The 57,671-nt window shown below is 66.9% G+C and carries 47 protein-coding genes and 1 pseudogene (2 of these 48 running past the window's edge); 33 read left to right on the top strand and 15 right to left on the bottom strand.

Annotated features, from left to right (window positions below; all coding sequences use genetic code 11):
• From E0E39_RS09185 to metG, 10 genes and pseudogenes are all read left to right on the top strand, one after another.
• A protein-coding gene (locus tag E0E39_RS09185; protein WP_130874472.1) for an ABC transporter permease crosses the window boundary here: on the top strand, nt 1-1,122 show its 3' portion. Its footprint begins 57 nt before the window's first position; only the last 1,122 of its 1,179 coding nucleotides appear in the window; the start codon falls outside the window, past its left edge; it ends in the stop codon at nt 1,120-1,122.
• Nucleotides 1,119-2,447 carry an ABC transporter permease gene (locus tag E0E39_RS09180; RefSeq protein WP_130874471.1) on the top strand — a complete coding sequence of 443 codons (1,329 nt, stop codon included), beginning with the start codon at nt 1,119-1,121 and terminating at the stop codon, nt 2,445-2,447. The genes E0E39_RS09185 and E0E39_RS09180 overlap by 4 nt, the downstream gene beginning before the upstream one ends.
• Nucleotide 2,448: 1 nt before the next feature.
• A complete protein-coding gene (locus tag E0E39_RS09175) occupies nt 2,449-2,847 on the top strand; it encodes a cytidine deaminase (RefSeq protein ID WP_130874470.1) in 399 nt (132 codons plus the stop codon).
• Between the two features lie 29 nt (nt 2,848-2,876).
• Nucleotides 2,877-3,968, top strand: a complete 1,092-nt coding sequence (locus tag E0E39_RS09170; protein WP_130874469.1) for an adenosine deaminase — start codon at nt 2,877-2,879, stop codon at nt 3,966-3,968.
• Nucleotides 3,965-4,498: pseudogene (locus E0E39_RS09165) on the top strand (ribonuclease H family protein); the annotation flags it as partial. The gene E0E39_RS09170 and the pseudogene E0E39_RS09165, both read left to right, overlap by 4 nt.
• An 11-nt stretch (nt 4,499-4,509) precedes the next feature.
• Nucleotides 4,510-5,826: a threonine/serine exporter family protein gene (locus E0E39_RS09160; RefSeq protein ID WP_130874468.1), complete on the top strand. Its 1,317-nt coding sequence runs from the start codon at nt 4,510-4,512 to the stop codon at nt 5,824-5,826.
• An 18-nt stretch (nt 5,827-5,844) separates the two neighbouring features.
• Nucleotides 5,845-7,905, top strand: a complete 2,061-nt coding sequence (locus tag E0E39_RS09155) for a S9 family peptidase (protein WP_130874467.1) — start codon at nt 5,845-5,847, stop codon at nt 7,903-7,905.
• Complete coding sequence (locus tag E0E39_RS09150; protein ID WP_130874466.1) at nt 7,895-8,761, top strand: ATP-binding cassette domain-containing protein; 867 nt, start codon at nt 7,895-7,897, stop codon at nt 8,759-8,761. The genes E0E39_RS09155 and E0E39_RS09150 overlap by 11 nt, the downstream gene beginning before the upstream one ends.
• Nucleotides 8,758-9,363 carry a hypothetical protein gene (locus E0E39_RS09145; RefSeq protein ID WP_130874465.1) on the top strand — a complete coding sequence of 202 codons (606 nt, stop codon included), beginning with the start codon at nt 8,758-8,760 and terminating at the stop codon, nt 9,361-9,363. The genes E0E39_RS09150 and E0E39_RS09145 overlap by 4 nt, the downstream gene beginning before the upstream one ends.
• A gap of 41 nt (nt 9,364-9,404) precedes the next feature.
• On the top strand, nt 9,405-11,198 hold the full coding sequence (metG, locus tag E0E39_RS09140; RefSeq protein WP_130874464.1) for a methionine--tRNA ligase: 1,794 nt from the start codon (nt 9,405-9,407) through the stop codon (nt 11,196-11,198).
• Between the two features lie 298 nt (nt 11,199-11,496).
• On the opposite strand, the gene E0E39_RS09135 is transcribed toward metG, so the two are convergent.
• The 8 genes from E0E39_RS09135 to E0E39_RS09100 all read right to left on the bottom strand — a co-directional run bounded on the left by E0E39_RS09135 (nt 11,497) and on the right by E0E39_RS09100 (nt 22,698).
• Entirely contained in the window at nt 11,497-13,356 is a 1,860-nt protein-coding gene (locus E0E39_RS09135; RefSeq protein WP_130874463.1) for a DUF2207 domain-containing protein, read from the bottom strand.
• Nucleotides 13,357-13,375: 19 nt separating this feature from the next.
• Nucleotides 13,376-15,217 carry a DUF2207 domain-containing protein gene (locus E0E39_RS09130; protein ID WP_245988266.1) on the bottom strand — a complete coding sequence of 614 codons (1,842 nt, stop codon included), beginning with the start codon at nt 15,215-15,217 and terminating at the stop codon, nt 13,376-13,378.
• Between the two features lie 61 nt (nt 15,218-15,278).
• Nucleotides 15,279-16,925 carry a phospho-sugar mutase gene (locus tag E0E39_RS09125; protein WP_130874462.1) on the bottom strand — a complete coding sequence of 549 codons (1,647 nt, stop codon included), beginning with the start codon at nt 16,923-16,925 and terminating at the stop codon, nt 15,279-15,281.
• Complete coding sequence (locus tag E0E39_RS09120; protein ID WP_130874461.1) at nt 16,922-17,722, bottom strand: purine-nucleoside phosphorylase; 801 nt, start codon at nt 17,720-17,722, stop codon at nt 16,922-16,924. The genes E0E39_RS09125 and E0E39_RS09120 overlap by 4 nt, the downstream gene beginning before the upstream one ends.
• Before the next feature lie 41 nt (nt 17,723-17,763).
• Nucleotides 17,764-18,024 carry a TM2 domain-containing protein gene (locus tag E0E39_RS09115; protein WP_130874460.1) on the bottom strand — a complete coding sequence of 87 codons (261 nt, stop codon included), beginning with the start codon at nt 18,022-18,024 and terminating at the stop codon, nt 17,764-17,766.
• Nucleotides 18,025-18,219: 195 nt separating this feature from the next.
• Nucleotides 18,220-19,968 (bottom strand): DEAD/DEAH box helicase, encoded by a 1,749-nt coding sequence (locus E0E39_RS09110; protein ID WP_130874459.1) that lies wholly within the window; start codon nt 19,966-19,968, stop codon nt 18,220-18,222.
• A 60-nt stretch (nt 19,969-20,028) separates the two neighbouring features.
• Complete coding sequence (locus E0E39_RS09105) at nt 20,029-21,864, bottom strand: glycerophosphodiester phosphodiesterase family protein (RefSeq protein ID WP_281275589.1); 1,836 nt, start codon at nt 21,862-21,864, stop codon at nt 20,029-20,031.
• 126 nt (nt 21,865-21,990) lie between these two features.
• The gene (locus E0E39_RS09100; protein WP_130874457.1) at nt 21,991-22,698 is read right to left on the bottom strand and encodes a hypothetical protein; all 708 of its coding nucleotides are present in this window, start codon (nt 22,696-22,698) and stop codon (nt 21,991-21,993) included.
• A gap of 137 nt (nt 22,699-22,835) precedes the next feature.
• On the opposite strand from E0E39_RS09100, the gene E0E39_RS15775 reads away from it, so the two are divergent.
• On the top strand, nt 22,836-23,681 hold the full coding sequence (locus tag E0E39_RS15775; RefSeq protein ID WP_165444713.1) for a GNAT family N-acetyltransferase: 846 nt from the start codon (nt 22,836-22,838) through the stop codon (nt 23,679-23,681).
• Here E0E39_RS15775 and E0E39_RS09090 read toward each other — a convergent pair.
• A complete protein-coding gene (locus E0E39_RS09090; protein WP_130874456.1) occupies nt 23,662-26,193 on the bottom strand; it encodes a DEAD/DEAH box helicase in 2,532 nt (843 codons plus the stop codon). The genes E0E39_RS15775 and E0E39_RS09090 overlap by 20 nt on opposite strands.
• Before the next feature lie 166 nt (nt 26,194-26,359).
• Between E0E39_RS09090 and E0E39_RS09085 the strand changes: the two genes are divergently transcribed.
• The 7 genes from E0E39_RS09085 (at nt 26,360) to E0E39_RS09055 (ending at nt 37,739) form a co-directional block, all read left to right on the top strand.
• Complete coding sequence (locus E0E39_RS09085) at nt 26,360-27,445, top strand: S-(hydroxymethyl)mycothiol dehydrogenase (RefSeq protein WP_130874455.1); 1,086 nt, start codon at nt 26,360-26,362, stop codon at nt 27,443-27,445.
• Nucleotides 27,446-27,605: 160 nt separating this feature from the next.
• Nucleotides 27,606-28,904 (top strand): SWIM zinc finger family protein, encoded by a 1,299-nt coding sequence (locus E0E39_RS09080; RefSeq protein WP_130874454.1) that lies wholly within the window; start codon nt 27,606-27,608, stop codon nt 28,902-28,904.
• Nucleotides 28,901-30,358, top strand: a complete 1,458-nt coding sequence (locus E0E39_RS09075) for a DUF5691 domain-containing protein (RefSeq protein WP_130874453.1) — start codon at nt 28,901-28,903, stop codon at nt 30,356-30,358. Before E0E39_RS09080 ends, E0E39_RS09075 begins: the two co-directional genes overlap by 4 nt.
• Nucleotides 30,355-31,440 carry an ATP-binding protein gene (locus E0E39_RS09070; RefSeq protein ID WP_130874452.1) on the top strand — a complete coding sequence of 362 codons (1,086 nt, stop codon included), beginning with the start codon at nt 30,355-30,357 and terminating at the stop codon, nt 31,438-31,440. Before E0E39_RS09075 ends, E0E39_RS09070 begins: the two co-directional genes overlap by 4 nt.
• Before the next feature lie 13 nt (nt 31,441-31,453).
• A complete protein-coding gene (locus E0E39_RS09065; protein WP_130874451.1) occupies nt 31,454-33,592 on the top strand; it encodes a DUF5682 family protein in 2,139 nt (712 codons plus the stop codon).
• On the top strand, nt 33,589-34,737 hold the full coding sequence (locus E0E39_RS09060; protein ID WP_130874450.1) for a VWA domain-containing protein: 1,149 nt from the start codon (nt 33,589-33,591) through the stop codon (nt 34,735-34,737). Before E0E39_RS09065 ends, E0E39_RS09060 begins: the two co-directional genes overlap by 4 nt.
• Before the next feature lie 293 nt (nt 34,738-35,030).
• Complete coding sequence (locus E0E39_RS09055; protein ID WP_130874449.1) at nt 35,031-37,739, top strand: penicillin acylase family protein; 2,709 nt, start codon at nt 35,031-35,033, stop codon at nt 37,737-37,739.
• Between the two features lie 127 nt (nt 37,740-37,866).
• Here E0E39_RS09055 and E0E39_RS09050 read toward each other — a convergent pair whose 3' ends face one another.
• Entirely contained in the window at nt 37,867-38,982 is a 1,116-nt protein-coding gene (locus E0E39_RS09050) for an MFS transporter (RefSeq protein WP_245988265.1), read from the bottom strand.
• A gap of 53 nt (nt 38,983-39,035) precedes the next feature.
• Here E0E39_RS09050 and E0E39_RS16155 point away from each other — a divergent pair, with 53 nt between their 5' ends.
• The 7 genes from E0E39_RS16155 (at nt 39,036) to E0E39_RS09015 (ending at nt 44,920) form a co-directional block, all read left to right on the top strand.
• Nucleotides 39,036-39,131 carry a sugar-binding domain-containing protein gene (locus tag E0E39_RS16155; RefSeq protein WP_207302463.1) on the top strand — a complete coding sequence of 32 codons (96 nt, stop codon included), beginning with the start codon at nt 39,036-39,038 and terminating at the stop codon, nt 39,129-39,131.
• Between the two features lie 34 nt (nt 39,132-39,165).
• Complete coding sequence (locus tag E0E39_RS09040) at nt 39,166-39,663, top strand: GNAT family N-acetyltransferase (protein WP_165444712.1); 498 nt, start codon at nt 39,166-39,168, stop codon at nt 39,661-39,663.
• A gap of 17 nt (nt 39,664-39,680) precedes the next feature.
• Nucleotides 39,681-40,175, top strand: coding sequence for a phosphoribosyltransferase (locus E0E39_RS09035; RefSeq protein ID WP_130874447.1), 495 nt, complete (start codon nt 39,681-39,683; stop codon nt 40,173-40,175).
• Between the two features lie 30 nt (nt 40,176-40,205).
• On the top strand, nt 40,206-40,415 hold the full coding sequence (locus E0E39_RS09030; protein WP_130874446.1) for a hypothetical protein: 210 nt from the start codon (nt 40,206-40,208) through the stop codon (nt 40,413-40,415).
• 88 nt (nt 40,416-40,503) lie between these two features.
• Entirely contained in the window at nt 40,504-42,558 is a 2,055-nt protein-coding gene (gene tkt, locus E0E39_RS09025) for a transketolase (protein WP_130874445.1), read from the top strand.
• A 60-nt stretch (nt 42,559-42,618) separates the two neighbouring features.
• Nucleotides 42,619-44,304 carry a signal peptide peptidase SppA gene (gene sppA / locus E0E39_RS09020; protein WP_130874444.1) on the top strand — a complete coding sequence of 562 codons (1,686 nt, stop codon included), beginning with the start codon at nt 42,619-42,621 and terminating at the stop codon, nt 44,302-44,304.
• A gap of 4 nt (nt 44,305-44,308) precedes the next feature.
• The gene (locus tag E0E39_RS09015) at nt 44,309-44,920 is read left to right on the top strand and encodes a pentapeptide repeat-containing protein (protein WP_130874443.1); all 612 of its coding nucleotides are present in this window, start codon (nt 44,309-44,311) and stop codon (nt 44,918-44,920) included.
• A gap of 4 nt (nt 44,921-44,924) precedes the next feature.
• On the opposite strand, the gene E0E39_RS09010 is transcribed toward E0E39_RS09015, so the two are convergent.
• Nucleotides 44,925-46,145: an MFS transporter gene (locus E0E39_RS09010; protein WP_165444711.1), complete on the bottom strand. Its 1,221-nt coding sequence runs from the start codon at nt 46,143-46,145 to the stop codon at nt 44,925-44,927.
• Nucleotides 46,146-46,244: 99 nt separating this feature from the next.
• Here E0E39_RS09010 and E0E39_RS09005 point away from each other — a divergent pair, with 99 nt between their 5' ends.
• The 3 genes from E0E39_RS09005 to dapC all read left to right on the top strand — a co-directional run bounded on the left by E0E39_RS09005 (nt 46,245) and on the right by dapC (nt 49,458).
• A complete protein-coding gene (locus E0E39_RS09005) occupies nt 46,245-47,960 on the top strand; it encodes a VanW family protein (RefSeq protein WP_130874441.1) in 1,716 nt (571 codons plus the stop codon).
• A 71-nt stretch (nt 47,961-48,031) separates the two neighbouring features.
• Complete coding sequence (fdxA, locus tag E0E39_RS09000) at nt 48,032-48,352, top strand: ferredoxin (RefSeq protein ID WP_130874440.1); 321 nt, start codon at nt 48,032-48,034, stop codon at nt 48,350-48,352.
• The gene (gene dapC / locus E0E39_RS08995; protein WP_130874439.1) at nt 48,349-49,458 is read left to right on the top strand and encodes a succinyldiaminopimelate transaminase; all 1,110 of its coding nucleotides are present in this window, start codon (nt 48,349-48,351) and stop codon (nt 49,456-49,458) included. The genes fdxA and dapC overlap by 4 nt, the downstream gene beginning before the upstream one ends.
• 55 nt (nt 49,459-49,513) lie before the next feature.
• On the opposite strand, the gene E0E39_RS08990 is transcribed toward dapC, so the two are convergent.
• The 3 genes from E0E39_RS08990 to dapD are packed head-to-tail and all read right to left on the bottom strand — an operon-like array spanning nt 49,514 to nt 52,599.
• Entirely contained in the window at nt 49,514-50,776 is a 1,263-nt protein-coding gene (locus E0E39_RS08990) for a serpin family protein (RefSeq protein WP_130874438.1), read from the bottom strand.
• 34 nt (nt 50,777-50,810) lie between these two features.
• On the bottom strand, nt 50,811-51,644 hold the full coding sequence (locus tag E0E39_RS16150; protein ID WP_207302461.1) for a hypothetical protein: 834 nt from the start codon (nt 51,642-51,644) through the stop codon (nt 50,811-50,813).
• 1 nt (nt 51,645) lies between these two features.
• Entirely contained in the window at nt 51,646-52,599 is a 954-nt protein-coding gene (gene dapD / locus E0E39_RS08980) for a 2,3,4,5-tetrahydropyridine-2,6-dicarboxylate N-succinyltransferase (protein ID WP_245988263.1), read from the bottom strand.
• Between the two features lie 143 nt (nt 52,600-52,742).
• Between dapD and dapE the strand changes: the two genes are divergently transcribed.
• The 4 genes from dapE to E0E39_RS08960 are packed head-to-tail and all read left to right on the top strand — an operon-like array spanning nt 52,743 to nt 55,201.
• Nucleotides 52,743-53,810 carry a succinyl-diaminopimelate desuccinylase gene (gene dapE / locus E0E39_RS08975; RefSeq protein WP_130874436.1) on the top strand — a complete coding sequence of 356 codons (1,068 nt, stop codon included), beginning with the start codon at nt 52,743-52,745 and terminating at the stop codon, nt 53,808-53,810.
• 12 nt (nt 53,811-53,822) lie between these two features.
• Complete coding sequence (locus tag E0E39_RS08970) at nt 53,823-54,551, top strand: LOG family protein (RefSeq protein ID WP_130874435.1); 729 nt, start codon at nt 53,823-53,825, stop codon at nt 54,549-54,551.
• A gap of 10 nt (nt 54,552-54,561) precedes the next feature.
• A complete protein-coding gene (locus tag E0E39_RS08965; protein WP_130874434.1) occupies nt 54,562-55,023 on the top strand; it encodes a hypothetical protein in 462 nt (153 codons plus the stop codon).
• Nucleotides 55,024-55,033: 10 nt separating this feature from the next.
• The gene (locus tag E0E39_RS08960) at nt 55,034-55,201 is read left to right on the top strand and encodes a DUF3117 domain-containing protein (protein ID WP_130874433.1); all 168 of its coding nucleotides are present in this window, start codon (nt 55,034-55,036) and stop codon (nt 55,199-55,201) included.
• 60 nt (nt 55,202-55,261) lie between these two features.
• Here the strand turns inward: E0E39_RS08960 and glgA are convergent, their stop codons facing one another.
• Nucleotides 55,262-56,452 carry a glycogen synthase gene (glgA, locus tag E0E39_RS08955; RefSeq protein WP_130874432.1) on the bottom strand — a complete coding sequence of 397 codons (1,191 nt, stop codon included), beginning with the start codon at nt 56,450-56,452 and terminating at the stop codon, nt 55,262-55,264.
• 63 nt (nt 56,453-56,515) lie between these two features.
• Here glgA and glgC point away from each other — a divergent pair, with 63 nt between their 5' ends.
• On the top strand, nt 56,516-57,671 hold the 5' portion of the coding sequence (gene glgC / locus E0E39_RS08950; protein ID WP_130874431.1) for a glucose-1-phosphate adenylyltransferase. The gene runs 71 nt beyond the window's last position; 1,156 of the gene's 1,227 nt are visible here — the first part of the coding sequence; its start codon is at nt 56,516-56,518; its stop codon lies off the right edge, out of view.

Genomic DNA, 57,671 nt, shown 5'->3' with positions numbered 1-57,671 from the left:
GCCTCGCTGATCCTGGCCTTCGCCGTCGCGATGATCATCATGGTGGTCACCGACGCGGAGATCATGGCGAAGTACGCCTACTTCGTCGCCCGGCCCGGCGACGCCCTGGACGCCACCTTCGGCAAGATAGGGCTCACCCTCGAGGCCATGTACGTGGGTTCCCTCGGGTCGGTGACCGCCCTCACCGAAACCACCGCGGAGGCGGCCCCCCTGATAGCGGCCGGTCTCGGGGTGGCGCTGGCCTTCCGGGCCGGATTGTTCAACATCGGTGCCCAAGGGCAGGCCGTGATGGGGGCGCTGGTCGGGGCCTATCTCGGCTTCAGCGTCAAGGGACTCCCCGCCATCCTGCACCTTCCGCTGGTGATTCTCTCGGGTGTTCTCATGGGCGCGCTCTGGGGTGGTGTGGTCGGCCTCATCAAGGCACGCACCGGAGCCCATGAGGTGATCCTCACCATCATGATGAACTACGTCGCCGCGAACATCCTCTCTTACCTGCTGAAGCAACCGTTCATGCGGCAGCCGGGGGCATCCAACCCGATCGCCCCGGTTCTGGAGTGGAGCGCCACCCTGCCCCGGGTTGCCGGGACCCGCCTGCACCTGGGGTTCGGGCTGGCGCTGCTGGCCGCCCTGGGATGCTGGTGGCTCCTGGAACGCACCAGGTTCGGTCTCCGGCTGCAGGCGGTCGGGTTGAACCCGGACGCCGCGGCGACCGCGGGCACCTCCGTGGGGCGGGTCACCTTCACGACGATGGCGCTGGCCGGTGGCCTGGCCGGTCTCGGGGGCCTGATCACCGTCACCGCCCCCGTGATCCTGACGAGCTACCCGCCGCAACTGACCGTCAGCATCATCGGCACCCTCGGGTTCGACGCCATCACGGTGGCCCTGCTCGGGCGTTCCCGCCCCCTCGGTGTGGTGCTGGCGGGGCTGCTGTTCGGCGCGTTGAAGGCGAGCCGTACAGCCATGGTCACGATCGCCGACACCCCCAAGCAGCTGGTTGATCTCATCCAGGCCCTGATCGTCCTGCTCGTCGCGGCGCCCGCCTTCGTCACATGGCTGCTGCCCTTCCTCAAGGAACGCAGGCGCAGGGCCGTCCGGACCGTTCCCGAGGAGGCCAAGGCATGAGCACCGACACCATCGTTCCCGGTGCCGACGCCCCGGAAAGGGACGTCGTCGAATCACCGGAGGGGCGTTCCACACGCATGGCGGCGGGGATTCTGCTCACCCTGCTCGGGGTGCTGCTGGTGGTGATGGCGTTCACCGCCAACCCGACCGGGAGAATCGCCCTGTCGGACGCCTTCGCGGATGTCCAGCTGCCGACCATCGAGGTTCCGGGCCTGCCGGTGCTGCTGCTCCTCGCCCTGCTCACCCTGGCCGCGGGGGCCGGGTTCCTGAGCGGCAGGCTCCCGAAGAGGTGGCGAACCGCGGCGGGAGCGGTCGCCGGGGTCAGCATCCTCATCGGTTTCATGGTCTGGGCCGCGGCGTCCTCCACCGTCCCGTTCACCCTGACGAGCCAGCTGAACCTCACGCTGGCGTACTCGACGCCGCTGCTGTTCGGGGTGCTGGCCGGTGTCCTGTCGGAGCGCGCCGGCGTGGTGAACATCGCGATCGAGGGCCAGTTCCTGGCCGCGGCCTTCGCAGCCTCTGTGATGTTCTCCATCACCCAGTCCTCGGGGTGGTTCTCCGTGACCCAGTCCTTCCTGATGTCCCTGACGGCGGCGGCCGTCGCAGGTCTCCTGATGGGGGCCGTGCTGGCCCTGTTCACGCTGAAGTACCTGGTGGATCACGTGATCGTCGGGGTGGTCGTGAACCTGCTGGCGACGGGGTTGACGGGCTTCATCTTCCAGCAGCTCGTCGCCCGTGACCTCAAGACCTTCGGCGTGGTCAGCCCCATGCCGGTGTTCGCCGTTCCCGCGCTGAGCGACATCCCGTTCATCGGGCCGATCCTGTTCACCCAGCGTCCCCTGACCTTCATGGCCCTGCTGGCGGTTCCGCTGGTGTGGTTCCTGCTCCACCGCACCAAATGGGGGCTCCGGGTCCGGGCGGTCGGTGAACACCCACGGGCCGCGGACACCGTCGGGATCAAGGTGATCTCCACCAAGACCCAGGCCGTGCTGCTGGGCGGGATCTTCGCGGGTCTGGGAGGGGCCTACTTCACGGTTGGTTTCGTCGGAGCCTTCCAGGACAACAACATCACGGCCGGAAACGGCTTCATCGCCTTGGCCGCGGTGATCATGGGCCGCTGGCATCCCGTCTGGGGAGCGGGCACGGCCCTGTTCTTCGGATTCGCCCGGGCCCTGGCACAGTCCATCAAGCTGATGAACCTCCCGATTCCCAGCGAGTTCATCGAGATGCTGCCCTACGTCGCCACCATCATCGCCGTCGCGGGACTGGTCGGCCGCGTCCGTCCGCCCGCCGCCGATGGCGCCCACTTCGTGAAGACCCACTGAGATGACCGGCATCGACTGGGAACGGCTGCGGGACGCGGCACGGGAGGTCACGGGAAGGGCATACGCGCCCTACTCCGACTACCAGGTGGGTGCGGCAGCACTGGTGGACGACGGCCGCATCGTGGTCGGCTGCAACGTGGAGAACGCCTCCTACGGGGTGGGGCTCTGCGCCGAGTGTGGACTGGTCTCGCAGCTGAACGCCACCGGAGGTGGCCGGCTGGTTGCGTTCACCTGCTGCAACAAGCTGGGGGAGCGGATCATGCCCTGTGGGCGTTGCCGGCAGCTGCTGTTCGAGTTCGGCGGGAACGGGCTTCTCATGGACACCCCGGTCGGGGTGCTGCCGATGTCGGAGGTGCTGCCGCAGGCCTTCGGACCCGCCGATCTGGACCATGCCCGCTGACCCCGGCCCACAACTCCTAGGATGTTTTCATGCTGAGCCCGGAAGAACTACGCGCCCTGCCCAAGGTTGCCCTCCATGACCATCTCGACGGCGGGCTGCGGCCCGCGACCGTGGTCGAGCACTGCGCCGAGAACGGGCACGAACTGCCCACCACCGACCCGGAGAAGCTGGGCCGGTGGTTCTTCGAATCCGCCGATTCCGGTTCCCTGGTGCGCTACCTGGAGGGTTTCGCCCACACCACCGCAGCCATGCAGACCCGCGACCAGCTCGTGCGGGTGGCGCGCGAGTTCGTGCTGGACCAGGCCGCCGATGGTGTTGTCTACGCCGAGGCCCGCTGGGCACCCGAACAGCACCTGGAGAAGGGCTTGACGCCGGAGGCCGCGGTGGAGGCGGTCCGCGACGGCCTGGCCGATGGCATGGCGCAGGCCGAGGCCGCGGGACGGGCCATCGTCGCCACCCAGATCGTCACGGCGATGCGTCACGTCGACGAACCCACCACCGAGATCGCCGAACTGGCCTTGGCCTATCGCGACGACTCCGTCGTCGGATACGACATCGCCGGCGCCGAGATGGGCTTCCGCCCCACCCGTTTCCAGGCCTCCTTCGACCTGCTGCGACGCAACAACGCACACTTCACGATTCACGCCGGCGAGGCAGACGGGCCGAAGTCGATGTGGGAGGCCGTCCAGCTCTGCGGCGCCCAGCGCATCGGCCACGGCGTGCGCGTCTGCGAGGACATCGAGGATTTCTGGGGAGACCGACCCAGGCTCGGGCGGTTCGCGGCCTTCGTCCGGGACCAGCAGATCCCGCTCGAGGTGTGCCCGACCTCAAACCTTCAAACCGGCGTGGCCAAGTCCCTCGACCGGCATCCCGTCGGACGGCTGGCCGAGCTCGGTTTCAACGTCACCATCCACTGCGACAACCGCCTGATGAGCGGCACCTCCCTGTCCGAGGAGTTCGCGAAACTCTCCGAGACCTTCGGATGGGGACTCGCCGAGGTGGAGGCCGTGACCGTGGCGGCCATGCGCGCGGCCTTCCTGCACCACGACGAACGAGAAGCCCTCGTCGAGGGGCTGATCCGTCCCGCCTTCCACGCCGCCCGCCGCGAGGCACGGGCGTGATCACGGCCGCCGCGGACGGGTCTTCGCTGGCAAATCCCGGCCCGGCCGGGTGGGCCTGGTACATCGACGACGACCGATGGGCCGCTGGGGGATGGCCCCACGGAACCAACAACATGGGGGAGCTGATGGCGGTCCTGGATCTGTTGAACTCCACGGCGGGTACGGACGAGGAGCTGCTGGTCCTGTGCGATTCGCAGTACGTCATCAATTCCCTGACCGCGTGGCTTCCCGGCTGGAAACGCCGCGGCTGGAAGAAGGGCGACGGCAAACCCGTCCTGAACGCCGACCTGATGAAACAACTGGACCGGGCCCTGCAGGGCAGGCGGGTGCGTTTCGAATGGGTCAAGGGACACGCGGGCCATCCCCTGAACGAGGCCGCCGACGAACGGGCACGTGCCGCCGCCACCGCCCATCGGGACGGTGCCCCCGTGGCCCGGGGACCCGGGTTCCCTGGGGCGGGGAAGAAACCGGCACGACCGGAACCGCTGCGCGACGATGCACCCGAACAGCTCGCGCTGTTCGAGCTTCCCGGCGAGCGGGCATGACCGCCGATCCCCGGGAGGTACTGGACCTGGGGTTGGAGATCGGTTGCGGAATGCTGGCCCACGGCGCCTCCGTTTCGTCGGCGATCCGGGCCTCCCGGCACGCCATGCGGGACCTCGGAATGGCGGAATACCACACCGACGTCACCGGGAACATGATCATCGTCTCGGTCAGGGGAGAGACCGACGGCGAACCCCTGACCGCCATGCGGGTGGTTCCCATCGGCCATCAGGACTTCGAGCTCATAACGATGCTGCAGCAGGTGGCTTCCGAGGCCCGGAACAACAGCATCCCGGACTCCCGGGCTCGGATCGAGGCCATCCTCGGGCGTCACGGACGCTGGGGAGGGCTCGACGTCTCCTTGGGTTTCGGGGCGGTTTCCAGCGCGGCGGCGCTCATGTTCGGGGCCCGGTGGATCGTCGGTCTGCTGGCGCTGATCGTCGCCTGGAGCATCCACCGGACCCAGGTGTGGCTTTCGAAGCGACGGGTCTCGGTGTTCTTCCAGCAGTGTGTAGGCGGGGCGATGGCCGCGGCCGCTGCGGTCGGCGTGGCCCTGGCCAAGGGGTGGGGTGTCCCGGGGCTGGCCGGGATCGAACCGGGGCTGATAGTCATCGGCGCCATCATCTCGATGCTCGCGGGCCTGGCCATTCTCGGTGCCTCGGAGGACGCCATCTCTGGTCTCTACGTGACCGGCACCGCCCACGCCATCCACGGGCTGATCGTCACCATCGGGCTGGTGATCGGCGCCAGTGTCGTGGTGGCGGGCGCCAGCTGGTTGGGCATTCCGGTGTGGATCAACGCACAGTTCAGCATCGATGGCCTGCTGGGTCCCGTCTCGGTGTTCTGGTCCGGGATCGTGGCCGCGGCGTGGGCGTTCTGCACCCGTGCCTCGCGGCGGGCGATCGTCAGCGCCGGACTGATCGGCGCGGCCAGCTGGTGGCTTTTCCTGTGGCTGTTGGCGCAGCGCTGGCCCGTCGTCGCAGCCACCGGGGCAGCCGCCCTGCTGGTCGGGATGGCATCCGCCGTGGCGGCACGTCTGTTGCGGGTACAGCTGGACTCCATCTCGGCCTCGGCCGTGGTGCCGATCCTGCCCGGCCTGGTCACATGGTCCGGGGTTTTGAAGCTGGCTCTCGGGAAGGGGGAGTCGTCCTTCGTGGACGGCCAGCAGGACCTGATGACCGCAGCAGCGGTGGGAATCATCCTGGCGGCGGGCGTCGCCGCGGGCGCTGCCATGGCACGCCCCATGTCGGTTCCGATTCGAAAGTTGCCGTGGCCCATCCGTCCGTTGGGTTCGCGTGGCGCCTGGAAGCGGTGAAGCCTTACGGTATGGGGTGTGAAACCACGCCACCTGGACCTGCTGGTCAGTCTGTCATCCCCGACCCTCAGCCCCGATGGCGAGCAGGCGGTTTTTGCCGCGCGACACCCTTCCTTCGTCGTCGATGCCGATGTCGGGAGAATCTGGAGCGTTGCCACGGCGGGCCGGGGACGTCCCAGACCCCTGACCCGGGGCACATCGGACCTTGCGCCACGGCTGAGTCCTGATGGGCAGACGGTGGCCTTCCTCCGAGGCGGCGTCGGTGCCAAACCGCAGCTCGCCATCGTCGCTGCCGAGGGTGGGGAGCCCAGGATCATCACCGATGCCCCGTTGGGGGTCGAGGAGTTCGCGTGGTCCGGGGATTCGGGAAAGCTGGCCTTCGTCGCCAGAATGCCCGAGGAGGGGCGGTACGGGACCCTCGACGGTGTCCCCGCCGACCGTGAGGACCCCAGGCTGATCGTGGGGAACAAGTACCAGGCCAACGGTCTCGGATACACCCGGGACCGTCCCCGGGGGATCTACCTGCTCGAGGTTCCTTCCCTTGACGAGGAGCCGTGGTTGGAGCCTCTGGGACGCGCTGCATCGGGGACCGAGGAAGAACCCAGGGACAGCACGGTTCTCGGAGGGCGACACGGAATTCCCCGGGCGAGGCTGCTCACCCCGCTGGAGGCCGACTGTCACCAGCCGGAGTTCACCCCCGATGGGAAGAAGGTTTATTTCACCGCGGCCCTGCACAGCGGGGAGGACTCGGATCTGCGATCGATGATCCACGGTGTGTCCGTGGCCGGTGGCGAGCTGTTCCTCGTGGCCGGTGGCCCCGAATCAACGCAGGCCTGGTCACGACCCTGTTTCAGCCGTGACGGCAGGACCCTGTTCATGCTGACCGAGTACCTCGGCGAGAGCGGACTCGATTTCGTCGGGCGAGCAAAGGCCGTCGCCGCCCTGGCCGTCGAAGCGGAACCCGGCACCGAACCCCGGCTCCTCACGGATCCGACGACCACTGACTACGAGGCCCCGTGGGGTTTCCTGGAGCCCTTCGGGCAGGAATCCGTTCTGGCACCCGCCAGGGTCCGGGGGTGCGGGGAACTGCATGCGATCTCCCCCGACGGGCACGTGGACGTTCTCGTCAGGGGCCCGAGGGTGGTCAGCGCCGCCGCGGAACGTGAAGGAGTGACCGTGGCGGTCGTCAGTGAGGCCACACACCCGATGGAACTCGCCCGTCTCGCCGAGGGAAGACTCGTCCGGTTGACAGATTTCGCGCGGCCCCTCATCGCCGCGGCGACCCCGGTGGAGCCGAGAGAACTGACAGTGCCGGCCGAGGAGGGGCATGACATCCACGGCTGGGTGTTCGTACCCAAGGGGCGAGGACCTCACCCGGTTCTGCTGAACATCCACGGCGGCCCGTTCTCGAACTTCAGCTGGGCCTTCTTCGACGAGGCCCAGGTCTACGTCCGTGCCGGCTACGCCGTGGTGCAGTGCAACCCGCGGGGTTCCGCGTCCTACGGGCAGGCCCATGGCCGGGCGGTCAAGGAACGCATGGGCGTGGTCGACATGGCCGACGTGCTGGCCTTCCTGGATGGGGCGTGTACGCAGTTCAAGAGCCTGGACGAGGACCGGGTGGGCATCATGGGGGGATCCTACGGGGGCTACCTGACCGCGTGGATCACCGCCCACGACAACAGGTTCGCCGCCGCCGTCGTCGAGCGGGGCTACCTGGATCCCGCCGCGTTCATCGGGACCAGCGACATCGGATGGTTTTTCTCGGACGGCTATGTTGGTGTCGATCCGGATGGGGTTGAACAGCAGTCGCCCATGGCAAGGGTCGGGCAGGTCACGACCCCGACACTGGTCATTCATTCCGAACGAGACCTGCGGTGCCCGTTGGAACAGGCGCAACGTTACTTCGCAGCGCTGCAACGCAACGAGGTGATCGCCAGGATGCTGGTTTTCCCCGGTGAGAATCATGAACTCTCCCGATCCGGGACACCGTGGCACAGAAGACAAAGATTCGAAGCAATTCTCGACTGGTGGGCCGAACAGCTCCCGGTACGGATGAAAGAGGCACGACGTGGCAGGTGAAGCAGCCTTCGGGTTGAAGGATGTGCAGGTTGGGCTGGGGTCGCGGGTGGTGTTGCAACAGGTGAACCTGTCGGCACCCGTTGGCTCGGTAACGGGCCTGATCGGGCGGAATGGGGCGGGCAAGTCCACTCTGCTGCGGCTGCTCGCCGGCCGTGAGGCCCGATACACCGGTGAGGCACAGGTCTTCGGCAGGGAGCTCCCCGAGGCGGCTTCCGGGACGGTCTACCTGACCGCGGAACACTGGCCCTTCGGGGGGGACCAACGCCTGCGTGACCTCGCACAGCATGTCTCCCGTGTGCATCCGAATTTCGACATGGAACGCGCCAAGGAGCTGTTGGCCTGGTTCGACGTCCCCGAAAGTCGCCATCCCATGGCCCTCAGCCGGGGGCAACGCACGGCGGCTTTCCTCAGTCTGGCGTTGGCGGCTCGTGCCCCACTGACCCTGCTGGACGAGCCCTACAACGGACTCGACGTGCCAGCACGGCAGCGGTTCACGAGGGTTCTACTGGAGGAGTTACGCATGTTTCCCCGAACCCTGCTGATCTCCACGCATCTCGTCGACGAGGCCGAACCGCTGTTCCAATACGTGGCCCTCATGGAGGGCGGCCGGGTGACAGCAGCTGACACGGTGGGGGGAATGATCACTTCGTTCACCCGGGTGAGCGGGCCGATCGCGGAAGTGGATGCGCTTCCCAGGCTCGGGCGGCTGGATCGAGAGGGTGCATGGGCCAGCGCCGTCGTGAGAAAGGGGTCGGAGGGTGACCTGCCGGCGAAACCCGTGAGTCTTCGCGAACTGGCCGATCTCTTGATAGGCCCCAGACGTGACGCCCAGGTGGACGTCGAGGAAGGGAAGTGACGATGAACGCAGACGTCGGTGCAGTGTTGTCCGCCATCGGCGGGCGATTTGCGTGGCGCTACTGGTGGCCTGCCGTCCCCTGGCTGGCGGATGTCGCGATGGTCGCCACGTTCCGGCGGGAGAACGTTCAGGAGCCTGCCGGTGTGCTTTTCCTGGTCTGTTTGGCGACGGTGCCGTTGCTGTGGCTGTGGGGAGCGCGCTTCGCCGTCGCCATGGGACACAACAGGCGACGGGTGTTTCCGATGCTCGTCGCGTTGAGTGTCGGATTGCCGATGCTCTGGCAGATCATCGGCAGTATCGCTCGGCTGGTCGTGGGGCAGGCAGACGCCGGTCGTTCGGAGGGGCTTTTTCTGTTCTACGGCCTGCCCATCGTGGCCCTGCTGATGCTGGGGTGCGCTCTCTGGCTGGGCTACGGGTGGCGCGGGGCGGTTGTGGCCGTTCTGGGATGGGGAGCCGCGGTCGCGTTGTTCTACCTGGTGCTGTGGCCCCTGTTCGTCGGGCTCGATCTGGTCGCCTTCATCGTCGGCACGTGCTGGGTGATCCTGATGCTGGTCGGGGCCGCGTGCGGAGGCTGGAGCGGTTTCCGCATCGCGCGGGCCTGAGCAGGACACGGGGCCGTGCGGCACCCGATAGGATGCAGGCCATGTGTTCTGACGTTCTAGCGGCGGTTGCCTGGCCCTACGCGAACGGGCCCCGCCACATCGGTCATGTGTCCGGTTTCGGCGTCCCCTCGGACGTGTTCGCGCGCTACATGCGCATGGCGGGACACAACGTGCTGATGGTCTCCGGATCGGACGAGCACGGCACCGCCATCCAGGTGAAAGCCGATTCCGAAGGCCTGACGGCCCGCGAGTGCGCCGACAAATACCACAGGGTGATCGCTTCCGATCTCCAAGGGTTGGGGCTGTCCTACGATCTGTACACCCGCACCACCACACCCAACCACTACCGGGTGGTGCAGGAGATGTTCAAGGCACTGTACGACAACGGATACGTCATTGCCCAGACCCAGATGGGAGCCATCTCCCCGTCCACGGGACGTACCCTGCCCGATCGTTTCATCGAGGGAACCTGCCCCATCTGCGACTACGCCGGGGCCCGCGGCGACCAGTGCGACAACTGCGGAAACCAGCTCGACCCGGCGGACCTGATCAACCCGGTATCCCGCATCAACGGTGAAACCCCGCGGTTCGTGGAGACAGAGCACTTCTTCCTTGACCTGCCGAAGGTCGCGGAGCAGCTGACGACCTGGCTCGACTCCCGCGAGGACTGGCGGCCCAACGTCTTGAAGTTCAGCCACAACCTGCTGGAGAAGATCCGTCCCAGGGCCATCACCCGCGACCTCGACTGGGGGGTCCCCGTTCCCCTCGAAGGATGGGTGGATGCGCCCATGAAACGCATCTACGTGTGGTTCGACGCGGTCATCGGCTACCTGTCGGCCTCGATCGAGTGGGCCAGACGCAGCGGCGACCCGGAGGCCTGGCGGAGGTTCTGGAACGCGGAAACCGCCCAGAGCTTCTACTTCATGGGCAAGGACAACATCGTCTTCCACTCCGTCATCTGGCCGGGCATCCTGCTGGGAGCCAATGGGCAGGGATCCGTCGGCGGCGAGATCAAGCCCGCCCTGGGGGAGCTGCAACTTCCCACGGAGGTGGTGTCGTCGGAGTTCATGACCATGCGCGGCTCGAAGGTCTCGAGTTCCAGGGGCGCCTCCATCTTCGTCGGCGACTTCCTGGACGAGTTCGGGCCCGATGCACTCAGGTACTTCATCGCAGTGGCCGGCCCCGAGAACCAGGACACGGATTTCACCTGGGAGGAATTCGTGCGCCGGGTGAACTTCGAGTTGGCCAACGAATGGGGCAACCTCGTCAACCGCTCCATCTCCATGGCCCACAAGAACAACGGTGCGATCCCCCGGGCCGGGGAACTGACCGAGGCCGACCGTGAACTGCTCGACGCCTCCGCCGCGGCCTTCGCGACGGTGGGGGAGCACATCGCGGCCCGCCGCTTCAAGGCCGGCATCACCGAGGCGATGCGGATCGTCTCCCTGGCCAACAAGTACCTCTCCGATCAGGAGCCCTGGAAGCTGAAGGACGACCCGGCCCGCCGCGACACCGTGCTGCACGTGGCGCTGCAGGTGGTTTCCGACTGCAACACCCTTTTGACCCCGTACCTGCCGCACTCCGCCCAGGCCGTCTTCGAGGCCCTCGGCAACGAGGGTGTGTGGGCGGCCCAGCCGGAGCTCAGGGAGGTCACCGACGGTGACGTCACCTACCCGATCCTGACCGGCGACTACGCGGCCCAGCAGGCGGTGTGGGAACGCCGCCCCGTCGTCGCCGGCACCCCCTTGGCAAAACCCAGTCCGCTGTTCCGCAAACTCGACGAGAAACTGGCGACCGAGGGACCGAGCTGGGCGCCGATCGGTGAAGCTGGTTGAGCCAGCTCGTGAGCGTTAGCGAGTGGCTGTGTCGAAACCACCTGGCGGTCGGGAAGCAGACCTGACCACACGTCCTCGAACTCACCTCTGGGGTGGTGGTTCGCTGGTCTTCTCGTCGTCTGCTTGCCTTCTCGACGGGAACGCTTGCCTTACGGGCAAACGCCAGCGCTATAGCGCAAGCGTTCGACCCCAAGGCAAGCGTTCCACCCGGAGGACCAGCAAATCGTCGGCTCAGGAGCGAGTTTGGATAGCAAGCTCATCGAACAGCTCGGATTCGGCCTGCCTGCGCCCTGACTGGTCACCATGATCCGCCGCTGAAGCCGCCCCCGGAGAACCCGCCGCCGCCCGAGAACCCGGAACCTCCCGAGGTTCCGGAGGAGGAGTAACTGGACGAGGAGAAGGAACTCGAGCTGTACTGGCTCGCCCTTGCGGCCTCGTGGGCCGTGAACATGGCGTCGGAGAAGTTGTAGCAGAAATTGTTGAACCTGGTGTAGAAAACACTGTTCGAGGAGCGGAGATCAACTCCCTGATACCAGGAGGTATCGGCCTTGAAACGGTTCGTCTGCTCGAGCTGGGCGAACAGCTCCGTCCACCGCCTCGTCACGCCGAAGATCATGGCGTAGGGCAGGTATCGGCTGAAGATGTCGACGCCCCCCTCGAAACGCAGCTCGTCCGCTTCTGCGACGCTCAGATAGAGCTCGAAACCACGTGCTTGTATCAGGGCTGCGGAGCCTTTGGCCGTGCGTTTCCCGAACTTGCCGGACATCATGAGCACCGCGATGCCGATCGCCACGACGGGAAGACATACCAGGCCCCAGCCGAGACCGTAACCGAGGACCAGGGACAACAGGCACCCCGCGGCTATGATGAGAAAGCCGACGGTGACCCCGGTCCAGCGCATGGATTTCGGGTTTTCACGGAACCAGCCGAGCTCCGCCACCCGCTGGTAGAGCAGCTCCCGGATCTCGGAATCCAGGCCATCGTATTTTTCGTCGCCGAGTTCTTTCAGGGTGACCTCATCGCCCGACTGGAAAAGCCTCGACAGCAGTTGCTGCTCGTACGTGGCGAGTTGCCTCTGGTCCTTCTTCGTCCGGGTGAGCAGGTGATCGCCGTCCTCCTGCGCCGTGATCACCAGGTGGCCGCGAACCGCGAGATCGATGATCGAGGCGGAGACGTCGACGAAATCGGCGCTCGCGTCCATCAGGGTGCCGATCTCACCCGGGGTGGCGTTCTTCGGGGGATGGAACTGGACCGCGACGTTCAGGTCGTCCGGGAGAAAACCTATGTGCTCCTCCTGACCGGCGCGTGGGCTCAAACCGGGGGTCACCCCGAGGTAGGCCTCGTCCCTCGTATATCGGTTGCGGATCTTGACGATGGAGAAAGCGGCTCCGGCGGTCGTCACCAGCGTCGCCGCCCCCGTGATCGGCGTCAACGAGAAGGCGTTGCTGAGGGTTCTCCGGTATTCCACGTCCTGTTTCGCCCCGGGGAAGGTGCCCGCAGGGAATCCCGCCACAACCTGCACCGGGGTTCCGGGGCTGATCGAGGTCAGACTGTAGGTGGCCGTTTTTCCGCTGCTTCCCGATGCGCAGGACTGCTTGTAGTTGGTTCCGGTCCAGCAGGCGGCTCTTGACACGTCCACGGGGCCGGTGACCTTCACCGTGAAATTGTTGATTTTGCCCCGCCAATTGCTGATGACGTTCCAGTTGAACTCGTCGAGGTGGCTCTTCGGGTGGTTGGGGGCGATCAACCCGGTTACGGTGTAGCTGATCCGGTAGGTGTGTTTCTCGTGAAGGTACCGGTTCGCGTTGCCGACCCGGATCTGGATGTTGTCTTCCTTGTCCGTGGTCGTCTGGATCTGGTCCGGGGCCGTGGGGGAGCTGACGCTGATGCCGGAGATCTTGTAGCGGTAGAACTGGCCGTCCTCTCCGCCCGGCTGCCGGGTGGGCAGGACGAAGACCGGGCCGCGCCCGCGGGTTGTGGAGAAGTCCATCTCGAGTTCGGCGTTCACGTGTGCCACCCCGTCCCGCGACAGATTGACATCCACGTTCCAGCGGTTGATCGGGGCCGATTCGTCGGCCCACGCCTGAGGGGCGGCCAGGAAGGCCGTCAGCAGGATGATGGTCAGCGCCAGTAGTCCCTGCAGTCCGTTTCGTTTCATGCGTAACTGTTCCTTTCGGTCACCATGAACCCACGCTGGCGCCCCCACCGGAAAATCCGCCTCCTCCGGAGAATCCCGAGTCTCCGGAAGAACTGCTTGAGGCTGCCTGCGCTGCGGTCGCAGCGGCCGTGGCCTGTGACAGTGAGTGCGAGAAATCCTGGGAGAAGCTGCTGATGCCTGCGTAGAAAAGGCCTGTGGAGTGGTAGAGATCCGTGCCGTGGTACCAAGAAGTGTCGGCTTGGTAGCGGCCCTCGGCGCCGAGCTGGGCAAATAGTTTGGTCCAGCGTTCGGCGACGCCGAAGATCATGGCGTAAGGCAGGTAGCGGCTGAAGACATCGATACCTTCCTCGAATTTGAGTTGGTCCTTTTCTGCGGTGCGCAGGTACAGCTCGAAACCTCGCGCCTGCTCGAGCGCCACCGATCCCTGAGCCGTACGGGTCCCGAAACGGCGGGAAAGGAAGATCAACCCGATGCCGAACAAAGCGATCGGTAGGGGAACCAGCCCCCAGCCGAATACCAGCCCCAGGCACAGGCTGCCCGCCAAGCCTGCAACGGTCAGGACAATACCCAGGGCCAGCGCCGAGTTGCGCGCCTTACGTGGATCACCGCGGAACCATCCGAGCGACATCACCTGGGCGTAGAGATTCTTCTTCGCCCTGCTCTGCACATCACCGTATTTCTCATTTCTCAGCTCCTTGAGGGTGACGCTGTTCCCGGCTTTGAAGATGCTGTGCAGGAGTCGCCGTTCATAGTCGGCCAGCTCGTGTGTGCTGCTTTTGCCGGTGCGTTTCAGTACGTGGCCCTTCTTGGGGAGAGGAGCCAGCGTGAGGTAACCACGGACGGCCAGATCGATGATGGTTGCGGAGATGTCCACGGAGTTGGCGGTGGCGTCCATCAGGGTGCCGATCTCTCCGGGGCGAGTGCCCTGGGGTGGTTGAAAGGCGACGGCCACGTTCGCCTTGCCCTGGCGTTTACCCACTCGGGCTGTCTCGCCATCGGCTGGGGCCAGTCCCGGAGTGAGATCAATGAACACCTCGTCCCGGGTCTTCCGATTCCCCATCACCAACAACCCTGCCACGGCTCCTGCTCCCAGCACCGCAGTGGTGGCACCCGTGACCGGATTCAGCGAATAAGCCTCTGAGGCAAGCTCCAGAAGAGTGGGGTCCTTCGTCACGTTCTGGGTGACTCCTGGGAAGGTGCCTGCCGGGAAACCAGCCACCACTTGAACCGGCTCACCGCCCGGGATCGTGTCCACGGAGTACGACGCAGTGGTGCCGCTGGTGCTGGACGTGCAGGGGGTTTTCAGGTCTCTGGTACGCCAGCAGGCGGTCTTCGAGATGTCTGCTGGGCCGGTGATGGTCACCTGGAAGTTCCGAATTTCTGATTTTCCGCCTGTGATGGGGTTCCAACTGAACTCGTCCAAACCGCTCTGTGAGTTGTTGGTGGCGATCAACCCGGTGACTTCATAGCTGATTCGATAGGTCTGAGGAGCGTGGTAGACCGTGTTCTTCTCCCCCACTCGGATGCTGACGTTTCCGTCCTCATGGGTGATCTTCGTCTCGGAATTGGCGCCACTGGGGGAACTCACGTCAATGTTGGAGATCCCAAAGTTCAACCACTCCCGCTCAATGTTGGTTCGTTGCCTCTCGGGAAATGCGATGACAGGTCCACGTCCTTCGACCTTGGAGAAATCCATCTCGAACTCGTGCTCGATGTGGGCAATCCCGTCACTGGAAATATTGACGGTGGTTCTCCACCAGTTCACGGGTGCGGCGTCGTCGGCCCAAGCCCGTGGGCTGCTCACCAGCCCCACGAGAACCACGGCGATGACGAGGAGCAACCCCCTGAACAACCTACGCATGATTCCCAGAGTAGAGGTCTTTGGGTGCAGGCGGACCGGGCCCCGAGCTTCGTGGAATCCCTCAGCCCAGACCGAGAACGGACTGCATCTGCCCCCGCAGGGCCACCATTCGGATCTCGGCGGCCAGCCGGGCGGCCGCGCCGTTCCGAGACCCCTCGGGGGTCAGCCGCACCTCCAGGTAGCACTTCAGCTTCGGTTCGGTCCCGGAAGGGCGCACCACCACGTGCACCTCACCGCCGGACAGTTCCACCGCGTCGGTCGGGGGAAGCCCGGATGTGCCCTCCGCCAGATCGCGGTAGGCGACGGGCGCGTGCAGGAGGGATGTGGGTGGGTTCTCACGCAGCCTGGCCATGGCGTCAGCGATCAGGGAGAGATCACTGACGCGGATCGCGAGCTGGGACGTGGCGTGGAGCCCCAGCTCGGCGGTCAGCTCGTCCAACCGGTCGGCCAGGGTGAGACCCATGGCGCGCAACCCGGCGGCCAGTTCGAGAACCATCAGCGCCGCCGTCAGGCCGTCCTTGTCCGGGACCGCCTCGGGATCGCAGCAGTAGCCGATGGCCTCCTCGTAGCCGAAGGCGAGATCCGGGACCCTCCCGATCCACTTGAAACCGGTGAGGGTGGTGACGTGGTGCCGTCCCCTCGCGGCGGCCAGCGCGGCGAGGGCGCCGGAGGAGACCACCGAACTGGCCAGCACCCCCTTTGCGCCTCGCCGGAGCATGTGGTCGGCGAGCAGCAGGCCCAGCTCGTCGCCCGTCAGCATCCGCCACCGGCCGTCGACGACAGCGGCGACCGCGCACCTGTCGGCGTCGGGATCGTTCGCCACCACCAGATCGGCCCCGGTTTCCTCGGCCAGCGCCAAGGCCATGTCGATCGCACCCGGCTCCTCCGGGTTCGGGAAGGCGACGGTGGGGAAATCCGGGTCCGGTTCGGCCTGCTCGGGAACCTCGTGGGCAGGAGGGAACCCCGCCGCCGCAGTCAGTTCCCGGAGAGTGCGGGCCCCCACGCCGTGCATCGCGGTGTGCACCCAGGTGATCCCGCGGGGAGTCCCCTCCGGAACGAGACCGGCACCCCTGGCCACGTAGTCGCGGGTGAGCTGGTCGCACATCACCCTGTACGAGTCGCTGCGCGGAAGCCGGGCGAGGGAATCGACGGGGTGGGCGGCGATGCGGGCGGCGATCTGCGTGTCCGCCGGCGGGATGATCTGCGACCCGTCGCCGAGGTAGACCTTGTAGCCGTTGTCGGTGGCCGGGTTGTGGGAGGCCGTCACGACGATCCCCGCGACGCAGCCGTACCGGCGGATGCCGAAGGAAACCAAGGGGGTCGGGACGGGAGTTCCCGTGAGCAGCACCTTGAAACCCGCCCCGGCCAGGATCTCCGCGGTGTCGCGGGCGAACTCCTCCGACTTGTGGCGGGCGTCGTGACCCCCCAGCATCTGCCCGCCGGCGTGGCCGTGTTCCGTCAGCCAGTCCGCGATGCCGATCGCAGCCTGAGCCACGACCAAGCGGTTCATGCGGTTCGGGCCGGCCCCCATCCGGCCCCTGAGCCCGGCCGTGCCGAAGACCAGCGGGCCCCTGAAGGCATCCTCGATAGCTTCCGCGGCCTTCGGATCCCCGGAATCGGCCGCCCCCAGCAGTTCCTCGAGCTCGGCGCGGGTGTCCGGGTCGGGGTCGGCCGCCAGCCAGGAGCGGGCCGCATCCCGGGCGGTCACAACACACCCACTATTCCCGCCAGCAGCGAGGCCAGTCGGGGACCGGCATCGCGTCCGGCCTGCAGCACCTCGGCGTGATCGAGTCCCGCCTCCGCCAGGCCCGCGGCGGCGTTGGTCACCAGGGAGAGGCCCAGCACGTCCAGCCCGGCCTCGCGGGCGGCGATGGTCTCGAGTGCGGTCGACATCCCCACCATGTCCCCTCCCAGCAGCGCCGCCATCCGCACCTCGGCGGGGGTTTCGTACTGGGGGCCGCGGAACTGCACGTAGACGCCCTCGGGAAGCGTCGGGTCGACTGTCCGGGCCAGGTCGCGCAGCCGCCCCGAGTAGGCCTCGGTCATGTCGATGAAGGCCGCCCCTTTCAACGGGGTGGCTCCGGTCAGGTTGATGTGGTCACGGATCAGGGCGACGGTCCCCGGTGCCCACGTCGGGTTCAAGCCGCCGGAACCGTTGGTGAGAACCAGGGTTGTGGCGCCCCAGGCGGCAATGGTGCGCACCCCGTGGACCACCGGAGTGACTCCCCGGCCCTCGTAGTAGTGGGTGCGGCCAGTCAGGACCGCGGCACTCCTGCCGCCTGCGGTCCTGACCAGCTTCAGAACACCACCGTGACCCCTCACGACGGGGGCGCTGAAACCCGGTACCGCGCCGAGCGTGATCTCGCCGAGTCCTTCACCCAACTGATCGGCCGCGGCGGACCAGCCGGAACCCAGCACCAGCGCCAGGTCGATGCGATCCAGGCCGAACCGGGAGGAGAGGAACTCGACGGCTTCGTGCGCCTTTTTCGTGGGGTCATCGCTCATGCTCCAAGCGTAGTGGCGAATGAACCGATGGTGCCGGTGGCTCAGCTGCGGAGCAGGCGTCCTTCCGAATCCGTGGAGTCGGAAGCCAGCAGGACGATTCCATCGATCAGGGGCCAAATTCCCAGCGTCAACCAGCCGAACAGGAGCTGGCACACGGCGAGACCGTAGTGGCCGGTGTAGAAGCGTCCGGCCCCCAGATAGCCGAGGAAGATTCCCAGCAGCCCCGCGACGAGTTTGGATTTCTCCGAGTACGGAACTCCCGTGACGGGGTGTGACCCCCAGGGTGCGTACGGGTTCGGCATGCCGGGAGCGTAGCCGCCGTAGGGGTTCTGACCCGGCTGCTGCTGGTACCCGTAGGGATCCGCAGACTGGGAGGAGCCGTATCCGTAGGGGGATTGCGAGTCGTAGGGGAACTGGGATATGTGACTTGAATCTCCTCGTGGGGTTCGAAGAAATAAGAGTATATAGGGCCGGGGGATCCGGCTCGATACGGGTGCTCAGCGCCTGAGCCAGGCCCTCGCCCTGGTGATGCGCTCGGCCACCTGCTCGGTCGTCGCCTGGGCAAGTGGCGGGCCACCGCACTCGCGGCGCAGGTCGGCGTGGACATGGCTGTGGGGACGCTGTTCCAGGCGGGCCAGCTGGGCCACCAGGGAGTTGAGTTCCTTGCGCTGGTTCGCGAGCGCCCGGTGCAGCGGCACCTCCGGCTGCGACTTCGGGTCCCGGCGTTCGCGTCGCCTGAGCTGGCGGCGTTGCCGCTCGGCCAGGAGGGTGCTCACCTGGTCGGGTTCCAGGAGGCCGGGCAGCCCCAGATAGTCGAGTTCATCCTGCGATGTGGGTTCGGCGTGCATCCCGAAGGCCTGGGAGTCGAACAACACGTGGTCGAAGGTGGCCTGGGACTCGAGGGCCTCGAACTCGCCCAGGAGGTCGTCGGAGGCCGAATCGGTGCGGTTGGCCGCCTCGATGAGGGCCTCCGTCTCGGCCCAGATGCCGGTTTCCCCGGAGCGGGGACGCCCCAGCACGTGGTCGCGTTGTCGTTCCAGCGTCGCGGCGTGGGCCAGCAGGATCGGGACGGTGGGCAGGAACACCGTCGCCACCTCGCCCCGCCGCCTCGAACGCACGAACCTGCCCACCGCCTGGGCGAAGAACAGCGGCGTCGAGGTGGACGTCGCGTAGACCCCGACCGCCAACCGGGGCACGTCCACGCCTTCCGAGACCATCCGGACCGCCACCATCCAGCGCTCCTGGCCCGCGGCGAACTCCTCGATCCTCCCACCTGCCCTGGTGTCGTCGGAGAGGATCACGGTGGGGCGTCTCCCCGTGATCCCGGTCAGGATCTTCGCGTAGGCGCGCGCCACGGTCTGGTTGGTGGCTATCACCAGGCCGCCTGCGTCGGGGATGGCGCGCCGCACCTGCGTCAGGCGCTGGTCGGCGGCCCGCAGCACGGCGGGGATCCACTCGCCCGTCGGCGACAGGGCGGTGCGCCAGGCGTGGGCGGTCAGGTCCTTGGTGAGCATCGTTCCCAGGTCGGCGTCGAGAACCTCCCCGGAACGCATCCGCCAACGCATCTGCCCGCCGTAGTTCATGAAGATCACGGGCCGCACCACGTGATCCGCCAGGGCCTCCCGGTAGCCGTAGGTGTAGTCGGCCCGCGAGGTCCTGACCCCCGAGTCGGATTCCTCGTAGGTCACGAAGGGGATTGGGCTGTCGTCGGAGCGGAACGGGGTACCGGTGAGCGCCAGGCGGCGGGTGGCCTCGGAGAAACCCTGCAGGATGCCGTCCCCCCAGCTCCGGGTGTCGCCCGCGTGGTGGATCTCGTCGAAGATCACCAGCGTGGAGACCTGGTTGCACAGCGCCTCGTAGGCGTAGGCGCGCAGGGAAACCCCCGCGTAGGTCACCACCGATCCGTCGAACTGCCTGGAGCGTCCCCGCCTCGCCCCGCCGGTGCCGGGATCCAGATGAATGCCGACCCGTGCGGCGGCATCGGCCCACTGCGTCTTGAGGTGCTCGGTGGGGGTGACCACCACGATGCGTTTCACGGTCCGGGTGTGCAGCAGCTGGTGGGCGACGCGCAGCGCGAAGGTCGTCTTGCCGGCGCCGGGGGTGGCCACGCACAGGAAGTCGCGGGGCTGGGTCGTCGCGTACAGCTCGAGGGCGGCCACCTGCCAGGCTCGGAGGCTCTGCGCGGTGCCCCACGCGGCGCGCTGCGGAAACGCGGGGGAGAGGTGTTCGAACGCGGAGGAAGTCATACGGCCCCGAAGCGTACCCCAGGACCGAGACATTCCTCGGAGCCACGGCGCCGGAGCCGTCTACTCGATGAACTCGCCCATCAGCACGTCCAGCGGGGCGGCCCGCCGGCGTTCCTCCGCGACGGCCTGCCACTGCCGGACCCGGTCGGTGATCACGGCATCCACCGGCCAGTTGACGAACTTGTGCATCGATTCCTCGGTGTTGACGGTCCACACCGCGGCTCTTTTGCCTGCCTCGTGTATCTGGGCGATCGTGTCACTGGTGGCGGCGTCCTCCTCAAGGATCAGGTAGTCACCGACCAGACGGGCGGTGTCCCCGAAGGACAGGAAATAAATGAAACCGCTCGCCACCTCGGGGTGGCGTTCCTCAATTCCGGTGATCAGCTCGTACTTGAGCGATATCACCACCACGCGGTCCAGCATGCCGTGGCGTTTCACGGCCGCCACGGCGTCGTCGGCCATCTGCTGGTCGGCGCTGCGGCCCTTGAGCTCGAGGAAGATCCCGATGCGCCCGCGGGTTCTCTCCAGGAGCTCCTCCAGGGTGGGCACCCTGACATCGCTGAACCTGCCATTCGAATTCTCGCCGAGATCCAGCTCCCGGATCTCGGCCAGCGTCATTTCGTGAACCGCGCGGCGTTCGTGGGTGAATCGTGAGAAATTCTCGTCGTGGAAAACCACGTAGTGGCCGTCCCGGGTGCGCTGGATGTCCATCTCGACGTAACTGGCCCCGGCGGTTATCGACTGCTCGACCGCATCCATGCTGTTCTCCACCGCGGTGTCCTCCGGTCCGCCCCGGTGCCCCACCACCGCGATGTCGGGGGCGGCCGTCAATTCGTCGGCGGTGATGGTGAAGAAACCGGCGATGCCGACCACGAAAGCCGCGACGAGAAAACCGAGTGCGACCCGGTGTCCCAAGGCCCGGTCGAGGAGGCTCGGACGTTTCTTGGGGGGCATGGTGGGCACGACGTCGGCCAGCGGCCTGAGCGGATCGGAATCGGGCAGCTTCCGCAGGAAGGCGTAGTAGCGGTTGGTGACCAGGTACAGTTCCAGCGGCACCGCGAAACTGGCCATCAGGCCGACCACCAGGGCCAGCAGTATCACGAAAACGGAGCCGACGAAGGTCGCGAGGGTGGTGGCATCCTCCGGGATGGCCATCATGCTCAGGAGATGGAGGCTGGCAACCGCCCCGATGACGAGCGCGGCGAGGATGGCGAAGGACAGAACCGAGAGAAGCATGAAGGCCGCGAAACGTAGCACGTTCGGTTTTATCAGGCGAATGCTCGCCCTGATGGCGGCGAGGGCCTTGAGGTCACCGAGCAACATGAAGTGAAAGACGAAGACGATCATCAGGGCCGCGACGTACATCAGGGCCACGAGACACCAGTAGGCCGCGGTGTACAGGGGATTGGCGAAGATGGTGGCGGTGATGAAATTCGGAATGCGAAACCTGAGGAGGAAACTCGGGTTCAGCGCCGAACCCGTCAACGGCAGCACCACCAGCGCGAACGGCAGGAGAAGGACCAGGCCCGGCCCGGCGATCTTGAACAGGGAACGGAGGATACTGCCGATGACGGTGAGGTAGGAAGGCTTGGTGTCGCTCCCGATCGCGATGGCGCTCAGCTTCACGAACCCTCCCACCTCCAGCAGGGTCGTCAACAACACCATCACCAGGGCGAGCAGGATGAACAACGCCCCCGGGGCGGACAGCAGGAACCGGCCCGCGTTGGCGTTGTTCAGGGACACCAGGCCCCGCATCGCGAACAGGTACTTTGCGGCCCACCAGAACAGGGGAAACAGGACAGTGGCCTGGAGGAAGCTCGTGACGACCAGATACCGGAACATGAGGCCGGCGGATCGCAGAAATCCACCGATCCCCTCTCGAAGTTCCCTGAACACGTGCACCGCCTACCTCATCGGACGAGTGCCTCATTTTTCCGCATGGCCGGGCCTCCCGCCACCGGGCGGGCCTGTGCGTCCCCGGGGCCATGGGCTGCCGGCACCGGAAAACCGGTGCCGAACGGGTCAGTCGTCGAGGAGCCCCATCAGGAGGGAGAACCCACCGAACAGCAACGCACCCTTCGCCAGTCCCTGGACCACCGGATCCAGCCCGTAGGGTTCGTAGTAACCACGCGCGTAGGCGGCGTGCCCCTGATCCTGCCAGTACGGCACCGCCTGGTAGCCCTGCTGGACCATACGGATGTGCGGATCCGCCCCGGATGTGACCCGGGCCGCGTCGAGCGCGCAGGCCGGAACCTCGCGTGGCGCGCCGCCGAGGGGAGCCCAGGTGACGTTCCTGGTGGAGGGCCCGTGGGCCGGGTCGAAGAAACACGGTGGCCTGCGTTCCGGCACCGGTTGGCCCTGGGCGCGGGACTTCACACAGGCCATCGCGTAACGCCCCTCCTCGAGGATGTGGGCGATGGCGGTGGCATCGGATTCGTAACGCGCCTGATTCATGGCCTGCTTGGCGTTCTCATAGGCATCGAGGGCCTCCGAGTAATTCGCCCGGGCCTCCTCGCTCAACTCGATACCGACCACGTCCAGGTCGAGATCGCGCAACTCGTCGCCGAAACGCGTGATGTCGGCATCCAAGGAAGCGCGTGCCGCATCCCCGATTGGGGTTTCGCCGTACCGAACCGGTCCCGGGTTGATGAGCTGTTGTGGCTGTTGCCCCCCGTTCAACGCGCGCGACCCCCTCAGAGCCAGGAAAACCATCCCGGCCACAATCATCATGAGCAACAAACCACCCAGGCTCACAGCACATCACTCCTAGAAAACACCTGTAATCTCAAGGTTACGCCACGCCACCAAAGCGGCGGTTGCGTGGTTACTTGCGGGATTCTGGCGATGGTCGGGGAATGGAGGGAGTCGTGGAGGTCCCGATTCAGGTCAGGAGCTGGGAAGAACTGACCCGGGACGAGTTCTTCGGGATCGCATCGCTGAGATCCGAGGTGTTCTTCGTGGAGCAACGCATCGACGTTCCCGACCTCGACGACCTCGACCGACACCCGGCCACCCTCCACTGGTGGATCCCCGACGAAGCCGGTTGCGCGGGATACCTGCGCACGGTGGTGCTCGACGAACCCGAACTGGGAGCGACCCGGTCCTTCGGGAGAGTGGCCGTCAGGGCCGGCAGGCGCGGCGAAGGCCTGGCGCGCGCCCTGGTCGCCGCCGTGCTGGGACGGTTCGGTGGGCAGCCGATCGTGATCCACTCGCAGAGTCACGTGGTTCCGCTCTACCGCGGATTCGGATTCGAGCCGGTGGGTCCGGAATACCAGGAGGCGGGTATCCCGCACACGAGGATGCGTCGGCCGGGGGAGATCCGGGTCAGCGCCGTGGTCCTCACAGATACGGCGGGCCGGGTGCTGATGGTCCGCAAACGCGGCACGGACTCCTTCCTCAACCCCGGTGGGAAACCCGAACCGGGGGAAACCCCGGATCGGTGCGCCGCCCGCGAGCTGCGTGAGGAACTGGGCCTGGAACTCAACCCGGAGGAGCTGCTGCCGTTGGGAAGGTTTCGCGCCCCGGCAGCCAACGAGGCCGACACCGTCGTTCTCGCCGACGTCTTCCGCGCACCCGAACCCCTCGACCGGCTCCCGGAACCGCGGGCCGAGATAGAGGAGACCCGTTTCGTGGACCCGGCCTCCCCGCAACCCGGGTGGGCACCTCTGTTCACCGAACGGATCCTGCCCCTGCTCAACCATCCAGCCGGCTGAAGTCCAGGGTGCGCAGCACGAGTTCCCCGGCCTCGTCGCAGGCGTCGAGATCGGCGGTGGCGAGAATGGACCAGTCGCGGTTGCCCGCGGGGTCGTCGATGATCTGACGCACCTCCCAGAGTCTGCCGCCCCGTTTCGGTTCGACGACGAAGAACGCGGGGCCGCGCGCATCCGCGCCGACGCCAATGTCCTCGTGCTCGTCCCAGTAATCCCCCAGGGCGTCGTCCCAACGTTTCCGGGTCATGGGATCTCCGCTGGTCAGGGCGGTCAAACCGTCCACGTCGTCGTCGGCGCACAACTCCACACGCCGCCACATGGCGTTTCGCACCATCACCCTGAAGGCGCGTTCGTTGCCCGTGACGGGCCGGCTCGGGGGAGCCACCTCGACCCGCTGCTCGACGGGAACCCCGGACAGGGTCGCGAGTTCGTTCCACTCGTCCAGCAGCGACGAGTCCACCAGCCTGGTGACCTCACCCAGCCAGGCGATCAGGTCATCCAGCTCCTCGGTGCGCAGCCCCTCGGGAATGCTCTGCCGCAACGCCCGGTAGGCATCGGTGAGGTAGCGCAGCAACAACCCCTCGGTGCGCTGCAACTTGTAGTGGGCCACGTACTCGCCGAAGGTCATGCCCCGGGTGTACATGTCCCGCACCACCGACTTCGGGCTGACCGGGTTCTCCGACAGCCAGGGATGTGCCACCGAGTACTCGAGGTGGGCCCGTTCCAGCAGTTCGGCCAGGGGCTGGGGCCAGGTGATCTCCTCCAGGGCCTCCATGCGTTCCTCGTAGTCCCAGCCGTCGGCCTTCATCTCCGCCACCGCCTGGCCGCGCGCCCTGAACTGCTGGGCCAGCAGCACCACCCGGGGGTCCTCCAGGGTCGCCTCGATCACGGAGACCACGTCGAGGGCGTAGTCGGGGGAGCCCGGGTCGAGGGTTTCGACCACCGCCAGGGCGAAGGCCGACAGAGGCTGGTTCAGCGCGAAGTCGCGCTGCAGGTCGACGTTCAACCGGTAGCGGCGACCGCCGGGGGTCGGTTCGGGCAGACGGGTGATCACCCCGGCCCGCAGCAGCGACCGGCCGAGCCCTGCGGCGCGGCGCAGCATGGCCCGGCGCGCCTTCGGTTCCGGGTCGGTGGAGTCGATCAGGCGGATGACCGCGGCGCTGGTCTCCTCGTCCCGCTGCAACAGGTTCAGCAGCAGGGCGTGGCTGATCCTCATCCGGGCGTGCAACTGTTCCGGGGAAGAGCCGATCAGTTTGGTGAAGGTGGCCTCCGTGTAGTTGACGAAGCCCTCCGGCGGTTTCTTGCGCCGCACCGACCGCAGTTTCTTCTCGTCCCCTTGGTGCCTGGCCAGGATCCGGGCGTTCTCCACCTCGTGCTCGGGGGCCTGGGCGACGACATTGCCGATGGAATCGAAACCTGCCCGGCCCGCGCGGCCCGCGATCTGGTGGAACTCGCGGCTGCGCAGCACCCGTTGGCGCCGGCCGTCGAACTTCGTCAGGGAGCTGAACAGCACGGTGCGGATGGGGACGTTGATGCCCACCCCCAGGGTGTCGGTGCCGCAGATCACCGCCAGCAGTCCCCGCTGGGCCAGTTGCTCCACCAATCGCCGGTAGCGCGGCAGCATCCCGGCGTGGTGGACCCCGATCCCACCTCGCAGCAGCTTGGACAGCGTCGCCCCGAAACCACCGGCGAACGGGAACCCCGTGATGGCCTGTTTCAACTCCTCCGGGACCGCGGCACCGGCCTTGCGCACCACCCCCTGGCTGAGCAGGGCCATCGCCTGCTCGACGGCCGCCCCCTGGGTGGGGTGGACGATGTAGACGGGCGCCTGGTGGGTTTCGACGATCTCCGTGATGGTTTCGTGGAGCGGCGTCAGCGACCAGCGGTAGGTGAGCGGGACGGGACGGGTCGCACCGCCGATCACGGCCGTTTCGCGGCCGGTGCGCCGGGTCAGGTCGCCGGCCAGTTCCGTCACATCCCCGAGGGTCGCCGACATGATCACGAACTGTGCCTGCGGGAGCTCCACCAGCGGAACCTGCCACGCCCAGCCGCGTTCCGGTTCGGCGAGGAAGTGGAACTCGTCCATCACCACCTGCCCGACATCGGCGTCGCGCCCCTCCCGCAGCGCCAGGTTCGCCAGGATCTCGGCGGTGCAGCAGACGATCGGCGCATCGGCGTTGACCGAGGCGTCCCCCGTCACCATCCCGACCCGCTCGGCCCCGAAAGCTTCGCACAGGGCGAAGAACTTCTCGTTCACCAAGGCCTTGATGGGGGCGGTGTACCAAGTGCGGCGGTCCTCCGCCAAGGCCGCGAAGTGGGCGCCGAGTGCGATCAACGACTTCCCGGATCCCGTGGGTGTGGTGACGATGACGTTGTCGCCCGCGAGGACCGCCAGCAGCGATTCCTCCTGGTGCGAGTACAGCGAGATGCCCGAGGACTCCACCCAGCCGGTGAAGACATCGAGGAGGGCGTCGGGGGAGGGATCCGAGGGCAGGAGATCGTTGAGGTTCGTCATGACGTCCCCGATTCTTCCACGAAGCCGGCGGAGGGGGCCGAGCGTGATCGCCCGGTGCCGGAACCACGATTCGCGCACCGGGGGAACGCCATCCCCGGGCTGTGGGTTCCCTGTGAACCCGGCCGCAGGGGTTTTCGGGGCCGGATCCGTGCATAGCCTCGAAGACATGGAAACAACACGTGGCCTGATAGCAATGTCACAGGGGGCACCCGTGACGGTCGAGGAGATTGTCATACCCGAGCCCGGTCCGGGGGACGCGGTCGTGAGGATTCTCACCTGCGGGGTCTGCCACACCGACCTGCACTACCGGGACGGCGGCATCAACGACGACTTCCCGTTCCTGCTGGGACACGAGGCGGCGGGGATCGTGGACCGCGTCGGCGACGAGGTGACCACCGTGTCCCCGGGGGATTTCGTGGTGCTGAACTGGCGGGCCGTGTGCGGCACCTGCCGGGCGTGCAGGCGGGGCGAACCCCAGTACTGCTTCGCCACCTTCAACGCGTCCCGGAGAATGACCCTCACCGACGGCACGGAACTCACCCCGGCGCTCGGGATCGGGGCCTTCGCCGAGAAAACCCTCGTCCACTCCGGGCAGTGCACCAAGGTCGACCCCGCGGCGCGCCCGGCCGCCGTGGGACTGCTGGGTTGCGGCGTGATGGCGGGACTCGGGGCCGCCATCAACACCGGGAACGTGAGGCGCGGCGAGAACGTCGCGGTGATCGGTTGCGGCGGAGTCGGCTGCGCGGCCATCGCCGGCGCGTCGCTCGCAGGGGCGGGACGGGTCATCGCGGTCGACCGTGACGAGAGGAAACTCCGCTGGGCCCGTGACCTGGGGGCCACCGACGTCGTGGACGGCCGGCACCGGGATCCCGTGACTGCGATCCGCGACCTCACCGGAGGCTTCGGGGCCGATGTGGTGATCGACGCCGTCGGTGTGCCGCAAACCTGGGAGCAGGCCTTCTACGCCCGCGACCTGGCGGGAACCGTCGTACTGGTCGGAGTACCCACCCCCGATAAAAAGGTGCCCCGGATCCCGCTGCTCGACGTATTCAGCCGCGGCGGCTCCCTGAAAGCGAGCTGGTACGGCGACTGCCTGCCCAGCCGCGACTTCCCGGTTCTGACGGACCTGTACCTGCGGGGACGGTTGGATCTCGACGCCTTCGTCAGCGAGGAGATCGTCCTCGACGAGGTGGAGAACGCTTTCGACCGGATGAAACGGGGCGAGGTACTGCGATCGGTGGTGGTCCTGTGAACGCCGGACAGGTCACGGTCTCGGTGGCTCCGGAGCCCGAGGGTGCAAGACGAACAATCCACGGCAGCGTTCTCCTGCTGCTCCTTCCGCCGATTGAGCATTGATCCCGGTCAATTCCCGGGAGGCTTCGTGTCGGTGGTGCCCGTTACTCTCGGGACCCATGGGTGAACCGTGGACAGTGGACCGGGTCGAGGCAGCCGCCCCCGACGCATCGTCGATCAAGGCAGGCCGCAAACTCGCCGCACCGGGTCCGTGGTCCGAGATCGGATTCCGGGGGGATCTGCTGTGGGGCGCCTGCCAAGGGTCGGGAAGGACGCCGTACCGGGTGAGCATCGACGTGGCCTCGCCCGCCTACAAGTGCTCCTGCCCCAGCCGCAAGTTTCCCTGCAAACATGCCCTCGCCCTGTTGTTCCTGTGGGCCCAGGGCCAGGTTTCCGAATCCGGTGAGGTGGCCGAGTTCGCTTCCCGGTGGGCGGATGCGCGCGAGACCCGCGCGACCGGGAAAACCGAGCCGAGACAACGAACCGAGGAACAGAAGGCGGCCGCCGCAAGGAGAGCCGCGCAACGCGAGGAGAGAATCACCGACGGCCTGGCCGAGCTCGACCGCTTCCTGGCCGACCAGCTCCGCGAGGGCCTGGCCACCCACGCCGAGGATCGGTCGCGGCGCCTGGAGCACATGGCGGCACGCATGGTGGATGCGCAGGCCCCGGGCGTGGCCTCGCGGCTCCGGGAACTCGCCGCCCAGCCGTCGTCGGGCGACTGGCCGGCCCGCGTCGTCGACGAGTACGGTTCCCTGCACCTCCTGGCCAGGGCCTGGGTCGGGCGCGAGAAATTGCCCGGTGATCTCGTCGCGACCGTGCGATCCCGCATCGGGTTGAGCACCCGCACCGAGGACGTGCTCGCGACCCCCGGCTTCAAGGATCGCTGGGTGGTGCTGGGCATGCGCGATGCCGACGAGGAGCAGGTCAGCGTGCGGCGCGTCTGGCTGTGGGGCCGCGACACCGGCGCCCGCGCCCTCGTGCTGTTCTTCGCCCGGTCCGGCGACGGGTTCGACACCGGCCTCCAACCGGGTTCCGAGATCGATGCCGACCTCCACTTCTATCCCGGGCGGCCCCGGCTGCGAGCGGTTGTCGGCGCCAAGCGCGCCGAGTCCCGGCGGGTCGACGGCTGGGACATCGTGGGCGATGACGTCGTCACGGCCGCCGGGCAGTTGCGGGACGCGGTGGCCGCCGATCCGTGGTGCGACGCCTGGCCGGTCGCCATCCACGGGTCGCTGACCTGGGACGACGGGGCGTGGCTGATCGCGGGGCAGGCCGTCCCCCTGGCCGGCGACACCACCGACCATTGGCGCCTGTTCGCCGAACTGGGAACCACCTCCGCCACCGTGTTCGGAGAGCTCTCCGCCGACGGCCTGCGGCCCGTTGCATATCTGCGGGAAGCGACGGTGTTTCCACTGTGAAATCCTCTCGGCTCATCACGTCCGCCCTGATCGGCAACCCCGAACCGGAGCTGCTCGATCACGCCGCCCGTCAGGCGGCCGTGCACCGCGCCAGCGTTCGCACCCGCGACCTGTCGGTGCCGGCGGCCGCACCGCAGCAGGAAAGCGCCCAACCCCCGGAGACCTTCATCACCACGGTGAACGCGGTCCTCGCGCGTCCGCCGGTGATGCGTTTCCCGATCCTGGCCGAGGCGTTGACCCTGCTCGCCGAGGCAGGGCTGGTGCTGCCCACGAGACTCATCGTCCCGCTGCTGGAGGTCGCGGACAACAACCGGCACATCGCATCCGCACTCCCCGCCGTGCTGGGATCCCGTGGCCGCTGGCTGGCCGGGCTTGGTGGCACCTGGCTACGAACCTGGGCCGTGACCGAACCGGATCCGCTGGACTGGGACGAGGGCACCCTCCCCGAACGCGTCGCGTGGCTGCGGCACGTGCGTGCCACCGATGCCGCCGCTGGACGGGCGCTGGTCGAGCAGACCCGCAAGGAGAAAGCGGCCGACAGGGCCCGGTTCGTCGCCGCCCTCGAGGTGGGTCTGGGGTCGGATGACGAGGAACTTCTCGAGGGTTTCCTGCGGGACCGGTCCGGGGAAGTGGGCCGCACCGCCGCCGGGCTTCTGGCCCGGCTCGAGGGCTCGGCCTACCTCGCCCGTGCGATTGAACTGGCCCGCAGATGTTTCGCATGGGCGGAGAAACCCCGGAAGGGGCTGCTCGGGAAACTGCGGGCCCCGAAACGTTCCATCGTCGCCGTCGAGCCTCCCGAGAAGGACCTGGCCGCCGATTTCCATGCCGAGGTCGCGTTGATGAGCACCGCCAAGGGCCCTGCTGGGCGGGTGCAGCGCCTCGTCGAGGTGATACCGCCGAAGTGCTGGGTGGAGCTGGGTTTCAGCGTCCGAGAACTCGCCCCCGGCGCGCTGCTGGGCGACGAACCGGTTCCGCTCCTTCCGGCCCTGACCGGCGCCGTGCTCCGCTGGGGTGACGCCGATGCTGCCCGGGAGCTGCTCGTCGAGCATCCCGACCCGGCCCTCGCTCTGCTCCTGCCGCCCGAGGCCCGCGACACCTTCCTGGCAGATTCGATCCGCGCCACCAAACCCGCGCAGTTCACTGACCTGTGCAGTCGGCTGCTGTCGCAGCAGCGGGACGGACTACGCCTCGGTCCCGAGGCGGTCGACGCGGTTCTGGACGGCATCCGGGCCTGCGTGAAAGCCAGGGCCGGTGTCCACCAGAACGCCACTCAGCTCCTGGCGTTCTCCACCGTTCCACGGTGCATTCCCGATCTGTTGTCCCGCCTCGCAGCGCTGAGCGGGGAATCCGGCGTCTCCCAGTTCGGGCAGCGCGTCATGCGGGATGCCGTCGCCGCCCTGACCCTTCGCCAGCACATCCACGAAACCATTGCCCACCCCGAGGAGCCCAGATGACCGAGACCGTGCTTCGCCCACACGCCGAACAGGCCTTCGCCCACGAACTCGAAGCCCTGGCGAAGGCCGACGACAAACCGCGCCCGTTCAACTGGCGGCTCTCACCCTGGGCGGTGGTGCAGTACCTGATGGGTACCACACTGCCCGACGGGACACGGATCACTCCGAAATACGTCGGCAACCGACGGTTGATCGAGGTCGCCGTGGCGACGCTGGCCACAGACCGGGCCCTGCTGCTGCTGGGGGTACCGGGCACCGCGAAATCGTGGGTCTCCGAGCACCTCGCGGCCGCGGTCTCCGGTGACTCGACGCTGCTGGTGCAGGGCACCGCCGGTACGGCGGAGGAGGCCGTTCGCTACGGCTGGAACTACGCCCGCCTGCTTGCGGAGGGCCCCTCGGAGGCGGCGCTGGTGGCCTCACCGATCATGACTGCGATGGAACGCGGCGCCATCGCCCGGGTCGAGGAACTCACCCGGATGCCATCCGATGTCCAGGACGGCATGATCACCACCCTCAGCGAGAAGACACTGCCCGTGCCGGAGCTGGGCATGGAGGTGCAGGCCCGCCCCGGATTCAACCTGATCGCCACCGCCAACGATCGGGACCGCGGCGTCAACGACCTCTCCAGCGCCCTGCGGCGCAGGTTCAACACCGTCGTGCTGCCGCTCCCCTCGAGCGCCGAGGAGGAACTCGGGATCGTCACCAAACGCGTGGCAGAGCTGGGACGTTCCCTGGATCTGCCCGAGGCCACCGACGCGATCGCCGAGATCCGCCGCGTCGTGACGGTCTTCCGTGAGCTGAGGCAGGGCCACACCGAGGACAACAAGACCTCCCTGAAAACCCCGTCCGCGACCCTCAGCGCCGCCGAGGCCATCTCGGTGGTGACCAACGGGCTGGCGCTGGCCGCGCACTTCGGCGACGGTGTGCTGCGTGCCGAGGACGTTGCGGCGGGCATCGTCGGCGCCGTCGTCAAGGACCCGGTCGCCGACCAGGTGATCTGGCAGGAATACCTCCAGACCGTGGTGCGGGAACGTGCCGACTGGAAGGACTTCTACCGGGCCTGCCGCCAGGTGGCGCGGTGATCGAGGACCGTCCATGAGCGAGATCCGGATCTACGGGATCCGCCACCACGGACCGGGGTCGGCCCGGTCGCTGCTGCGCGCCCTCGACGATTTCACCCCCGACGCGATCCTCATCGAGGGACCCGCGGACGCTGACACGATGGTCTCCCACGTGGCAGGCCTGAAACCCCCGGTCGCGCTGCTGGCATGGGTGGTCGGCGAACCCGCGCGGGCCGCGTTCTGGCCGTTCGCAACCTTCTCACCCGAATGGCAGGCCCTCGAATGGGCCAGCCGCAATTCCCGTCCGGCGTCGTTCATCGACCTTCCCAGCTCGCTCGGCCTCGCCCGCTCCCGCGAGGAACACGCGGCGGAATCGGACCCGCTGGGCCTGTTGGCCGGGGCCGCCGGGTATGACGATCCCGAACGCTGGTGGGAGGATCTCGTCGAGCAGCGTGACGAGGACGTCTTCGACGTGATTGCAGAGGCCATGGCCGCCGTCCGTGAGGACGGTGTCGATGACGAGGAGACCCTGCTGCGCGAGGCCCACATGCGCAAGGCGCTGCGCGCGGCGAAACGCGCCCACGAGAAGATCGCGGTGGTGTGCGGGGCCTATCACGTCCCGGCGCTGACCGCGAAGGTGAAAGTGGCCGACGACAATGCGCTGCTGAAACAGCTGCCCAAGGTGAGAACCCAGCTCACCTGGGTGCCATGGTCCCACGGCAGGCTGGCAGCCTCCTCCGGTTACGGGGCAGGGGTTCGTTCCCCCGGCTGGTACCACCACCTGTTCACCGCCCCCGACCGTCCCGTCGAACGCTGGCTGACCCACGTCGGCGCCGTGCTGCGTGAACACGACCTGCCCACATCGTCCGCCCACATCATCGAGGGCATCCGGCTGGCCGATGCCCTCGCCGTGCTGCGTGGCCGCCCCATGCCCGGGCTGCCCGAGGTGCAGGAGGCCACCCTGGCGGTGCTGTGCGAGGGCAGCGACCTAGCCCTCGACCTGGTCACCCGGGAGGCGATCGTCGGCGAACTGCTCGGGGAGGTGCCGGATGATGTGCCCCGCACCCCGTTCGACGCGGACCTCACGGCAACCGCGCGGCGGCTCAGACTCAGGCAGGAGGCCACCGAGAAGGAGCTCGACCTCGACCTGCGCAAGGAGAACGGTCTGGCCAGGTCCTGTTTCCTCAGGCGCCTGAGGATCCTCGGCATCGACTGGGGAAAGCCTGCCGGAAATTCCGGCACCGGCACCTTCAAGGAGACGTGGCGCCTGCTGTGGGAACCCGAACTCTCCATCGCCGTCGTGGACGCGGCACGCTGGGGCAACACCGTAGAGGCCGCGGCGGCGGCCCGGCTGCTGGGCGATGTCGGTGACCTGGCCGGGGTGACCCGGGGCGTGAACGGGGCGCTGGCGGCCGACCTGCCCGCGGCCATGCCCGAGCTGCTGCGGCTCCTGGACGTCCGGGCGGCGGCCGAAACCGACGTCGCGCGGCTGCTGGAGGCGCTGCCCGACCTCGTTCAGGCGTATCGCTACGGAGATGTGCGCGGCACCGAGACCGGACGCCTGGGGGATGTGGTCGCCGCCCTCCTGGGGCGCGCCTGCGCGGGCCTTCCCGTCGCCCTCAGCGGGCTGGCGCCTGATGCGGCCGACCGGTACCGGGGTCTGATCGACAAGGCGAACGCCGCCGTCGGGCTGCTCGGGGATCAAGCCCAGCAGCTGTGGCGGAACACGCTGCTGGCCGCGGCCGACCGTCACGACCTTCCCGGTCTGCTGGCGGGACGCCTCGTAAGGTTGTTGTTCGACGGTGGTGACATGGGAGTCGAGGAGGTGCAGCGGCGGCTGTCACTGGCCCTGTCGGGAGGTCATCCGCCGGGCGAACAGGCGGCCTGGGCCGAGGGAGTGCTGTCGGGCAGTTCGCTGCTGCTGCTCCACTCCCCGGCCCTGCTGAAGGTGATCGACGCCTGGGTGACGGGGTTGTCGGATGAATCGTTCACCGACGTGCTTCCCGTGGTCCGGCGCGCCTTCGGCGGCTGGGAACGGCCCGAACGGCGGGCCCTGGCGGGGAAGGTCGCAAACCTCGACGGAGCCGAGCCGGTGGCCGAGGAGGAACCGGACCTGACCGAGTTCGCGGCGGTGCTCGCAACCGTTGACGAGATCCTGGAGAGCGCACGATGAACGACGAACGCGACCGGCGCTGGCGGCTGCTGCTGGGTGCCGCCCCGGATGGCGCCGAGGACGTCCTGTCCCGGCAGGACACCGCCATGGATGCCGCCCTGGCCGCCCTCTACGACAACCAGGGCGGTGACGGGCAGAAACGACACGCCGGGCTCGGCACATCGGCGCCGAGGGTGGCGCGGTGGCTCGGTGACATCCGCACCTATTTCCCGTCACGGGTGGTGCAGGTGATGCAGGCCGACGCCATCGACCGGCTGGGCCTCAAGCAGCTGCTGCTGGAACCGGAGATGCTCGAGACCGTCGAGGCTGACGTGCACCTGGTGGCCACCCTGGCCGGCCTGGGGCGGGTCATGCCGCAGAAGGCCAGGGCCAGCGCCCGCGAGGTCGTGGCCCGGGTGGTCAAGCAGGTGGAGGAGAAGCTCGCCGACAAGGTGCAGCAGGCGGTCCGGGGGGCGCTGAACCGGGCCGCCCGCACCAACCGGCCTCGCCTGAACGACATCAACTGGTCACGGACGATCGCTGCGAACCTGGGCAACTACCTTCCCGAGCTGAACACCGTCGTGCCCGAACGCCTCATCGGCTACGGCCGGAAACACAACGGTTTCCAGCGGGAGATCATGCTGGTGGTCGACCAATCGGGGTCCATGGCGACGTCGGTGGTCTACGCCAGCATCTTCGCCGCGGTGCTGGCCTCCATCAAGGCGGTGAAAACCCACCTGGTGGTCTACGACACATCTGTCGTGGACCTCACCGACCAGCTCAGCGACCCCGTCGACGTCATCTTCGGCACCCAGCTCGGCGGCGGCACGGACACCAGCAGGGCCCTCGCGTACTGCGAACACCTGGTGCAGCGCCCCCGGGAGACCGTGATGGTCCTGATCAGCGACCTCTACGACGTCAACTCCGAGCAGATGCTGCGCAGGATGGCCCAGTTCCAGCGGCAAGGGGTCACGATGGTGACCCTGCTCGCCCTCGACGACGACGGCACCCCCGGCTACAACCACGACGTGGCGGGCAGCCTGGCCGCCATGGGTATCCCGTCGTTCGCCTGCACCCCTGACGCCTTCCCCGAGATGATCGCCCTCGCGATCAACAAGGGAGACCTCGCGGGCTGGGCATCGGCGGAGAAGGTCGCGGGGGCGTGAGCGGAACCCTTCAAGTCTTGCCCCGTGAAGTTCCCGTCCACACATGCTGGCCGGGGCCAAAGCCAGGGTAGGCCCTGGGAACTTCCTGTAGCGGCAGGAGCTGTGAGTCTTACACCGCAAGTCGCAAGGAACTCGCATCGCAGGTCGTAAAGAACGTGCATCGCAGATCGTAAGGAATTTCACCGGAAATGGGGCCTCTCGGTCGATGCCTGGGTCGCTTTCGGCGGCGTAGTTTTTCCAGAGGAATCCGCTTATTGACGAGCGGAGCGGGGAGGGCATCGAAGAGAGGACTCATGGAGAGAAAATTTGTCAAGAAGCGAACGCTTCGGCGGGTGCTGTTCACGGTTCTCGGTCTCGTGGTCGGCTTGGCCCTGGCGGCAACCACCATCGTGGTGGTGGTGCTCAATGGTCCCTTGCCGAAACACTCGGGGGAGGTCACCCTGCGCGGGCCGCGCTCCGAGATCCGGGTGTTGCGCGACGACCAGGCCGTACCCCACATCTACGCCACCACCGACCACGACCTGTTCTTCGCGCAGGGATACGTGCATGCCCAGGAGCGTTTCTTCCAGATGGACCTGTCGCGTCACCTGGCCTCCGGTCGATTGGCGGAACTCGTGGGGGAGTCCGGAAAGGAACCGGACATCACGATGCGCACCATGGGGTTGCGCCGGGTGGCGGAGCAGGAATGGGACCTGCTGTCAGCTGAGGTCCGCGGGTTCTACGAGGCCTACGCCGAGGGCGTCAACGCCTACATAGCGGGAAAGCAGCCGTGGCAGCTGGCCAACGAGTACGCCGTGCTGGGCCTGAGTCTGCCCGTAGCCGACATCGAGCCGTGGACCGGCGTCGATTCGCTGGTCTCGCTCAAGCAGCTGAATTCGGGTCTGAGCAACACCCATACGTCCGAGATCCTCCGCATGGGGTACCTGCAGAAACTGGGTAGTCCGTCGGCGGTGGAGGAACTGTTCCCGCGGTTCGAGGAGGAGAAACGCAGGCCGATCATCGGGCAGGAGACGACGGGGAGCAACCTGCGGCCCCGAGCCGAGTACCCGGTGGCCGAGCCGCTGCCGCTGGCAACCCAGGAAACGAATCCCGAGGACTGCCCCGAGCCCGATCAGCTCCTTTCGCAGTCGCCCGGGACCGACGGTGAAGCCCCCTCGCTGAGTTCCGGCGACGCCACCGGAGCGCTCCAGAGCGTCCAGCAGGCGATGGAGGCCGTGCCGCACCTGCTGGGCGACGGCCCGGGGATCGGATCGAACTCGTTCGTGATCTCAGGGCAGCACACCGCCTCCGGGAAACCCATCATCGGCAACGATCCCCACCTTCAGATCGCCTACCCTTCGCTCTGGTTCCAGGTCGGTCTGCACTGCGAGCAGCTGAACGGTGAATGCACCTTCGACGTCTCCGGATTCTCCATGGCCGGCATACCGGGAGTCGTGATCGGTCGCAATGCTGACCTGGCCTGGGGACTGACCAATCTTGGTGGTGACGTCAGCGACCTGGTGGTCGAGAAGAACGTCGGCGAGAATTCCTATCAACGCGACGGCAAATGCCTTGCCTATGAGACCCGTACCGAGACGATCCGGGTCGCTGGAGGCGAGGACGTCGAGATCAAGGTACGCACCTCGGTGCACGGCCCCGTCGTCTCCGGGCTGCTCGCACCGGACGAGGAGTTCAGGCCGGTTCCCGGTGCGTCGGAGAACCTCTCGGTGGCCCTGCAGTGGACCGCTCTGATGCCCGGCAGGACCGGCGAGTCGTTCATAGCGCTCAGCCGCGCCACGAATGCCGCGGAGGTCTCGGCCGCGGCCGCCCTGATGGAGGCTCCGGCGGAGAACATCCTGTTCGCCACCGCCTCCGGCGACATCGGCTACCAGGCCCCGGGCAAGCACCCGGTGCGGCCCGTCAAGGCCCCGGCCGACGGGCGCGCCGGTGTCGCCCACGAGGCGGACAACCTGGGGGCCGATGGGCGCTGGCCGCGTCCCGGCTGGGATTCCAGCTACGACTGGCAGGGATTCTACGCACCCTCGGACATGCCGGCCGTGCTCAACCCGGCCGACGGGATCATCGTCCCGGCGAACCAGCCGGTCACGCCCGAGGCCAGCGGACCCTACCTCGGTATCGCCTTCTACGTTGCAGGGTATCGCTCCCAGCAGATGTACGACGCCATCGCGCAACTCACCGCTCAGGGCCCCGTCACGCTGGAGGAGGCATCGAAAATCATGCTCCTCGACGGCTCGCCACAGGCCCAGGAGCTCGCCCCTGCCCTGACCGCGGTGGAGCTGAACGATGAACGCCACAAGGAACTGCAATCGGAACTGGCCCGCTGGCATGAGCGGGGCGGCCATTACGCCGTTGACGAGTCGGGGGCGATGATCATGGCGTCGCTCTACTCGCACCTCGGCAAGGAGGCTCTGGCAGATGATCTGGGTGAGAACGGGTACGATCTCGGTCCCCAGTTGATGGGGAAACTGATTGCCGAACCCCAGAACCCACTGTGGGACGACAAGAACACCCCCGAGGTGGAGGACGCAGCTCAGATCATGCGCCGCGCCTACGCCGAGACCGATGCCGAGCTGATCGCCCGACTGGGCCGGGACCACACCACGTGGCGGTGGGGCGACCTCCACGTCCAGACCCCGAGGCACCAGATCCTGGGAGGTGAGGGCCTGCCGTGGTTTGTCAGGGACCACTTCAGCCGGAAACCGCGAGCTATCGGTGGGGGCCCCGAAATTCCCAACGCGACTGCCTATGACACGAGGGTCAAGGACAACGGGCAGGTGGACTACGAGGTGTTGGGTGGCCCCTCCATGCGCATGGCGGTGGACATGAGCGACGTCGACCAGGCCCGGTGGGTGATCTCCTCGGGAAGCTCCGGCCACCCCTGGTCGTCACACGTCGCGGATCAGTTCGAGGCCTGGGCGGAGGGAGACTTCTTCGACTGGCCCTTCAGCCGTGAGGCCGTCGCCGGGGCGACGCGGGACACCATGATCCTGCGACCCGAGTAGTCGCGCTCGATCAGTTTCCCTGCCGTGGTGAAGAATCCCTCCGTGTGCTCCGATGACTCGGGCACGCGGAGGGATTTCCTTCACCACCGACGAAGATGCTCAACGCCGCATGAATGGTCCTCGGTGATCAGATCTTCTCCAGGGAGACGTTGCGGGTCTCCCTGGCGAACAGGTAGAGCACGCCGCCGATCACCAGGAGCGCGGCGAACAGGTAGAAGGCGGGAGGTACGGCGTCGCGGGTGACGTTCTGCTGGATGGCGTCCCCGCCGATGAGGGCACTCATCAGGAACGGCCCGACCACCTTGGCCATCGCGCCGATGCCGTAGCCGAGCCCCAGCCCGGTGGATCGTGCCTCGTTGGGGAACTGCTCCGACCCGAAGGCGTTCAGGATGCCGAACGCGCCGTCCCCGAAGGTCATGACGATCAGGATTCCGGCGAAGAACAGCCACGGATCCTGCGCGAGCGCGGCTATCACGCAGCCGACCGCTCCCAGCAGGCCGAAGCTCAGCATCACCCAGCGGCGCCCGATCCGGTCGGCCAGCCACGCCGATCCGAGGCGCCCGAACATGTCAGCCACCGACACGATGGTGAACAACCCGCCCACGATGGCCGCTTCGAAACCGAAGCCGTCCTTGAGGAGGGTCTGCCCCCAGGACTGGACCGTGAAGGAACCCAGGATGAAACTGAACGACCCGAGGGTGATGATGGCGAGTTGCTTCGGGTACTTCCGGAACACGACACCGAACGACGATTTGCTCGTGGCCTCGATCTCGGGAAGCGCACCCACCTGGTCCGCCGGGATCTGCAGGGCCCAGGCATAGGCCGACCTCGCCTCGTCGTTGCGCCCGGTGATCTGGAGGAAGCGTGGCGACTCGGGCATCTGGCGCAGCCAGATCAGCAGCAGGACGGGCAGGGCCCCCAGCGCGATCAGCCCCCGCCAGCCGAGGGGAGCGGCGAGCCATTGCTGGGCCTGGGCACCCAGCAGCAAACCGAGAGGAGTGAAAACGGAAGCCAGGCCCGCCAGCAGGCCGCTCAGGAACATGTCGAAGAACTCGGAGATGTTGACGATGATGACCAGGGAGATCAGGTTCTTCTGGTTCCCGGTGAGGGGCCGCGCATCGATCTGTTCACTCGCGGATCGTTCCGCCAGGTCACTGTGCAGCAGAACCGAGCACCAGGACGTGCGGCGGCCCAGCTGGGAGAGGAGCCCCGCGACGTTGGCCTCGGAACAGGCCGCGGTCATGCGCGGCTGGCGGGGATCGACCTCGCCCTCCTGGTGGCCTGGGGGTCGCCAAGGTGCCCGCCCTGCACGCGAGCCTGCGCACCGGGCTCGTCTCGGCCCTGGCCACGGACGAGGAAACGGCCCGGCTGCTTCTCGGTTACCGGCCCTGAGGTGTCGCGGTCGGGGAGCTCCTAGCATGAATCCATGCCTCCAGTGATCCGTTCCGCCAGCCATGAGGACCTCCCGGCCATCGTGGAGATCTACAACGAGGGTGGCGTGGCCACCACCGCCTCCTACGACATCGAGCCGGTCACCCTCGAGGAGCGCACGGCCTGGTTCGAGCGGCTGCGGAACCAAGGACATCCCGTCCTGGTCCTCGAGGAGGACGGCCGGGTGGTCGGGTTCGCCAGCTACGGGCCGTTCCGCGACAAGGCGGCCTACCTTCACACCGTCGAGCACTCCGTCTACGTGGCCGAGGGAAGCCGTTCGAACGGGGCCGGCCGGATGCTGCTGGGTGCCCTCCTCGACCATGCCCGGGGTCGCGGGGTCCACGTCATGGTCGGTGTCCTCGACGCCGACAACGCTGCCTCCCGAGCCTTCCACAAGAGCCTGGGATTCGCGGAGTCGGCCGTGCTCCCGGAGGTCGGCAGGAAGTTCGGGCGCTGGCTGGACGTCGTGTTCGTCACCCACCACATCGACTGACTCGGTAGCATTCCGCCATGGCTTACCACGGCGACACCAGCGACCACGAGGGCAGGGAGGTGCTCACCTGGGAGGGGCTCGGGCAGGCCGCCGACGACCTCGCGCTCCAGGTCCACGAATCCGGGTTCCGCCCCTCGGTGATCATTGCGATCGCCCGGGGTGGCATGATCCCTGCCGGGGCGTTGACCTACCGGCTCGGGGTGAAGCTCACCGACGCGATCAACGTCGAGTTCTACACCGACGTGCACCAGACCCTCCCCGACCCGGTTCTGCTGGCCCCCATGCTGGACACCGAATCCATCGCAGGAAGGCAGCTTCTCGTGGTGGACGACGTCGCGGACTCGGGGCGCACCCTCTCGCTGGTGGTGAAGCTGCTGCGGGGATTCGGGGCCGATGTGCGCAGCGCGGTGCTCTACTCCAAACCTGCCACGATCGTGAAACCCGACTTCTGCTGGAGGAAAACCAACCGCTGGATCGTGTTTCCCTGGTCCGCCAGGCCACCCCTGGACTGATCGCCGGCGATCCCAAGTAAAATCCGGGCCATGGCTGAGATCCGCACTCACGATTCCGAAGGTGGTTCTGACCTCGGACGCCTCGTCCGTGAGGCGCTGGGGGAGACCATCCGTCCCATAACCCCCGGATCGGTTCCCGGGACGGTTTCCCCGGAGGACGAGACCGAGGCAGGCGAAGAGGCCTCGCTCACCGCGCTGCCCCAGTGGGCAGGGCTTTCCCTCAACGTCACCGACACCTGATCCAACGCAGGTGTTCACGTTAACAATCCGATAGTGTGGGGCTTGCGGGCGCAGTTGCCCCACCTCTCAGGAGCTCAAAGGACAGAACATGACCCTCGACTGGACCGAACTGGACACCCGAGCCGTTGACACGGCGAGGATCCTCGCCGCCGACGCCGTGGAGAAGGTCGGCAACGGCCACCCCGGCACCCCGATCTCACTGGCCCCCGTGGCCTACCTGCTCTACCAGAAGGTCATGAAGGTGGATCCGACCGATGACAAGTGGCTCGGCCGCGACCGCTTCGTCCTGTCGATCGGACACGCCTCCCTGGCCCAGTACTGCCAGCTCTACCTCGCCGGCGCCGATCTCGAACTCGACGACCTGAAGTCGCTGCGGACCTGGGGTTCCAAGTGTGCGGGACACCCCGAGTACGGCCACACCCGGTTCGTCGAGTGCACCACCGGGCCCCTCGGCGCGGGCATCAGCAACGCGGTCGGCATGGCCATGGCCGCGCGCCGGGAACGCGGGCTTTTCGATCCGGACGCCCCCGAGGGCAGGTCGGTCTTCGACCACTTCGTCTACTGCCTCGTCGGGGACGGCTGTCTCCAGGAGGGCGTGGCCGCGGAGGCCTCGTCGCTGGCGGCCACCCAGGATCTCGGCAATCTCATCGTGATCTACGACGCCAACAGGATCACCATCGAGGGTGACACCAACATCGCCTTCACCGAGGACGTCCTGGGTCGCTATGACGCACTTGGCTGGCACACCCAGGAAGTCGATTGGACCAACGGCGGAACCGGTTACGAGGAGGACCTCGACGCGCTGCTCTCGGCCATCCGGGCGGCCAAGGCCGTCAGGGACAAACCCTCGATCATCAAACTCGACACCGTCATCGGCTGGCCGCTGCCGAACAAGGCCGGACACCACGCCATCCACGGTTCCAGGATCGGGGCCGACGAGATCGCCGCCCTCAAGGAGAAACTCGGCTTCCCGGCGGAACCCTTCGCGGTCGACGAGGAGGCCGTCGCCCACGCCCGGGCCAACGCGGCGTCCCGTGGCAGGACGGACCGCGCCGAATGGGACGAGAGGTTCGAGGCATGGAAGGCCGCCAACCCCGAGCGTGCCACCCTGCTCGAGCGGGTTCGTTCCCGCAAACTCCCGGCCGATCTGAAGCTTCCGGTCTTCGAGGAGGGCATGATGTCCACCCGCAAGGCCTCCGGGGAAGTGCTGTCCGCGCTGGCCCCGCAGTTGCCGGAATTGTGGGGCGGATCCGCTGACCTGGCGGGCTCCAACAACACCACCATGAAGGATGAGCTGAGTTTCCTGCCCGATGCGCGGCAGACCGAGGACTGGCCCGGGAGCCCCTACGGGCGCATCCTCCACTTCGGAGTCCGCGAACACGCGATGGGCGGCATCCTCAACGGCATCGTCCTGTCGGGTCTGACCCGGGCCTACGGGGGCACGTTCATGGTGTTCGCCGATTACATGCGTCCCGCGGTTCGCCTGGCCGCCCTGATGAGCCTGCCCACCATCTTCGTGTGGAGCCACGACTCAATCGGGGTCGGCGAGGACGGACCCACCCACCAGCCCGTGGAGCACCTCGCGTCTCTGCGTGCCATCCCCAACCTGGACGTGGTGCGTCCCGCTGACGCCAACGAGACCTCCGTCGCGTGGGGTGAGATCCTGCGCCGCACCGATCGTCCCGCGGGGATCATCCTGTCCCGTCAGGACCTGCGCATCGTGGCGCGCGGCGATGAGTACTCCTCCGCGGAGGGGGTCGCTCGGGGTGGCTACGTGCTGAAGGAGGCCTCCGACAAACCGAAACTGATTCTGGTCGCGTCCGGTTCCGAGGTTGCCCTGGCCCTCGAGGCCGCTGCGAAACTGGAGGAGGACAACGTCCCCACCCGTGTGGTGTCCATGCCCTGCATGGAATGGTTCGACGAGCAGGACCTCGAATACCGCGAGTCGGTGCTGCCCAGGGACGTGAAGGCCAGGGTCTCCATCGAGGCCGGCATCGCCATGGGCTGGGGCAGGTACGTCGGTGATGCCGGGGCCAGCGTCAGCATCGAGAGTTTCGGGGCCTCGGCCGCCGGGACGAAGTGCTTCGAGGAGTACGGGTTCACCGTCGAGAACGTGATCAAGACGGCGCGTTCCGTGCTCTGAGAACTCTGCCCTGACATGTTTCCCGAGTGGGGTGTTGGCGGCTGTCGGTAGGCTTGTCGCATGGTGCTCAAGTCCCTCCTCGACAAGCTGCCCCGCCCCACTCGACGCATCGTGCTCGAGCTCGACCTGGCGCGGGGGGTACTGGAAACCTTCCCGCGGAACCCCTTGCAGATGCTCCAGGTGGTGGGTGCGACTGCCGTCAGTGATCTTCGCGACCACCTCGAGGAAGCGGCCAAGGACGAACGTGTCGCCGGGCTGATCGTCCATGCCGTGGACTGCGGCCAACCGATGACGGTGATGGACGAGATCGCCCACATGATCGAGGACTTCGCGACGAGAAGGCCGACCATGGCATGGGCCGAGTCGTTCGGGGAACTCGGCAACTCCTTGGCCGCCTACAAGCTGGCCACGGCGTGCCACACCGTCTGGCTCCAGCCCACCGGCGCGCTCGGTATCGGCGGTGTCGAGGTCAGCATCACCCTTTTCCGCGGGTTGCTGGAGAAAGTCGGGGTCACTCCGCAGTTCGGGCAACGTTACGAGTACAAGACCGCGGCGGACCAGTTCGCGGCGTCAGACATCAGCGAGGCCAACCGGGAGATGACCCATCGTCTGGGCCAGTCCGCCGTGGACGACGCAGTGGCGGTCGTCGCCAGGCGCCGGGGGGTTGCGCTGGAAACCGTGTGGGAGGCCGTCAACGACTCCCCGGTGGTGCCGGAACGCGCCAAGGAGCTGGGTCTCATCGACGAGATCGGCTATCGCGACGAGGCCTACGCCAAGGCACTCGCCGAATGGACCGCGAAACCCGAGGACCTGCTCTACGCATCCCGCTACCAGGCGCGTCCCAACCTCGCAGTGGCGCTCCGGAGGGACCGGCCGAAGGTTGCGGTCGTGACCCTGCGCGGCCCGATCGAGACCGGCCGGGGACGTCCCGGAACCCTCACCGGCCCCAGCGCCGGTGCCGATGTGGTGGACGAACACCTTCGCGCCGCCCTGCGCGACGATCAGATCAAAGCGGTGCTTTTCGATGTTGACAGCCCCGGCGGGTCAGCCGTCGCCTCCGATTTCATCCGCCGGAGCATCGTGCGGCTCCGGGAATCCGGCCGTCCCGTGGTGGCCCGGATGGGCGCCCTGGCCGCCTCGGGCGGCTACTACGTCTCGATGCCCTGCAACGAGATCGTCGCCCACGCGACAACGCTGACCGGTTCCATCGGTGTTCTGGCCGGCAAGTTCGTCACCCGGGGACTGTACGAGAAAATGGGACTGAAACGGGAATCGATCCGGATCGGGGCGGCGGCGGGTCTACTCAGCTCGGCCACGGAGTTCTCCCCCGAGGACTGGGATCGCCTGAACGCGGAACTCGACCGCATCTACCAGCAGTTCACCACCTTGGCCGCACAGGACCGCGCCATGGATCACGAGCACCTGGAATCACTGGCTCGCGGCAGGGTGTGGAGCGGCGCCGATGCCTGCGAACGCGGCCTGGTGGATCACGTCGGGGACTGGCGCCTGGCCTGGCGGCGTGCCTGTGCGCTGGCGGACATCGACCCCGAGGAGGCCACACCGGCCAGGATCGGGGTCGGCACCGTGCTGGAGAGGATCATTCCCGCGCGCTCCAGCGAACACCGTGCCGAATCCACCCGGATCGGCCTCCCGACGGCCGACGACCTGTTGACGCGGGCCGCCGAACTGGTCGGGCTCCCGATCCGTGGCGTTTTGAGCCTGCCCTTCTGCATCGAGGTGCGCTGACCCGGTGCCCGCGCTGTCCCTGGCGGAACTGGTGGGCACCCCTCCGGGATCGGTGATCGGCGCCGCGATCGAGGGAAACCTGCCCGGGGCGGGGCTGCGGGATTTCGAGTTCGAGGGCTGCGTTTTCAAGGGTGCGAACCTGGAAAGAGCTGTCCTGGTGGGTGCGTCCTTCACCGGGTGTCGCTTCGAGGACTGCAATCTTTCCGGCACGGATCTGACGGACGCCAGCCTGGGGGAGTGCAGATTCACCGGCACGAAACTCTCCGGGACCAACTGGGCGCTCTCGCACGTCAACCAGTTCGCCGGTCCGATGGAGTTCCTGCGCTGCGGTATGGACTTTTGCTGGTTCGTGGGGGTGAACCTGGCGCGTTCCCAATTCATCGACTGCTCGATCCGCGAGGCGGATTTCTCCGAGGTGCGACTCACCAAGGCCAGGATGAACGGCTGCGACCTGCGAGGGACCAGATTCCACCGAACCGATCTCGACGGGGCCAGCCTCGTCGGATCCTTCAACTACGCGTTCGACCCCAGGGAGAACCGGACGACGGGGCTGAGGCTGAGCCCGTCCGATTCCTGGCCCCTCCTGAAGGCGCTGGGGATCGAGTTCGAGGACTGATGTCTCAGGTGTCGTCGTTTGCGGAGGATGGGGGGGTCAGGAATGACCGGTCCAGTTTCCGCGGGATCAGGGATGCGGTGAAACTCCCCATCAGCAGGAGCGCACCACCGACGGCGAAACCCACCTGGTAGTTGGTGACATCCACCAGCCAGCCGACGGCAACGGGGCCGATGATCGCCCCCAGATCGACGATCATGGAATAGACCGCGACCGATGTGCCACCTCGCCCGCCCGAGGCGTCCCCAACTGCGGCGGCCGGAGCGGTGCCCTGCATGGCCGCGCCGATCCCGTAGATGCACAGCAACGGAACGAGCACCCAGATCCCGGGGGCGAAGGGCATGGCGATGGCCGACAGGCCACACACCAATCCGCTCGTCACCATGACCGGTTTGCGTCCGATCCGGTCGGTTGCCAGCCCGGCCGGGGTCAGTGCCGCGGCCTGGAACGCCGCAGCGATTGCGAAGGCCATCCCGGTCCAGCCGGTTTCCAGGACGTACGTCTCGGTGATGATCACCGGGATCAGCGCGGAGCGGACCCCGATCGACTGCCAACCCTGGGCGAACCCGAGAAGACAGGCGGCCCGGTAGCGGATGTCTCTCGAGACCTCCCGGAGCGTTCGTGTCTCCTTCGCCGCGGTCGGTAAGGGATCACATCTGGCCGGGAGCAGCAGGAGAGCGAACAACCCGGCCACCAGCAGCATTCCCGAGTAGAAGTAGAAGGGCGCGTGCAGGGAAATCGAACCCAGTAGACCCCCGATCGCCGGGCCAGCCATGTTGCCGAGCAGGAAACCTCCCTGGTTCAGGCCGGAGGCGCGCCCCCTCAGGTGCTGGGGGGTGGTGGAGATCAGTAGGTTCATGGCCGCGATGGTGAACATCGCGGAACCGATACCACCGAGTGCCCTCACCGTGATCATCCACGACAGATTGGGCGACAGCGCGACCCCGAAGGTCGTGGTGGCGACGATGACCATTCCCAGGGTGATCGCGTTGCGTTCCCCGGCCAGTTGCCCGATCCGGGTGACGAACGGGCTGCTGATGAGCCGCATCAGGGCGAACATGGAGACCACCAGTCCGAGCTGGAAGTTGTCGGCTCCGAAGGTGCGTGCGAAGGGGCTCAGCACCGGGATCACTACCCCGAAACCGACGGCGACCAGGAAAGTCGTGGATGCCAGCACCCACGCGGTACGGGGCAACCCGGTATTTCTCAGCCGTGTCGTGATTCCCACGTCGTCTCCTTCCTGCTGCCCCCGGCCAACGTGACAGCCTACTCGCGTACCATGGGGCGGGCTCATTCCCCGTGAGCAGTGACAAGAGAAGGACCGGAGTTGACCAGCAAGAAACCCCCATCGCGGCGCAGGAAGTGGTTGATAGGCAGTGGCATCGGACTCGTCGTGCTGTTGGGCGGTGCCTACGCGGCAGCCTATTTCATGGCTGGTGACAAGGTGCCGACCAACACCACGGTTGAAGGAGTGAGCATCGGAGGGCTGCACCCCGCCGAGGCCGAGCAGCGCCTGCGCACCGAGTTGGGGGTCCGGTACGAGGCGACGATGACCGTGACCGACGGCAAGGGACACTCCGCCGAACTCGTGCCCTTGGACAGCGGCTTGAGCGTCGACTACGCGGGCGCAGTGAAAGCGGCCGGAGGAGCGAGCCTGAATCCGGTTGACGTGTTCAAGACCCTTCTCGGCGGCGGCCCGACGGAGCTGCCGAAGAACGTCGACTCCGAGAAACTCAAGGAGACGCTGACCACCCACGCCCCGGTCTTCACGGTCGAGGGGACCGACGCCACCCTCGCCTTCGTGGACGGCGCCATCAGTCGCACCGAGTCGACCGATTCGACGGTCCTGGACGTCGAGGCCACCAGTGCGACGGTGGCCGAGGCCATGAAGTCGGGGGTCCGCGAGGTCGCGCCCACCACGAGGGCGCAGGCACCGGCAGTCACATCGGCCATGGTGGACGAGGCGGTTGCAAACTTCGCGACCCCGGCGTTGTCCGGGCCCGTCACGGTCAAGGCCCGTGACAAGAGTTTCCAGGTGAGCCCGGAGCAGATCGCTGCGGTCACCACCTTCGTGGCCGAGGACGGCAAACTGGTTCCACACCTCAACCCGGAGCAGCTCCTCAAGGTGACCGCCGAGGCCCGTGCCGATCTCGGCCTGGTAGCAGGAAAGAATGCCGGTTACACCCTCAACGGGGACACCGTCGAGGTGGTGCCCGCCGAGGGCGGCCAGCAGCTCGACATGAAAGGCCTGGCGGAGGGCGTCACCCAGGCGGCCGCCCAGAGCGGTGATGCCCGGACCACCACCGTCGAGGTCCTCGAAGGGTCCGCCGAGTTCTCCACCGAGCAGGCAGAAGCCCTCAAACCCACCCAGGTGATCGGAGAATTCACCACCTACTACCCGCACGCCGACTACCGGAACACGAATTTGGGGCGTGCAGCCGAACTCATCAACGGCAAGGTCCTCCTTCCCGGTGAGACATTCAGCCTCAACGACACCTTGGGGCCCCGCACCCCGGCCAATGGTTTCACAGACGGTTACGTCATCAATGGCGGCCTGCTGGTCAAGGAATCCGGCGGCGGTATTTCACAGGCAGCAACCACCATGTACAACGCCGGCTTCTTCGCGGGCTACGAGGACGTCGAACACCGGCCCCACACGCTCTACTTCGACCGCTACCCGGCAGGCCGCGAGGCCACCATCTACTACGGCAGCTTCGACATGAAGTTCAGGAACAACACCGACTATCCGGCCTACATACAGGGCGTGAACACCCCCTCCACACCGGGCGGCAAGGGAAGCCTCACCTTCCGGATCTGGTCCCGCCCGACATGGGACAAGGTGGAGTCGACGGAGCCGGTGAAGTCCAACTACTACTCGGGCGGGGAACGTGTCGTGAACACCCCGGGATGCGAGCCCCAGGCCCCTATTCAGGGCTTCACGGCCACATGGAAACGGGTGTTCTACAAGAACGGGGAGATGGCCAAAACCGAGGATTACTCGTGGACCTATGCCGCGGGGGACAAGGTCACCTGCGGCTCCTGAGGCTGTGAGCGGCGACGACTGATTCCGGTGCTGCGCGCTAAGCTTTGCGCGGAAGAACCAGAAGGAGTGAAGTGACCTACATCATTGCCCTGCCGTGCGTCGATGTGAAAGACAGGGCCTGTGTGGAGGAATGCCCCGTCGACTGCATCTACGAGGGTAACCGGATGCTCTACATCCATCCCGAGGAGTGTGTGGACTGCGGGGCCTGTGAGCCCGTGTGTCCGGTGGAGGCCATCTACTACGAGGACGACCTGCCTGAGGACCAGGAGGAATACCTCGACATCAACGCCCAGTTCTTCGACACCCTCGGTTCACCCGGCGGTGCCGCCCGCCTCGGTCCCGTCGACCACGACCACCCGGCGGTCGAGCAGCTTCCCCCGCAGGGCGAATGATGTCTCTGGCAAAGCAGTTGCCCGATTTTCCCTGGGACTCGCTGGCGGAGGCCCGGCGGATCGCAGGGGAACATCCGGGCGGAATCGTGGACCTGTCCGTCGGAACCCCGGTGGATTCCACACCGAAAATCGCCGTGGATGCCCTGGCTGCCGCGTCGGACGCCCACGGGTACCCGACGGTGTGGGGCACCCCGGAGCTGCGTGACGGCATCATCGGATATCTGGAACGCCGGTGGAACGCGCGCGGCCTGCGGCACGAGTCCGTGCTGCCCGTGATCGGGACGAAGGAACTGGTCGGGTGGCTCCCCACCTTTCTCGGCCTGGGGGGTGGCGACGTCGTGGTTCATCCCGAGATCGCCTACCCCACCTACGAGATCGGAGCCCGGGCGGCCGGCGCCAGGCCCGTGGCCTGCGACGATCCCGGGGCCATCCCGGCCGGAACCGGGTTGATCTGGATCAACTCGCCCGCCAACCCCTCGGGCCGCATCCTCGCCCCGGAGCAGCTGCGCGCCTGGGTGGCAGTGGCTCGCCGCGAAGGGGCCGTGTTGGCCAGCGACGAGTGCTACGGAGAGTTCGCCTGGGAACGGGAGGCCACGAGCGTCCTCGACCCGGGCGTCAACGACGGCGACCTCTCCGGATTGCTCGCGGTGCACTCCGTCTCGAAACGCTCGAATGCCGCCGGATACCGCGCAGGGTTCGTCGCGGGCGATCCGGCGATCGTGCAGGACCTGGTGCAGGCCCGCAAGCATCTCGGCATGATGGTTCCCGGCCCGATCCAGGCCGCGCTGGCAGCCGTGCTGGCCGATCAGGAACACGTGGAACAGCAGCGGCGGCGTTACCTGGCCAGGAGGGCCGTGCTCCGTCCGGCCCTGGAGGCCGCGGGCTTCCGGGTGGACGACTCCGAGGGGTCGCTGTACCTGTGGGTCACCCGCGGCGAACCGTGCCAGGACACCATCGCGTGGCTCGCGCGACGCGGGATCCTCGCCGCCCCGGGGGATTTCTACGGAACCTCCGGTGGCTCCCACGTCCGCGTCGCCCTCACGGCCACGGACGAACGGATCGCCTCCGCCGCCGCCCGGTTGAGGGAGCAACCTCAGAGCAACTGATCACGGTGGGCCGGAATCCGGCCCACCGGATGGTCGATGCGTTTCCGGTGCCGGATCATTTTGCCGTGGGATTCGACACCACGGCCAGGAACAGCGGCCAACCGGTGCGGACATCCAGTACCCGCATCACATAGGGCCGATCCACCACGAGCGTGGTCGGTGGGTCCGCGGGGGCACTCATTGGGATCCCGACCTCCGTCAGGGCGGCGCCGACGGTGCCCTTCGCATTCACCTGGAGGCGCACCTGCTGGACGGCCTGGTTCGCTCTCGCACCGTCGAAAATGCCGTCGAGATGATCGAGGTCCACCCCCAGCCGGACAAATTCCTCCTTGAGGTTGCGTTTCACGGCCAGGTCGGCAGGGGGCATGGTGACCTCGACGTTGCCCTTGGCGGCCAGACCCAGTTTCTCGTGCGTCTCCTCCAAAACCTGAGCATCCCAGCTCCGCGGGTGGGTTCCCCGTTCCGGGAGAATGACATCCATGGCGAGGTTGTCGTCGTAAGGCAGCCGAACTGCCTGCCAGCCCTGCCCGGAGGCCGCCCGCGCCGAGAAGCTGTCCGACAGGGCCTTGAGCTCCACGGTTTCCCCGCTCCCGGTGGTGAAGGCGAGCGGGGCGTCGTCGGATCTGAACTGCGTTTCCCAGCGGGAGGCGAACAGCAGGGCGTCCTGCACCACCAACGCCGTTGCCTGGTCCACCTGGATCCCCGAGTTCTCGATCAGCCCCGCGGTGTTCTTCTTGGCCCAGGCATCCAGACTGGCCTGGGCGTCGGGGTTCTTCACCTTCTCCACCGATGCGTCGAGGTGTTTCCGGATGGCGTCCAGGAAAGCAGACCTGGGTTGGACATCACTGCAGATCAGGAGACGCGACGCCAGATTGATGACCGGCTTCTCGGGTGGATTCTTCGCATCGACGCTCTCCGGCAGGGAGGCGTAGTCCGCCAGGCCGGCCCGCAGAGCACCGATGCCGGTCGCCCGGTCCTCGGAGCTCATCCCGAACAGCTCGTCCAGGCTGGTCGCGGAGTCTCCCGCGGCGCCGAGCCCGACCAGGGCCAGGGCGGCGCACACCGAGGCGGGGGACACCAGCTGGTTTTCCGTGTGGTCGCCCTGCGCGAGCAGCCGCCAACCGATCCGTTGCGAGGCGGCAGCGACGACCTTGGCCAAGGGATTGTCAAGATTCTGCGCCACGTGCGCCGCGGTTCCAGTCAGCAACTCCACCCCGGGTTCGGCCGAACAGCCGCTCACCGCCGCGACTGCCAGGCCGACAAGAATCAGGGTTCGTCGGTTCAGCAGCATGATCTCCTCCCGGGCCTTGGGACACATGGAACATCCAGATCCATTCTCTGCCCTGCGCTGGTCACGACCTGAGTTTGATGGTCACCGTGACGGAGTCACCGGAGACCGGTTGGACATCCTTCCAGGTGCGTTCCCCCTGCTTCCACTCGTTTCCGCCGACGACGACCTTCTCGATGCCGAGTTCGGATGTGTTGGCCAGGGCCAGCTGGGTGGCCGACCAGGCGGCGCCGGCGTTTCCCGCGGTCATGGTCAGTTCGGAACCGTTGTCCTGAAGCCTGACCCCGGGAATGGCGGTCACCACCTTGTCCAGGACACCGCGGTCGGTGCCTGTGGCGTCCCGGTTGATGCAGGTGAAGACGCCTTCCCTGGAACCCCGGAAGGCCCCGGCGAGGGCGCGCGCGTTGGTTTCGTGTTTCCTGTAGGCCTCGGGATGTCCGGAGCGCTGCACCTTCTGGGCGATGTCGTTGACGTCGGTGCTCTCCCAGCCGTCGAACTTGACCAGTTCCTCGTAGAATCGTCCGGAGCTGTACCAGGGATCCATGATCTGTTCCTCGGTGCCCCAGTCGTAGGAGGGGCGCTGCTGGAACAGGCCGAGCGAGTCGCGGTCGCCGTAGTTGAGGTTCCGTAGCCCGGACTCCTGCCAGGCCGTCGCGAGCGCGATCACCGCCGCCTGTTCGGACAGGCCGCGGTTGTAGGACTCGGCGACGATGATGGATGCGTTCCTCGCCTGCTCATTCGTGAGCCGGAGTGGTTCCTCCACCCCTGCGACCTGGAGATAGCAGGCGTTGGGGGTCGTGCGGGCGATGAACCACTCGTATCCCTTCCAGGCGCCGAAACCGAGAGCGCCCAGTACCACGAGCACTGTGACCAGGATGATTGCCGTTTTCTTACGCATGTCAGTTGGTGTGCAGTTCGTCGTTCAGTTCCACAGTGCTGCCTTGGCGCGGCTTCACCACGACCTTTCCCGACTGTGAATCCCTCAGGAACAACAGGCCGGGGACACCGGAGAGCTCCCGTGCCTTGACCACACGCCCGTCGGGCAGTTCCACCTTCGTGCCCGCGGTCACGTAGAGCCCCGCCTCCACGACGCAGTCGTCGCCCAGCGAGATCCCGATTCCGGACTCCGCACCCAGCAAACACCGTTCTCCGATGCGGACCACCTCCCGGCCGCCCCCGGAGAGGGTGCCCATGATGGAGGCGCCGCCGCCGATGTCGGAACCATTGCCGACGACCACTCCGGCGGAAATGCGTCCCTCGACCATGGAGGTTCCCAGGGTACCCGCGTTGAAATTCACGAAACCCTCGTGCATCACGGTGGTGCCGGGGGCCAGATGGGCACCCAGTCGTACTCGGTCCGCGTCCCCTATCCGCACCCCGGCGGGAACGACGTAGTCGGTCATGCGCGGGAATTTGTCGACGCCGGAGACGAGCAGTGCCTCACCCTTTCCGCGAAGCGAGATGCGGATGCGGGTGATGTCCTCCACCCGGACCGGGCCGCGATTGGTCCAGGCGTTGTTCGGCAGCTTGCCGAAGATACCGTCGAGGTTGAGTCCGTGTGGCCGGACCAAACGGTGGCTGAGCAGGTGCAGGCGCAGATAGGCGTCCTCGGTGTTCTCAGGAGGCGTGTCGAGGTCGACGACCACACACACCGCCTTTGTGGTGACCTGGCGCAGATCGTCCGTGATCTGGGCCGCCAGCAGCGACGGGGGAGCTTCCTTCGCGACATCGTCACCCACGTGCGGATCCGGGTAGAACACGTCGAGAACGGAACCGGAGGTGTGAATGGTGGCGAGGCCCCAGCCCCAGCCCTGGCGAGGAACGTCAGTCATGCGGGCCAGTGTAGTGAACATGGACGGCAACGCCCCCGGATGGGCCTCGGCGCATTGACCGCCTCGGGGATTCCCGGTGGGATGCCTTCTCGGCCGAGGCAGTTCCCGCGGCCATGAGCTGTTTCTCGGTCGCGGCTGGCGTCCGGGGCAGTAGGCTCACAGCCATGAGCCTCGATCCCCACACCGATCTCGTGATCCTGTTGCGCGCCATCGTTGACGTCGAGAGCGTTTCCGGAAACGAGAAACGGCTCGCTGACCTGGTGGAGGAACTTCTGCGTTCCCAGCCGCACCTCGAGGTGGCGCGTGACGGCGACTGTGTGGTGGCCAGGACCCGCCTCGGTCGCGAGCAGCGGGTTCTGATAGCCGGGCATCTGGACACGGTTCCGGTGGCCGGGAACCTGCCGAGCACGGTGGAGGAGACCCCTGAAGGGGCCGTGATTCACGGCAGGGGCACCGTGGACATGAAAGGCGGGGTGGCGGTCGCGTTGAAGCTCGCGTGTGAACTCGACCGGCCCCGTTTCGACATCACCTGGGTGTTCTACGACCACGAGGAGGTGGACGCCTCCCTGAACGGCCTCGGGCGGCTGGCGGGCAACCGCCCCGACCTGCTCGAGGCGGATTTCGCCGTCCTCATGGAGCCCACCGGAGCCCGGGTCGAGGGGGGGTGCCAGGGAACCATCCGTATCAGGATCACCGCCGAGGGCAGGGCCGCTCACAGCGCCCGCGCCTGGATGGGGAACAACGCCATCCACGGCCTGGCGGACGTGCTCGCCCGGCTCGCGGCCCACGAGCCGAGGCGGATAGATGTGGAGGGCCTGGAATACCGGGAGGGCCTCAACGCCGTTCGCATCGGCGGGGGGGTGGCGGGCAACGTCATCCCTCCCGAGGCGTGGGTGGAGATCAACTACCGGTTCGCGCCCGACAAGAGCCTCGACGAGGCCCTGGGGTATCTGGAGGAGGTCTTCGACGGGCACACGTTCGAGGTGACCGATCTCTCCCCGGCGGCCCGTCCCGGACTGGACAGGCCGCTCGCGCAGGAGTTCGTCAACGCGGTCGGCGGGGAGGCGCTCCCCAAGTACGGCTGGACCGATGTGGCCCGCTTCTCCGAGCTCGGCGTCCCGGCGGTCAACTACGGACCGGGGGATCCGTCGCTGGCTCACCGTGACGACGAACGCTGCCCCGCCGAGCACCTGGGAATCTGTGCCGACGGCCTTCGCCGTTGGCTGACGTGAAGGAGGAAACCGATGACCGAACGCCGCCAGGGAGCCGTCATGCTTCGTGGTCGGGTCCATGAAGAGGTACCGACCGCCGATGAGGCCCTGCTCGGCTCCGACGGGGACGAGTGGGCCAGCAAGGACCCGTGGCGGGTGCTGCGCATCCAGGCCGAGTTCGTCGAAGGATTCGACACACTCCACGAACTCCCCGCAGCAGTCAGCATCTTCGGTTCCGCGCGGACCTCTTCCGACGATTCGATGTACCGGGCCGCGGAACGGATCGCCCGAGGGCTCGCGGAACGAGGTTTCGCCGTCATCACCGGCGGCGGTCCCGGGATCATGGAGGCAGGCAACAAGGGGGCCATCGAGGCGGGTGGTACATCCGTGGGTCTTGGCATCGAACTTCCCCACGAGCAGGGGCTCAACCCGTACGTCGGACTCGGAATCAACTTCCGCTACTTCTTCGCCCGCAAGACGATGTTCCTGAAGTACTCGTGCGGTTTCATCGCCATGCCCGGCGGTTTCGGCACCCTCGACGAGTTGTTCGAGTCGTTGACCCTGATCCAGACCGGCAAGGTGACCCACTTCCCGGTGGTGCTGTTCGGGCGTCATTTCTGGGGACCACTGCTCGACTGGATCACACAACGGGTCGAGGCCGGTGGTTTCATCAGTCCAGGCGATCTCGAGCTGATCACGCTCACTGATGACGTCGACGAGGCCATCGCTGCGATGGGCGCTCCGGGCAGAGCTGATCGGTAGGCTCTGGTCCATGATCTGGGTCTTCGGAGTCGTTTTCATGGCGGTGCTCGCCCTGGCCGCATGGGCGGGGACGGGGCGGTTCGGTGAGATGCCCGAACCGGTGAATGACCGGCCCAAGGCATTCATCCCGGCTCTGCCATTCGGCGAGGAGTTCGTGAAGCGGCTGCGTCTTCCCGTCGTCTCGGTTGGATACGACAGGGAGCAGGTGGATCGGTTCGTGGCAGAGGCCCAACGGCAACCGCCACCGGGGCCACCCCAGTTCGACGTTGTCGCCGGCGGTTACGACATGCAGGCCGTTGATGCAGTGATCAATCGGATTGCCGAGGGCCTCGGGTTGCGTTCCGGGCAGCCTGCCGCCGGGCTCGTCGCCGGTTCGGAGGCGCTGTCCCCGGTGGCCCCCACATCAGTTGATGCGTCAGGGACTTTGCAGATGCGGAATAATGGAGGAGTTCACTTGGACTCCAAGGATTGAGGTTTGGCACATGGCAGCGATGAAACCCCGCACGGGAGACGGACCCATGGAGGTCGCGAAGGAGGGGCGTGGCATTGTGATGCGCGTCCCGGTTGATGGCGGGGGACGACTGGTGGTCGAGATGAACGCCACGGAGGCAACCGACCTGCTCAACGCCTTGAAGGATGTCGTTGGCTGAGCACAGCCGAATCCACCTTGACAGGGTCGCCCGGGAGAAACCCCGGGCGACCCTCTGTTTTCAGCGGTTTCCGTGGAAGGCGATGGCCTTCTCGTACACCGCGATGGTTTCCTTCGCGATCTGCTCCCACGAGAACTCGTCGATGCAGCGCTGCCTTCCGGCCTTCCCGAACTGTTCGGCGAGCTCGGGATCACTGGTGAGGCGGTTCACCTTGGTCGCGAAGTCCGTCTCGAAGGCGGAGATGAAGTCCGGGTCGGATGCCCGGGCGGGGTCGTAGGGGACGAGCAGGCCCGTGGTGCCGTCGACGACCACCTCCGGGATTCCGCCCACCGCGGAGGCGACGACGGCGGTCTCGCAGGCCATGGCCTCCAGGTTCACGATGCCCAGGGGTTCGTAGACGCTCGGACAGGCGAAAACCGTGGCATGGGTCATGACCTGCCTCACGGAGGCCCGGGGAAGCATCTCCGGTATCCAGATCACGGGCGCGCTGCGTCTGGCCTGGAGTTCTGCGAACGCGCCGTCGAACTCGGCGGCGATCTCCGGAGTGTCGGGGGCTCCCGCGAGCAGCACCACCTGGGTGTCGGGATCGAACTGCTGAGCCGCCCGCACCAGGTGGATCAGTCCCTTCTGGCGGGTGATGCGACCCACGAACACCACGGTCGGGCGATCCAGATCGATTCCCAGGTCCTGCACCACATCGGTGCCGTTGTCCGGTTTGAACTCGTCGGGATCGATTCCGTTCTTGACCACGAACACCCTGTCGGGGTCCAGATCCGGATAGGAGGCGAGAACGTCCCTGCGCATCCCGGCGGACACGGAAATGACGGCATCGGCGGCCTCGAAAGCGGTTTTCTCCGCCCAGGACGAGACCCGGTAGCCGCCTCCCAGCTGTTCCGCCTTCCAGGGGCGGTGAGGTTCGAGGGAGTGCGAGGTGACCACGTGGGCGCGGTCCAGCATCAGTCCTGCCAGGTGACCGCCCATGTTCGCGTACCAGGTGTGGGAGTGCAGCACGTCGGTGTCATCGGCGACCGCGGCGGCCATGGACAGGTCGGCCCCCAGCACTCGCAGGGCGGCGTTCGCCCCGGCCGGCCAGGATTCAGGATGCGCGACGGCGCCGTCGCGGGGTTCTCCCATGCAGTGAACATCGACGTCGATGAACTTTCTGAGCTGCGGGACGAGCTGGGCCACATGGACCCCAGCACCGCCGTAAATCGATGGTGGGTACTCACGAGTCAGCAGCGACAGTTTCATGCTCAGCAATGATATCTTCCCGAAGCTGTTGTAAGGGACCCGACGAAGCGCTAGGTTTCAAGCATGGTGGCACGCCCGAAGATCCTGTCAATCGTCCTCGCCGGCGGCGAGGGGAAGAGGTTGATGCCGCTGACCTCCGATCGCGCCAAGCCAGCGGTGCCGTTCGGAGGCAGCTATCGGCTGATCGACTTCGTCCTGTCCAATCTCGCGAACTCTGGGTTGACCCAGGTCGCGGTCCTGACCCAGTACAAATCCCACTCCCTGGACCGGCACATCTCCATGACGTGGCGGTTCTCAACCCTGATGGGTGCCTATGTGACACCCGTTCCCGCCCAGCAGCGTCTGGGTCCCCGCTGGTATCAGGGATCCGCTGACGCCATCTATCAGTCGCTCAACCTGATCCGTGATGCCAATCCCGACTATGTCGTCGTGTTCGGCGCGGACAACATCTACCGGATGGACATCGAGCAGATGGTGGATGCCCACATCGATTCCGGGCTCGGTTGCACGGTCGCGGGTATTCGTGTGCCTCGCAGCGAGGCCAGTGCGTTCGGCATCATCGACGCAGGGGAGGACAAGCGCATCAAGAATTTCCTGGAGAAACCCGCTGATCCGCCGGGGCTGCCGGATTCACCGGATGAATCGTTCGCCTCGATGGGCAACTACATCTTCTCCCGTCATGCGCTGGTGGAGGCGCTCAGGGCCGACGCGGAGAACCCGACGGCCAAGCACGACATGGGCGGGGACATCGTCCCGTGGTTCACGGCTCAAGGACAGTCGCAGGTCTACGACTTCAAGGACAACGTTGTTCCCGGGGCCACCGAGAAGGATCTCAACTACTGGCGGGACGTCGGCACGATCGACGCCTACCACGAGGCACACATGGATCTGGTCTCCGTGGACCCGGAGTTCAATCTCTACAACAGTGACTGGCCTCTGCTGACGAACCAGTCCCAGGCGCCCGGGGCGAAGTTCGTCATTCGTGGAAAGGCGGAGGATTCCATCGTCAATCCCGGGTGCATCATCTCCGGCGGTGAGGTGGATCGAACCGTTCTCGGTCCGAATGTGCGCATCGACAAGTGGTCTCAGGTCTCAGATTCCGTGTTGATGGACGGTGCGCGTGTCGGTCGTGACGCGGTGGTGCGTCGCGCCATCCTCGACAAGCACGTTCTCGTCGAGGACGGGGCACAGATCGGCGTCGATCATGACCGCGACCGGG

Source organism: [Pseudopropionibacterium] massiliense, from assembly GCF_900607225.1.
GTDB classification, from domain to species: Bacteria; Actinomycetota; Actinomycetes; order Propionibacteriales; family Propionibacteriaceae; genus Arachnia; species Arachnia massiliensis.
Note: the sequence above shows the minus strand (reverse complement) of the source record. Positions and strands in the feature narration are given on the sequence as shown.

Bases quoted from the DNA above. Each gene is read 5' to 3' on its own strand.
- E0E39_RS09040 (WP_165444712.1), top strand. From the start codon at position 39,166: ATGCCTCCAGTGATCCGTTCCGCCAGCCATGAGGACCTCCCGGCCATC.
- sppA (WP_130874444.1), top strand. From the start codon at position 42,619: ATGGTGCTCAAGTCCCTCCTCGACAAGCTGCCCCGCCCCACTCGACGC.
- E0E39_RS08970 (WP_130874435.1), top strand. From the start codon at position 53,823: ATGACCGAACGCCGCCAGGGAGCCGTCATGCTTCGTGGTCGGGTCCAT.
- dapC (WP_130874439.1), top strand. From the start codon at position 48,349: ATGATGTCTCTGGCAAAGCAGTTGCCCGATTTTCCCTGGGACTCGCTG.
- E0E39_RS08990 (WP_130874438.1), bottom strand. From the start codon at position 50,776: ATGTGTCCCAAGGCCCGGGAGGAGATCATGCTGCTGAACCGACGAACC.
- E0E39_RS09050 (WP_245988265.1), bottom strand. From the start codon at position 38,982: ATGACCGCGGCCTGTTCCGAGGCCAACGTCGCGGGGCTCCTCTCCCAG.
- E0E39_RS09100 (WP_130874457.1), bottom strand. From the start codon at position 22,698: ATGATGATTGTGGCCGGGATGGTTTTCCTGGCTCTGAGGGGGTCGCGC.
- E0E39_RS09115 (WP_130874460.1), bottom strand. From the start codon at position 18,024: ATGCCGAACCCGTACGCACCCTGGGGGTCACACCCCGTCACGGGAGTT.
- E0E39_RS09130 (WP_245988266.1), bottom strand. From the start codon at position 15,217: ATGCGTAGGTTGTTCAGGGGGTTGCTCCTCGTCATCGCCGTGGTTCTC.
- metG (WP_130874464.1), top strand. From the start codon at position 9,405: ATGTGTTCTGACGTTCTAGCGGCGGTTGCCTGGCCCTACGCGAACGGG.
- E0E39_RS09060 (WP_130874450.1), top strand. From the start codon at position 33,589: ATGAACGACGAACGCGACCGGCGCTGGCGGCTGCTGCTGGGTGCCGCC.
- dapD (WP_245988263.1), bottom strand. From the start codon at position 52,599: ATGTTCACTACACTGGCCCGCATGACTGACGTTCCTCGCCAGGGCTGG.
- E0E39_RS09175 (WP_130874470.1), top strand. From the start codon at position 2,449: ATGACCGGCATCGACTGGGAACGGCTGCGGGACGCGGCACGGGAGGTC.
- E0E39_RS08965 (WP_130874434.1), top strand. From the start codon at position 54,562: ATGATCTGGGTCTTCGGAGTCGTTTTCATGGCGGTGCTCGCCCTGGCC.
- E0E39_RS09090 (WP_130874456.1), bottom strand. From the start codon at position 26,193: ATGACGAACCTCAACGATCTCCTGCCCTCGGATCCCTCCCCCGACGCC.
- E0E39_RS09170 (WP_130874469.1), top strand. From the start codon at position 2,877: ATGCTGAGCCCGGAAGAACTACGCGCCCTGCCCAAGGTTGCCCTCCAT.
- E0E39_RS09055 (WP_130874449.1), top strand. From the start codon at position 35,031: ATGGAGAGAAAATTTGTCAAGAAGCGAACGCTTCGGCGGGTGCTGTTC.
- E0E39_RS09080 (WP_130874454.1), top strand. From the start codon at position 27,606: ATGGGTGAACCGTGGACAGTGGACCGGGTCGAGGCAGCCGCCCCCGAC.
- E0E39_RS09030 (WP_130874446.1), top strand. From the start codon at position 40,206: ATGGCTGAGATCCGCACTCACGATTCCGAAGGTGGTTCTGACCTCGGA.
- E0E39_RS08960 (WP_130874433.1), top strand. From the start codon at position 55,034: ATGGCAGCGATGAAACCCCGCACGGGAGACGGACCCATGGAGGTCGCG.
- tkt (WP_130874445.1), top strand. From the start codon at position 40,504: ATGACCCTCGACTGGACCGAACTGGACACCCGAGCCGTTGACACGGCG.
- E0E39_RS09135 (WP_130874463.1), bottom strand. From the start codon at position 13,356: ATGAAACGAAACGGACTGCAGGGACTACTGGCGCTGACCATCATCCTG.
- E0E39_RS09180 (WP_130874471.1), top strand. From the start codon at position 1,119: ATGAGCACCGACACCATCGTTCCCGGTGCCGACGCCCCGGAAAGGGAC.
- E0E39_RS09035 (WP_130874447.1), top strand. From the start codon at position 39,681: ATGGCTTACCACGGCGACACCAGCGACCACGAGGGCAGGGAGGTGCTC.
- E0E39_RS09110 (WP_130874459.1), bottom strand. From the start codon at position 19,968: ATGACTTCCTCCGCGTTCGAACACCTCTCCCCCGCGTTTCCGCAGCGC.
- E0E39_RS09070 (WP_130874452.1), top strand. From the start codon at position 30,355: ATGACCGAGACCGTGCTTCGCCCACACGCCGAACAGGCCTTCGCCCAC.
- E0E39_RS09160 (WP_130874468.1), top strand. From the start codon at position 4,510: ATGACCGCCGATCCCCGGGAGGTACTGGACCTGGGGTTGGAGATCGGT.
- E0E39_RS09085 (WP_130874455.1), top strand. From the start codon at position 26,360: ATGGAAACAACACGTGGCCTGATAGCAATGTCACAGGGGGCACCCGTG.
- E0E39_RS16150 (WP_207302461.1), bottom strand. From the start codon at position 51,644: ATGCGTAAGAAAACGGCAATCATCCTGGTCACAGTGCTCGTGGTACTG.
- E0E39_RS09065 (WP_130874451.1), top strand. From the start codon at position 31,454: ATGAGCGAGATCCGGATCTACGGGATCCGCCACCACGGACCGGGGTCG.
- E0E39_RS09120 (WP_130874461.1), bottom strand. From the start codon at position 17,722: ATGAGCGATGACCCCACGAAAAAGGCGCACGAAGCCGTCGAGTTCCTC.
- dapE (WP_130874436.1), top strand. From the start codon at position 52,743: ATGAGCCTCGATCCCCACACCGATCTCGTGATCCTGTTGCGCGCCATC.
- glgA (WP_130874432.1), bottom strand. From the start codon at position 56,452: ATGAAACTGTCGCTGCTGACTCGTGAGTACCCACCATCGATTTACGGC.